Origin of the sequence: Streptomyces longisporoflavus (assembly GCF_014649775.1) — a bacterium.
GTDB lineage: Bacteria > Actinomycetota > Actinomycetes > Streptomycetales > Streptomycetaceae > Streptomyces > Streptomyces longisporoflavus.
Genome location: NZ_BMTR01000001.1, coordinates 559,230 through 614,424, shown reverse-complemented (window position 1 = coordinate 614,424; position 55,195 = coordinate 559,230). Strand labels below are relative to the sequence as shown.

The 55,195-nt window shown below is 71.0% G+C and carries 56 protein-coding genes and 1 pseudogene (2 of these 57 only partly in view); 22 read left to right on the top strand and 35 right to left on the bottom strand.

Going from position 1 to position 55,195, the window contains the following annotated elements; genetic code table 11:
* Positions 1-616, bottom strand: the 5' portion of a protein-coding gene (locus IE226_RS02890) for a hypothetical protein (RefSeq protein WP_190079309.1). The gene continues 536 nt to the left of window position 1, outside the view; 616 of the gene's 1,152 nt are visible here — the first part of the coding sequence; its start codon is at positions 614-616; the stop codon falls past the left edge of the window.
* A gap of 286 nt (positions 617-902) precedes the next feature.
* Between IE226_RS02890 and IE226_RS02885 the strand changes: the two genes are divergently transcribed.
* A complete protein-coding gene (locus tag IE226_RS02885) occupies positions 903-1,514 on the top strand; it encodes a dihydrofolate reductase family protein (protein ID WP_190079308.1) in 612 nt (203 codons plus the stop codon).
* A 42-nt stretch (positions 1,515-1,556) separates the two neighbouring features.
* On the opposite strand, the gene IE226_RS02880 is transcribed toward IE226_RS02885, so the two are convergent.
* Positions 1,557-2,738, bottom strand: coding sequence for a hypothetical protein (locus IE226_RS02880; RefSeq protein ID WP_190079307.1), 1,182 nt, complete (start codon positions 2,736-2,738; stop codon positions 1,557-1,559).
* A gap of 246 nt (positions 2,739-2,984) precedes the next feature.
* Between IE226_RS02880 and IE226_RS02875 the strand changes: the two genes are divergently transcribed.
* The 3 genes from IE226_RS02875 to IE226_RS02865 all read left to right on the top strand — a co-directional run bounded on the left by IE226_RS02875 (position 2,985) and on the right by IE226_RS02865 (position 4,868).
* A complete protein-coding gene (locus tag IE226_RS02875) occupies positions 2,985-3,464 on the top strand; it encodes a MarR family winged helix-turn-helix transcriptional regulator (RefSeq protein ID WP_190079306.1) in 480 nt (159 codons plus the stop codon).
* A 13-nt stretch (positions 3,465-3,477) separates the two neighbouring features.
* Positions 3,478-3,951: a winged helix DNA-binding protein gene (locus tag IE226_RS02870; RefSeq protein WP_190079305.1), complete on the top strand. Its 474-nt coding sequence runs from the start codon at positions 3,478-3,480 to the stop codon at positions 3,949-3,951.
* A 98-nt stretch (positions 3,952-4,049) separates the two neighbouring features.
* Positions 4,050-4,868, top strand: coding sequence for an alpha/beta hydrolase family protein (locus IE226_RS02865; RefSeq protein WP_190079304.1), 819 nt, complete (start codon positions 4,050-4,052; stop codon positions 4,866-4,868).
* Between the two features lie 34 nt (positions 4,869-4,902).
* On the opposite strand, the gene IE226_RS02860 is transcribed toward IE226_RS02865, so the two are convergent.
* Both IE226_RS02860 and IE226_RS02855 read right to left on the bottom strand, forming a co-directional pair.
* Positions 4,903-5,067, bottom strand: coding sequence for a hypothetical protein (locus tag IE226_RS02860; protein WP_190079303.1), 165 nt, complete (start codon positions 5,065-5,067; stop codon positions 4,903-4,905).
* Positions 5,068-5,186: 119 nt separating this feature from the next.
* Positions 5,187-6,173, bottom strand: a complete 987-nt coding sequence (locus IE226_RS02855; RefSeq protein ID WP_373306854.1) for a GlxA family transcriptional regulator — start codon at positions 6,171-6,173, stop codon at positions 5,187-5,189.
* Between the two features lie 69 nt (positions 6,174-6,242).
* Here IE226_RS02855 and IE226_RS02850 point away from each other — a divergent pair, with 69 nt between their 5' ends.
* Positions 6,243-7,217, top strand: a complete 975-nt coding sequence (locus IE226_RS02850; protein WP_190079302.1) for an NADP-dependent oxidoreductase — start codon at positions 6,243-6,245, stop codon at positions 7,215-7,217.
* A gap of 84 nt (positions 7,218-7,301) precedes the next feature.
* Here IE226_RS02850 and IE226_RS02845 read toward each other — a convergent pair whose 3' ends face one another.
* The 3 genes from IE226_RS02845 to IE226_RS02835 form a co-directional block, all read right to left on the bottom strand.
* Positions 7,302-8,132 (bottom strand): GAF and ANTAR domain-containing protein, encoded by an 831-nt coding sequence (locus tag IE226_RS02845; protein WP_190079301.1) that lies wholly within the window; start codon positions 8,130-8,132, stop codon positions 7,302-7,304.
* A gap of 273 nt (positions 8,133-8,405) precedes the next feature.
* Positions 8,406-9,425, bottom strand: coding sequence for a Gfo/Idh/MocA family protein (locus IE226_RS02840; RefSeq protein ID WP_190079300.1), 1,020 nt, complete (start codon positions 9,423-9,425; stop codon positions 8,406-8,408).
* Positions 9,426-9,490: 65 nt separating this feature from the next.
* Positions 9,491-10,867 carry an FAD-binding oxidoreductase gene (locus IE226_RS02835; protein WP_190079299.1) on the bottom strand — a complete coding sequence of 459 codons (1,377 nt, stop codon included), beginning with the start codon at positions 10,865-10,867 and terminating at the stop codon, positions 9,491-9,493.
* Between the two features lie 232 nt (positions 10,868-11,099).
* Here IE226_RS02835 and IE226_RS02830 point away from each other — a divergent pair, with 232 nt between their 5' ends.
* A complete protein-coding gene (locus IE226_RS02830; RefSeq protein ID WP_190079298.1) occupies positions 11,100-12,920 on the top strand; it encodes a helix-turn-helix domain-containing protein in 1,821 nt (606 codons plus the stop codon).
* A 44-nt stretch (positions 12,921-12,964) separates the two neighbouring features.
* Here IE226_RS02830 and IE226_RS02825 read toward each other — a convergent pair whose 3' ends face one another.
* Both IE226_RS02825 and IE226_RS02820 read right to left on the bottom strand, forming a co-directional pair.
* Positions 12,965-14,320, bottom strand: a complete 1,356-nt coding sequence (locus tag IE226_RS02825; protein ID WP_190079297.1) for an MFS transporter — start codon at positions 14,318-14,320, stop codon at positions 12,965-12,967.
* A 188-nt stretch (positions 14,321-14,508) separates the two neighbouring features.
* Entirely contained in the window at positions 14,509-15,153 is a 645-nt protein-coding gene (locus IE226_RS02820; RefSeq protein ID WP_190079296.1) for a helix-turn-helix domain-containing protein, read from the bottom strand.
* Positions 15,154-15,290: 137 nt separating this feature from the next.
* On the opposite strand from IE226_RS02820, the gene IE226_RS02815 reads away from it, so the two are divergent.
* Complete coding sequence (locus tag IE226_RS02815) at positions 15,291-16,034, top strand: class I SAM-dependent methyltransferase (protein ID WP_190079295.1); 744 nt, start codon at positions 15,291-15,293, stop codon at positions 16,032-16,034.
* Entirely contained in the window at positions 16,018-16,533 is a 516-nt protein-coding gene (locus IE226_RS02810; RefSeq protein WP_190079294.1) for a DinB family protein, read from the top strand. Before IE226_RS02815 ends, IE226_RS02810 begins: the two co-directional genes overlap by 17 nt.
* Before the next feature lie 71 nt (positions 16,534-16,604).
* Here IE226_RS02810 and IE226_RS02805 read toward each other — a convergent pair whose 3' ends face one another.
* Positions 16,605-17,045, bottom strand: a complete 441-nt coding sequence (locus tag IE226_RS02805) for a BON domain-containing protein (protein ID WP_190079293.1) — start codon at positions 17,043-17,045, stop codon at positions 16,605-16,607.
* A 376-nt stretch (positions 17,046-17,421) separates the two neighbouring features.
* Between IE226_RS02805 and IE226_RS02800 the strand changes: the two genes are divergently transcribed.
* Positions 17,422-18,297: an ANTAR domain-containing protein gene (locus tag IE226_RS02800; RefSeq protein ID WP_229870363.1), complete on the top strand. Its 876-nt coding sequence runs from the start codon at positions 17,422-17,424 to the stop codon at positions 18,295-18,297.
* On the opposite strand, the gene IE226_RS02795 is transcribed toward IE226_RS02800, so the two are convergent.
* Positions 18,281-19,465 (bottom strand): MFS transporter, encoded by a 1,185-nt coding sequence (locus IE226_RS02795; protein ID WP_229870360.1) that lies wholly within the window; start codon positions 19,463-19,465, stop codon positions 18,281-18,283. The two genes, IE226_RS02800 and IE226_RS02795, sit on opposite strands and share 17 nt — an antisense overlap.
* Positions 19,466-19,705: 240 nt before the next feature.
* Here IE226_RS02795 and IE226_RS02790 point away from each other — a divergent pair, with 240 nt between their 5' ends.
* Complete coding sequence (locus IE226_RS02790; RefSeq protein WP_190079292.1) at positions 19,706-19,942, top strand: chaplin; 237 nt, start codon at positions 19,706-19,708, stop codon at positions 19,940-19,942.
* A 140-nt stretch (positions 19,943-20,082) separates the two neighbouring features.
* Here the strand turns inward: IE226_RS02790 and IE226_RS02785 are convergent, their stop codons facing one another.
* A complete protein-coding gene (locus IE226_RS02785; RefSeq protein ID WP_190079291.1) occupies positions 20,083-20,967 on the bottom strand; it encodes an NAD(P)-dependent oxidoreductase in 885 nt (294 codons plus the stop codon).
* A gap of 48 nt (positions 20,968-21,015) precedes the next feature.
* On the opposite strand from IE226_RS02785, the gene IE226_RS02780 reads away from it, so the two are divergent.
* A complete protein-coding gene (locus tag IE226_RS02780) occupies positions 21,016-21,423 on the top strand; it encodes a MerR family transcriptional regulator (protein WP_190079290.1) in 408 nt (135 codons plus the stop codon).
* A 67-nt stretch (positions 21,424-21,490) separates the two neighbouring features.
* Here the strand turns inward: IE226_RS02780 and IE226_RS02775 are convergent, their stop codons facing one another.
* Complete coding sequence (locus IE226_RS02775; protein ID WP_373306853.1) at positions 21,491-22,948, bottom strand: lipase family protein; 1,458 nt, start codon at positions 22,946-22,948, stop codon at positions 21,491-21,493.
* A gap of 21 nt (positions 22,949-22,969) precedes the next feature.
* On the bottom strand, positions 22,970-24,571 hold the full coding sequence (locus tag IE226_RS02770; RefSeq protein WP_190079289.1) for a GMC oxidoreductase: 1,602 nt from the start codon (positions 24,569-24,571) through the stop codon (positions 22,970-22,972).
* 262 nt (positions 24,572-24,833) lie between these two features.
* On the opposite strand from IE226_RS02770, the gene IE226_RS02765 reads away from it, so the two are divergent.
* The gene (locus IE226_RS02765; RefSeq protein ID WP_190079288.1) at positions 24,834-25,481 is read left to right on the top strand and encodes a TetR/AcrR family transcriptional regulator; all 648 of its coding nucleotides are present in this window, start codon (positions 24,834-24,836) and stop codon (positions 25,479-25,481) included.
* A 72-nt stretch (positions 25,482-25,553) separates the two neighbouring features.
* Here IE226_RS02765 and IE226_RS02760 read toward each other — a convergent pair whose 3' ends face one another.
* Entirely contained in the window at positions 25,554-26,516 is a 963-nt protein-coding gene (locus IE226_RS02760; protein ID WP_373306851.1) for an alpha/beta hydrolase family protein, read from the bottom strand.
* A gap of 218 nt (positions 26,517-26,734) precedes the next feature.
* On the opposite strand from IE226_RS02760, the gene IE226_RS02755 reads away from it, so the two are divergent.
* Complete coding sequence (locus IE226_RS02755) at positions 26,735-27,334, top strand: TetR/AcrR family transcriptional regulator (RefSeq protein WP_190079287.1); 600 nt, start codon at positions 26,735-26,737, stop codon at positions 27,332-27,334.
* Between the two features lie 157 nt (positions 27,335-27,491).
* Positions 27,492-28,109 (top strand): SUKH-4 family immunity protein, encoded by a 618-nt coding sequence (locus tag IE226_RS02750; RefSeq protein ID WP_190079286.1) that lies wholly within the window; start codon positions 27,492-27,494, stop codon positions 28,107-28,109.
* Here IE226_RS02750 and IE226_RS02745 read toward each other — a convergent pair.
* Both IE226_RS02745 and IE226_RS02740 read right to left on the bottom strand, forming a co-directional pair.
* Positions 28,100-29,044 (bottom strand): Vgb family protein, encoded by a 945-nt coding sequence (locus IE226_RS02745; RefSeq protein ID WP_373306866.1) that lies wholly within the window; start codon positions 29,042-29,044, stop codon positions 28,100-28,102. The genes IE226_RS02750 and IE226_RS02745 overlap by 10 nt on opposite strands.
* A 5-nt stretch (positions 29,045-29,049) precedes the next feature.
* The gene (locus IE226_RS02740; protein WP_190079284.1) at positions 29,050-29,706 is read right to left on the bottom strand and encodes a CatB-related O-acetyltransferase; all 657 of its coding nucleotides are present in this window, start codon (positions 29,704-29,706) and stop codon (positions 29,050-29,052) included.
* A 210-nt stretch (positions 29,707-29,916) separates the two neighbouring features.
* On the opposite strand from IE226_RS02740, the gene IE226_RS02735 reads away from it, so the two are divergent.
* Both IE226_RS02735 and IE226_RS02730 read left to right on the top strand, forming a co-directional pair.
* Positions 29,917-30,864: a LysR family transcriptional regulator gene (locus IE226_RS02735; RefSeq protein ID WP_190079283.1), complete on the top strand. Its 948-nt coding sequence runs from the start codon at positions 29,917-29,919 to the stop codon at positions 30,862-30,864.
* Positions 30,865-31,339: 475 nt separating this feature from the next.
* The gene (locus IE226_RS02730) at positions 31,340-32,014 is read left to right on the top strand and encodes an HD domain-containing protein (protein WP_190079282.1); all 675 of its coding nucleotides are present in this window, start codon (positions 31,340-31,342) and stop codon (positions 32,012-32,014) included.
* Positions 32,015-32,042: 28 nt separating this feature from the next.
* Here the strand turns inward: IE226_RS02730 and IE226_RS02725 are convergent, their stop codons facing one another.
* Entirely contained in the window at positions 32,043-32,825 is a 783-nt protein-coding gene (locus IE226_RS02725; RefSeq protein WP_229870358.1) for an SDR family oxidoreductase, read from the bottom strand.
* Positions 32,826-32,927: 102 nt separating this feature from the next.
* Here IE226_RS02725 and IE226_RS02720 point away from each other — a divergent pair, with 102 nt between their 5' ends.
* Positions 32,928-33,758, top strand: a complete 831-nt coding sequence (locus IE226_RS02720) for a helix-turn-helix domain-containing protein (RefSeq protein WP_190079280.1) — start codon at positions 32,928-32,930, stop codon at positions 33,756-33,758.
* 1 nt (position 33,759) lies between these two features.
* On the opposite strand, the gene IE226_RS02715 is transcribed toward IE226_RS02720, so the two are convergent.
* The 11 genes and pseudogenes from IE226_RS02715 to IE226_RS02665 form a co-directional block, all read right to left on the bottom strand.
* Positions 33,760-34,893: a winged helix DNA-binding domain-containing protein gene (locus IE226_RS02715; protein WP_190079279.1), complete on the bottom strand. Its 1,134-nt coding sequence runs from the start codon at positions 34,891-34,893 to the stop codon at positions 33,760-33,762.
* 31 nt (positions 34,894-34,924) lie between these two features.
* Positions 34,925-35,296, bottom strand: coding sequence for a monovalent cation/H(+) antiporter subunit G (mnhG, locus tag IE226_RS02710; RefSeq protein WP_190079278.1), 372 nt, complete (start codon positions 35,294-35,296; stop codon positions 34,925-34,927).
* Positions 35,293-35,589, bottom strand: coding sequence for an MrpF/PhaF family protein (locus tag IE226_RS02705; RefSeq protein ID WP_229870356.1), 297 nt, complete (start codon positions 35,587-35,589; stop codon positions 35,293-35,295). The genes mnhG and IE226_RS02705 overlap by 4 nt, the downstream gene beginning before the upstream one ends.
* Entirely contained in the window at positions 35,586-36,200 is a 615-nt protein-coding gene (locus IE226_RS02700; RefSeq protein ID WP_190079277.1) for a Na+/H+ antiporter subunit E, read from the bottom strand. Before IE226_RS02700 ends, IE226_RS02705 begins: the two co-directional genes overlap by 4 nt.
* Positions 36,197-37,831 (bottom strand): Na+/H+ antiporter subunit D, encoded by a 1,635-nt coding sequence (locus tag IE226_RS02695; protein WP_190079276.1) that lies wholly within the window; start codon positions 37,829-37,831, stop codon positions 36,197-36,199. Before IE226_RS02695 ends, IE226_RS02700 begins: the two co-directional genes overlap by 4 nt.
* Complete coding sequence (locus IE226_RS02690) at positions 37,828-38,403, bottom strand: Na(+)/H(+) antiporter subunit C (RefSeq protein ID WP_190079275.1); 576 nt, start codon at positions 38,401-38,403, stop codon at positions 37,828-37,830. Before IE226_RS02690 ends, IE226_RS02695 begins: the two co-directional genes overlap by 4 nt.
* Entirely contained in the window at positions 38,400-41,291 is a 2,892-nt protein-coding gene (locus IE226_RS02685) for a Na+/H+ antiporter subunit A (protein WP_190079274.1), read from the bottom strand. Before IE226_RS02685 ends, IE226_RS02690 begins: the two co-directional genes overlap by 4 nt.
* Before the next feature lie 108 nt (positions 41,292-41,399).
* A complete protein-coding gene (locus IE226_RS02680; protein WP_190079273.1) occupies positions 41,400-42,086 on the bottom strand; it encodes a GNAT family N-acetyltransferase in 687 nt (228 codons plus the stop codon).
* Positions 42,083-42,946, bottom strand: a complete 864-nt coding sequence (locus IE226_RS02675) for a class I SAM-dependent methyltransferase (protein WP_190079272.1) — start codon at positions 42,944-42,946, stop codon at positions 42,083-42,085. The genes IE226_RS02680 and IE226_RS02675 overlap by 4 nt, the downstream gene beginning before the upstream one ends.
* 238 nt (positions 42,947-43,184) lie before the next feature.
* Positions 43,185-43,862: pseudogene (locus IE226_RS02670) on the bottom strand (FAD-dependent oxidoreductase); the annotation flags it as partial.
* Between the two features lie 239 nt (positions 43,863-44,101).
* Positions 44,102-44,575, bottom strand: a complete 474-nt coding sequence (locus tag IE226_RS02665) for a hypothetical protein (RefSeq protein WP_190079271.1) — start codon at positions 44,573-44,575, stop codon at positions 44,102-44,104.
* Positions 44,576-44,898: 323 nt separating this feature from the next.
* Here IE226_RS02665 and IE226_RS02660 point away from each other — a divergent pair, with 323 nt between their 5' ends.
* The 3 genes from IE226_RS02660 (at position 44,899) to ligA (ending at position 48,810) form a co-directional block, all read left to right on the top strand.
* A complete protein-coding gene (locus IE226_RS02660; RefSeq protein WP_190079270.1) occupies positions 44,899-45,501 on the top strand; it encodes a helix-turn-helix domain-containing protein in 603 nt (200 codons plus the stop codon).
* Between the two features lie 131 nt (positions 45,502-45,632).
* Entirely contained in the window at positions 45,633-46,568 is a 936-nt protein-coding gene (locus IE226_RS02655; protein WP_190079269.1) for a class I SAM-dependent methyltransferase, read from the top strand.
* Positions 46,569-46,713: 145 nt separating this feature from the next.
* Positions 46,714-48,810 (top strand): NAD-dependent DNA ligase LigA, encoded by a 2,097-nt coding sequence (gene ligA, locus IE226_RS02650; RefSeq protein ID WP_190079268.1) that lies wholly within the window; start codon positions 46,714-46,716, stop codon positions 48,808-48,810.
* A 126-nt stretch (positions 48,811-48,936) separates the two neighbouring features.
* Here the strand turns inward: ligA and IE226_RS02645 are convergent, their stop codons facing one another.
* Both IE226_RS02645 and IE226_RS02640 read right to left on the bottom strand, forming a co-directional pair.
* Positions 48,937-49,461 carry a DUF1877 family protein gene (locus tag IE226_RS02645; protein WP_190079267.1) on the bottom strand — a complete coding sequence of 175 codons (525 nt, stop codon included), beginning with the start codon at positions 49,459-49,461 and terminating at the stop codon, positions 48,937-48,939.
* Between the two features lie 37 nt (positions 49,462-49,498).
* On the bottom strand, positions 49,499-50,077 hold the full coding sequence (locus tag IE226_RS02640; protein ID WP_190079266.1) for a TetR/AcrR family transcriptional regulator: 579 nt from the start codon (positions 50,075-50,077) through the stop codon (positions 49,499-49,501).
* Between IE226_RS02640 and IE226_RS02635 the strand changes: the two genes are divergently transcribed.
* Together IE226_RS02635 and IE226_RS02630 are read left to right on the top strand one after the other, a co-directional pair.
* The gene (locus tag IE226_RS02635) at positions 49,986-51,464 is read left to right on the top strand and encodes an MFS transporter (protein WP_373306849.1); all 1,479 of its coding nucleotides are present in this window, start codon (positions 49,986-49,988) and stop codon (positions 51,462-51,464) included. The genes IE226_RS02640 and IE226_RS02635 overlap by 92 nt on opposite strands.
* Positions 51,465-51,564: 100 nt before the next feature.
* A complete protein-coding gene (locus IE226_RS02630; protein WP_190079264.1) occupies positions 51,565-52,698 on the top strand; it encodes a universal stress protein in 1,134 nt (377 codons plus the stop codon).
* Here the strand turns inward: IE226_RS02630 and IE226_RS02625 are convergent.
* From IE226_RS02625 to IE226_RS02610, 4 genes are all read right to left on the bottom strand, one after another.
* Complete coding sequence (locus tag IE226_RS02625; RefSeq protein ID WP_190079263.1) at positions 52,631-52,963, bottom strand: putative quinol monooxygenase; 333 nt, start codon at positions 52,961-52,963, stop codon at positions 52,631-52,633. The two genes, IE226_RS02630 and IE226_RS02625, sit on opposite strands and share 68 nt — an antisense overlap.
* Before the next feature lie 472 nt (positions 52,964-53,435).
* On the bottom strand, positions 53,436-53,756 hold the full coding sequence (locus IE226_RS02620) for an L-rhamnose mutarotase (protein WP_190079262.1): 321 nt from the start codon (positions 53,754-53,756) through the stop codon (positions 53,436-53,438).
* Positions 53,757-53,957: 201 nt separating this feature from the next.
* A complete protein-coding gene (locus tag IE226_RS02615) occupies positions 53,958-54,545 on the bottom strand; it encodes a GrpB family protein (RefSeq protein ID WP_190079261.1) in 588 nt (195 codons plus the stop codon).
* A gap of 317 nt (positions 54,546-54,862) precedes the next feature.
* Positions 54,863-55,195: the 3' portion of a RidA family protein gene (locus tag IE226_RS02610; protein ID WP_190079563.1), read on the bottom strand. It continues 63 nt past the right edge of the window; the window shows 333 of its 396 coding nt (coding positions 64-396); its start codon lies off the right edge, out of view; it ends in the stop codon at positions 54,863-54,865.

Genomic DNA, 55,195 nt, shown 5'->3' with positions numbered 1-55,195 from the left:
GCCGCAGACCCGGCGGCAGGAACGCCGTGACCGGCAGCAGCCCCTTGACGTCCGGCGTCATCGCCTCGTGGACCACGACATGGATGAGCCAGCTCTGCCGGGTGCAGTCCCGCAGCAGGCGGCGCAGTTCGTCGTCGTCCTTGGGCAGGTAATTCGCGGTACGCAGCCGTACGTCCGCCGCCGTGTCGTAATCCCAGGGGACGCGGTCGCTGTCGGGCCAGAACATCAGGGCGGGCGAGGGCCACCGCACGTCCCACGCCTGCTCGGCTTCGGCGGCCAGGACCCAGGTGACGCCTTCGCCTTCCCTGCGCCGCGCCTCGGGGTCGTACAGGGTCAGCTGCGCGCGCACCGTGACGTCGTCGGCCACCCGCCAGCGGGCCTCGAAGAGGCGGCGGGCCGACGGGCCGGGGTCGGCGGACGCGTCCCGCGGGTGCAGGACGGTGGAGCGGGCCGCCTCGACGGGATCGAGGTCCAGGAAGTCGTCGAGCACCCCGGCCGCCTTGAGGGCGATCAGGTTGCGCCGTACGTCCTGCTCGGGCTCGGGCCCGATGTGGCGCCCGCGCCCCAGCCACGCGGTGTCGGGGACGGTGGTCGTTGAGGTGCTTTTTTTGGCCATGGAGTCGTTCTGTGAGTGGTCGGGGCCCGACCAGTATGGACCGTGTACCTGGCAAGGGGAGGGGGACCCCGCCCCCGGTTCAACGACGCTGCCGGACGGACGGTGCGTAGAGATATCAAGCCGCCCGTTCCCGCCTTCACCGGGCAAAGGGGGACGGCCGGTGCCCGGCGGCGCCTCCGCGGCCGTGGAATCGGCCGTGCCGGGACCGATGAGTCTTCGTGCGCCGAGGCGTCTGAAGAGCAGGAGGGACGAGCAGGTCCGTCCACCGATCAGGAAATGGTGCGCGATGAGGTTGGTACTGCAGGAGTTTCTGTCGCTGGACGGCGTCTACCAGGGCCCGGGAGCGCCGGACGAGGACACCAGTGACGGCTTCGAGCGCGGCGGGTGGTTCGTGCCGCACCTGGACGAGGAGTTCGAGCGCCTCGCCGGCACCTGGCTCGATCAGGCGGACGCGTTCCTGTTCGGCCGTCGTACGTATCTGAACTTCGCGCGGGACTGGCCGAAGATGACCGAGCATCCATTCGCCCCGATCTTGAACGGCCTGCCGAAGTACGTGGCCTCCGACAGCCTGGACACGGCCGACTGGGACCCGACCACGATCCTGTCCGGCGACATTCCCGCCCGGGTCGCCGAGCTGAAGCGGCAGCCCGGCCGCGAGCTGCAGATCCACGGCAGCGGCAGGCTGGCCCGGTCCCTGCTGGCCGCCGGCCTGATCGACGAACTGCGGCTCGCGATCGCCCCCGTGGTCGTGGGCGAGGGCCGCCGCCTGTTCCCGGACGGCGGCGCGCCCGCCGGGCTGCGGCTCCTGAGCAACGTGACGACGCCGGGCGGCCTTGCGATCCACGTCTACGAATCGACGGGGCGCCCGCAGTACGGGACGTACGGGGGCACCGCGTAGGCGCCTGCCGGGCCGGCGCAGTCCAACCGGCCCGACGCGGTTTCAGCCGCCCCGCTTCAGGCGTACGACGACGGGCGCCCCGAAGGGGTCCCCGGACTGGTTGACCTGGACGTGTCCGGCGCCCAGCCAGTCGTCGGTGCCGGGCACCCGGTGGATCTCCGCCAGCCACAGCGACTGGTTCGACGTCTTGCGGGCGCCGGTCGACACAGGCAGGCGTTCGCGCTTGATCTTCACGCACCGGTCGTCGTCGGTGAGGTACCAGTTGCCGTCGAGGAACAGCCCCTCGCCGTCCTGGCCCACCGGTGTGCGCAGGGCGCAGCCGCCGGGCGCGCTCTTCTGTTCGGCCCATTTCGAGCCGTCCCAGCGGAGTCGGATGGACTGGTCCGCGGGTTCGTTCTCGACCTCGCCGTGGTTGAAGGAGTTGGTGCCGTACGCGCGCACCTCCCCGCCGTCGAGTGCGAAGACCTGGCCGAGGCCGGCGTCGGGCTCGGGCGGGAGCGGCTCCTCGAAGCGGGCCTGCGGGGTGTCCACCGCCTTCCAGGAGGTGCCGTCCCAGTGCATCGAGGCGGGCTGGGCGTACTCCTCGCCGCTGCCCTCCATTTCGGTGCCCGGCCCGGTCGAGCGGCTGCCGACCGCCCAGACGTCGTCCGGTCCCGCCACGGCGAGGTCGGTGGCTTCGTGCGGCAGCCGGGTCGCGGTCCAGCGGGTGCCGTCCCAGTGTTGGGCGGTCCGCTCGTCGGTGAGGGTCCAGACGTCGTCCGCGTTCGCGGCCTCGAAGTCCCCCGGATTGCCCGGCGGAGGGTTCGGCACCGGGGCCCAGCGGTCGCCGTCCCACTTCGCCCAGCGGCCCGCCTCGGCCGGGTCCTCGGAGCCCTGCGGACGCAGCCACAGCTCTTTCTCGCCGATCTCCTCGAGCTTGGGCGGGTAGGTGGTGGACCCGAGGCTTTCGGGAAGGGGCTCGCGCTTCCACTGCCTGCCGTCGTAGTGCAGCAGGTGAGCGTTCGAATTGCCGTTGTTCTCGGTGCCGACCGCCCAGACGTCGTCCCTGGCGAGCACGGCGACGTCGGCGACCTTTCCGTCGAAGTCCGCGATGTGGTCGAAGTGCCAGGTCAGGGTATTCGCAGAGCTACTACTCCGCCGGTCGTCCTTGCCTGCGGAGTCCTCCGTCGCCGTGCCGCACCCCGCGGCCGTGAGCGCGGTGGCCAGCACGGCGACGGCCGCCACTCCCCTGTGCCTGATTCCCGTGGCCCTGCGGATGATCGCTCCCCTTGTTGGTCCTCGACAGCCGTCCCGGGCCGCCGCCCTCGGCGAGCGGGCAGACTATCGGGTCGGGCAGAGGCGGCCCGCTCCTGCCAGTCGATCGCGGCGCCGGGATGCGGCTCCCCGAGGATCGCCCGCGCCGCACCGGACGCGTGATCCATGTTCACAACATAGTAGCCATGGACATAGTAGCCATGTACTGTATCCGACATGAGCAAGGGTTCAACGGGTCACACGCCCGGCTTCCTGGTGTGGCGACTCGCCAACAAGTGGCGCGTCGCGGTCGATCGCGCGGTGGCTCCACTGGGTCTCACCCACGCGCAGTACTCGCTGGTCGCGTCGTTGTACGGCATGCAGCGCACCGGCGAACGGCCCAGTCAGCGCCGGCTCGCCGACCACACCGGCCTGGAGGCGCTGTACGTCTCCAAGCTGGCGCGCGCCCTGGAGTCGGCCGGCCTGATCGAGCGCGCCCGCGACCCCCGGGACCCGCGTGCCGTGCAACTCGCCCTCACCGAGCAGGGCGAGGCCGTCACCCGGCAGGCCATCTCGGTGGTCCAGGAACTGCTTCAGCAGCTCCTGGAACCCCTCGGCGGCCTCGACGCTCCGCGCACGCGGGCGCTGACCGACGAGTTGATGACTCTGCTCGACGCACCTCTCGCTCCATCCGTACCGAACGACGAGAGCACATAGGGGACAACACACCATGACCACTCCCGCATCCACGACCTCCGCAGCCACGACTGCCGCACCCGCCGCCAACGCCCGCGACCTGGCCCTGGCCCACTACGCCGCCCGCGGCGTCCTGGAGCACGTCCTGGCCCGGCACGGCGCCACGTTCCAGCAGCATGTCGCACTGCGCGCCGCCGTCACCTCCGAGACCCCGCAGACGCCCGGCGACCTCATCGCCCAAGTCCGGGGCTCTCTCAAGGCGGATCCGGCCGGCATCCGCGCCACGCTCGACGAGTTGCTGGCCATGCAACTGCTCGTCGCCGACGGTGCGCATCTTCGCCCCACCGAGGCAGGACGCGAACTGCTCGCCGCCGTCGGCGCGGAGGTCGCCCCCGTCTCCGCGCGCATCTGGGGCGGAATCCCTGCCGGGGACCTGGCAGCCGCAGGCCGTGTCCTCGCACTGGTCACCGAACGGGCCAACGCGGAGCTCGCGACCCTGACCGCCTGACCGCCTCCGGCACTACCGGCGGGCGCACAAGTGACGACGTGCTTCGCTGTCGGCAGAGCCGGCCCCTCGGTCCGCGGACGCGGCCCTACCGTGGCCGTATGCATTCACCGATCACGGGCACGGCCGCCGGCGTTCCGTTCACCGCGCTGCCGCCGGCCGGCGGCGGGTCCGCGCCGCTGCTCGTCACCTGGCACATGCTGGACGCGCCGAGGTCGGACGCGGCGTTCGCCGCCGCGCTGCCGATGTACGACCTGCCCGTGTGGCGGGTGCATCTGGGCATGCCGATGTGCGGGGCGCGCATGGTCGACGGCGGCGTGGACGCCGTGCTTGAGCTGATACGCGAGGACGTTCTGATGTCCTACCTCGAGCCGTTCGTCCGGCAGGCGGCCGAGGAGTTCCCGCCCGCGCTGGCGTCGATCCGTCTTCAACTGCCCGTCGACGAGGGCCCGATCGGCGTGCTGGGCGGATCGCTGGGCGGGGCCGTCGCGCTGCGGGTCCTCGCCGGCACCGACACTCCGGTGTTCGCCGGCGCCGTCGTCAACGCGGCCATCCGGATGCGGTCCGTCGTCGATCTGTTTCCGGGTGACTATCCGTACGACGCCGCGTCGGAACAGGCCGTGGACGCACTGGACTTCGTCGCAGACGCGGACGCCATCGCCGCTCGCGCGCCGCTCCTGGTCGTCAGCGGCGAGCTCGATCATCCGGGGCTGCGCGCCGACGCGTCAAACCTTGTCCGGGCCCTCGGGAAGCACTCGGAACTGCTGACGATCCCCGATCTGGCGCATCCGCTCGCCGAAGAACCCGGCATCGAGCCCGCGCCCCAACTGCCGCAGGCGCGCGCGGTGGACGCGGGCCTCGTCGAGTGGTTCCGACGCCACCTTGCCGGTGGACGACAACGGCGCCCCACCACCCCGTGAGGGGCGGACGGGGCGCCGTCGTCAGGCCGTCAGCCTAGAAGTCCATGTCGCCGGCCGGCTTGCGGCCGGGCTCGGGGCGACGGTTCTCCTCGACCCTGTCGACGTCGTTCTGCTCGTCCTGCCGACGGGGCTGCTGCTTGCTGCGCTCCTGCTCGCGGCGGGCGCGGCTCTTGTCCTGGGGGGACTGACGGTTACCCATGATTGTTCCCTTACTTTCAGTGCACGCACCTTTGCGTGCAGCAACGAACCCAGTGCAACCCCACCTCGGATAGCTGGCTGATGCATGTACTTACGGTGCGTGAACTCCGCCGCGTTCGCCTAGCCACCGCCGGCCGCGGCCTGCGTCTGGAACGTCTTGCGGTACATCTGCGGCGACACTCCGATGGCCGCCTGCAGATGCTGCCGCAGCGACGTCCCGGTGGCGAAGCCGACCTCCGCCGCGACCCGGTCCACCGACAGGTCGCTGGACTCCAGCAGGTGCCGCGCCCGGTGCACCCGCTGCTGGATCAGCCACCGACCGGGGCTCGTGCCCGTCTCCTCCTGGAAACGCCGCGCGAAGGTACGCGGGCTCATGCCGGCGTGCGCGGCCAACTCCCGCAGGGCGAGCGGCTGATCGAGGTGCTCCAGGGCCCAGACACGGGTGGCGGCGGTGCCGGTGGCACCCTCGTCCGGGACCGGCTGCTCGATGTACTGGGCCTGGCCGCCCTCCCGCCACGGCGGGACGACACAGTGCCGGGCGACCCGGTTGGCGACCGCGCTGCCGTGATCGGAGCGCACCACGTGCAGGCACACGTCGACACCGGACGCGGCGCCCGCCGAGGTGAGCACGTCGCCGTCGTCGACGAACAGCACGTCGGGGTCCAGGGCGAGGTGGGGGAACATCCGCCGGAAGTGGTCCGCGAGAGCCCAGTGCGTCGTCGCGGGCCGACCGTCGAGCAGACCGGCCGCGGCGAGCGTGAAAGCCCCCGTACAGATGGACACGATCCGCGTGCCCGGCCTGATCCGGGCCAGTGCGTCGCGCACCGCCTGCGGCAGTTCGGCGGTGATGAGCCGCAGGTCATAGGGCGGCACGATCACCGTGTCCGCGCCGTCGAGCGCCTCGGGGCCATGCCCGACGGTGACGGTGAAGTCGGCGTTGGTGGCCACCGTACGGTCCGCCGTCACCGCACAGGTCACCACCTCGTACGCGCCGGGGACCATCGTGAAGACGCGGTTCGGGATACCGAGCTCGAAGGGGTAGACGCCGTCGAGCGCCAGGACGACCACCCGGTGCGGGCGGTCGTCAAGGAAGTCCATCGAGGCCATGGCACGATCCTATCGTTTAATGGCAATCTTGCCATTGCCGAGGTCAGACCCGTGCCGCAGGCTGGATCCATGACCACGAACGCCACATCCCGGACCGCAGAACCCACCATGAAGAAGATCGCCCAGGACGTCCTGGGCGACCCCGGCGTACTCAAGGAGGTCGAGGTCGCACGCCCGAAGCCCGGTGTCGGCCAGATCCTCGTCGCCGTGCACGCGGCGGGCGTCAACCCGACCGACTGGAAGCACCGCCGGTTCGGCGCCTTCCTGGGCGAGCCGCCCTTCACCCTCGGATGGGACGTGTCGGGCGTCGTCGAGGCGGTCGGCATCGGCGTCTCGCTGTTCAAGCCGGGAGACGAGGTGTTCGGCATGCTGCCCTACCCCTACGGCGCCGGCTCGCACGCCGAGTACGTGACCGGCCCCACCCGCGCCTTCGTGCCCAGGCCCGCCGGGCTGAGCCACGTCGAGGCGGGCGCGCTGCCCCTGGTCGCCCTGACCGCCTGGCAGGCACTGGTCGACAACGCCCGGGTGGAGGCGGGGCAGCGGGTGCTGGTGCACGCGGCGGCCGGCGGCGTGGGCCATGTCGCGGTGCAGATCGCCAAGGCACACGGCGCGTACGTCATCGGCACGGCCTCCGCCGCCAAGCACGACTTCGTGCGCGGCCTCGGCGCGGACGAGGTCATCGACTACCGCAACGCCGACTTCGTCGAGGAGGCCCGCGACATCGACGTGGTCCTCGACCCGCTCGGCGGCGACGACCGGCTGCGCTCCCTGGAGGTACTGAAGCCGGGCGGCATCCTGGTGTCGATCCTGCCGGGCAACTTCGGCGAAGTGGCGGAGCGTGCCGACGAGTTGGGGGTGCGGGCCACGGACATGCTGGTGGAGCACGACCAAGCGGGCATGGCGGCGATCGCGGCGCTCGTCGAGACGGGCAAGCTGCGGGTCCACGTCTCGGACACGTACCCGCTCTCCGAGGCCGCCAAGGCCCACGCGGAGGGCGAAACGGGCCGCGTCACGGGCAAGCTGGTACTCACGGTCCGCCCGTAACCATCCTGTCGGCAAAGACCCTGGTCCCACCGGTCCGAATGGCCCGCCTTCGGACCGGCGGGACCTGCGGGAGCCGGTACAGCCTCATTCAGGGCCGCTCTCTGACCTCAGGCTTTCCCGGGGGGTCTGTCGGACCTGGCGCGGACTCGGAGGGGGAAGACTGGTCGTGCCGGCGACGATGTCGCGGGAGAGGTCGACCAGACGCAGGCGGTTGTGCCGGGCGTGGGCACGCAGTCGGCGAAAGGAGGTGTCGGGGTCGGTTCCGTGGCGGGCGGCCAGGAATTCTTTGGCCTGTTCGATGACGGTGCGGGTGGTCAGGGCCGATTCGAGCTGGGTCCGTACGGTGCGGTGCTGTTCGAGCGTGGTCTGCTGAAGCAGGGAGATGGCGGTGGCATCGGCCAGGGCCCTGGCCAGATCCTGGTCGGCCCGGAGCAGCGGGCCGGGGACGCGGCGGAACAGGCTCAGCACGCCGATGGTCGATCCGCGCAGACAAATCGGGGTGGCGTGCACGGAGGTGTATCCGGAGTGGTGCGCATGGGCGTTGAAGTTCGGCCAGCGAAGTGAGAGCGCGGGGCCGATGGCGTGGTCGACGGTGACGGCCTCGTGATAGGCGGTGTAGCAGGGGCCTTCGCTACCGTCGAGTTCGAAGAGCTCGACACGACGGACACGTTCGGACGAGGAGGCCACCAGTTGGAGCGGCCCGTCGGGCACGGCGAGCATGACGCCCGCGTCACCGATGTCGAGGAGGTCCATGCAGTGTTCCGCGACGCGGTACAGGAACTCGGCGGGGTCGAAGCCGTCGACCAGGGTGTCGGCCAGATCGATCAGTGCCGCGGTAATCCTGGCCTCGCGGGGCAGGCGTGGCCTGCCGTTGTCCGAAGGCGGTTCCGACGCGGGGTAGTGCGAACTGGGCATGGCGGCCTCTGGTCTGGGACAGGCCAGGGGCCGGGGCCGGGGCCGGGGCCGGGGCCGGGGCCGGGAGCACACTACGGGGTTTGGGTGGAATACCACCTGGAGACCGAAGACTGACCTGCGATCAACCTACTCGCCCCGACCAGCACAAACCAGCGATACGGCGCTTCCATGCCATACCTTTGGCGGACGACGCCCGCTCGGACACCTTCACCGGCGTCGTCATCGGCCCGGAAGGCGGGGCTTTTTGTTCGCAAGCCCGGGGCGCGGGGCTTTCTATTCGTAAAACCCGGGCCGCTCCAGCATCCCGACCTCCACGCGTCCACCCTCCCTTTGCGACAGCACACCCGCCTCGCACACCGCCGAGGCCGCGTATCCGTCCCAGCTGCTCGGGCCGGTCGTCTCGCCCCCGCGGGCGGCGTCCACCCAGGCCTGTACCTCGCGGTCGTAGGCGTCCTCGAAGCGTTCGATGTAGTCCGCGGGGATGTGTCCGCCCCAGCGGCCTGCAGCGCTCACCCGGGGCCCCGGCTCGTCCCCGATGCGTACGGTGCCCCGTTCACAGACCGCCTCCGCCTGCACCTGGTAGCCGTAGCCGCAGTGGCCGAAGATCTCGACGTCCACGAGGGCGCCCGACGCGGTCTCGAAAAGGATGAATTGTGGGTCGTTCATGCCGGTCGGGGCGTGCGAGGTGGGCGTCGGCTTGTGCACCGTGACCGCCGTGATCTCCTGGCCGAGCAGCCAGCGGGTCGCGTCCACCTCGTGGGAGACCGAGCTGCTGATGAGCATCTCGTCGGTGAAACCCGGCGGCATGTCCAGGTTGCGGTGTCGCTGGTGCAGCATCAGGGCCCTGCCCAACTCGCCGCCGTCCAGGAGCCTTTTGAGCTTGGCGTAGTCGGTGTCGTAGCGCCGCATGAAGCCCACCTGGACGCGTCGGCGTCCGAGGCGCTGCTCCGCCTCCAGGACCCGCAGCGCCGAATCCGTGTCCGGGGTCATCGGCTTCTCGCACAGCACCGGCAGATCGCGGCCGATGGCTTCGATCAGAGCCGACTCATGGGCCGGACCGGGAGAGGCGATGAGTACGGCGTCCACGTTCGGCGCCGCCAGGGCGGCTGCCGGTTCGGTGTAGGCCGTGCACCCCTCGATCACGTCGGCGAGGGACTTCGCCCGGTCCGCCTCGATGTCGACGACGGCTGTCACCCGCGCTCCGCTGACGACCTCTTGGAGCCGTCGTACGTGATCCGCGCCCATCTTCCCGGTCCCGATGACGGCCACGCCGAGAACTCGCTGAGATGCCATGAGGTGATGTCTTCCCTTCCGGTGCAGGGCCGCATGCCCCGCACCTCACTGGAGTAGAGCCGAACTCACGACAGCACCTTTCCCGGGTTCAGTACGCCATGCGGGTCGAGGGCCTGCTTCACGGCCCGCTGCATGGCCATGACCTCCGGCGTGATCTCCTCGGCGAGGCCGGGGCGTTTGAGCAGGCCCACGCCGTGCTCACCGGTGACCGTGCCGCCCAGGGCGATGGCGTCGGCGATGATCTCGGCGAAGGCCGCCCGGGCGCGGGTGCGCGCGGCGTCGTCGCCGGGCCTGGTGATGAGCAGGGGGTGCAGGTTGCCGTCGCCGGCGTGCGCGATGTTGGCGATGAGAATGTCGTGCCGGTCGGCGGTCTTCTCTATGCGGCCCAGCATTTCCGGGACGTGTTCCTTGGGCACGCAGACGTCCTCGGTCAGGACCGGGCCCAGGCGTTCAAGGGCGGGGTAGGCCAGACGGCGGGCCGCGAACAGGGCGTCGGCCTCGTGTTCGTCGGTGGAGCGCTCGGCCCAGGAGGCACCGGCCCCGCGAAAGCACTCCACCATGCGCTCGGCCTGCGCGGCGCCGGTCTCGCCGGGCTCGTCGATCCGGCCGAGGAGCACCGCGTCGGCGTCGAGCGAGAGGCCCATGTTCTTCCACTCGTCGACGGCCCGCAGACAGTGCCGGTCGATCAGTTCGAGGGCGGAGGGGGTGAGCCCCGCCGCGGCGACGGCGCGTACGGCGGCTCCCGCCTCGACGACGGAGCCGAAGTGGCCTGCGACCGTGACCGCGGCCGGGGGCAGGGGCCGCAGACGGACGGTCACCTCGGTGATGATGCCGAGCGTTCCTTCCGAGCCGACGACGAGCCCCGCCAGGTCGTATCCGGCGACGCCCTTCGCGGTGCGCCGGCCGACCCGGACGATCTCGCCGAGGCCGTTGACCATCTCCAGGGCCAGGACGTAGTCGCCGGTGACGCCGTACTTGACGCAGCAGACCCCACCCGCGTTGGTGGCGACGTTGCCGCCGATGGTCGACCACGGGGAGCTCGCCGGGTCGGGCGGATACCAGAGACCGTGCTCGGCGGCCCTCGCCCGCAGACGGTCGTTGATCACGCCGGGCTGGACGACCGCGAGGCGCTCCAGCGGGTTCACCTCGACGATCCGGTCCATGGCCTCGAGCGCCACGACCACGTGCCCCTCACCGGAGTTGGCGCCCCCGGAAAGGCCGGTGCCCGCTCCGCGGGCGACGACCGGGGTGCGGTGACGGATACAGGCGCGGACCGTCTCGGCGACGTCTTGGGTGGACATCGCGCGTACGACGGCCGCGGGGCGACCGCTCGGCGCCCATGCCGCCTGGTCACTGCGGAAGGCCTCGACGCTGTCCGGATCGGTGAGTACCCGGTCGGCGGGAAGGTGCTCGAGGATCTCTCGAACGACCGTGGCGCTCATCGTGTGTCCTCTCGGTGGGTTCGCCCCGAGGCGGGCATTCCGGTGGCATGCATACCTGTATCCGTCTCCTTCGCGCAGTACTGCCGGGCCGGCGCGGGCGGTGCTGCTGATGTCGATCGAAACACGGCGGCGCGACGAACCGTACGGAGACAATCTCCATCCTCCGCCTTCCACCATGGAGAGACCCTCCACCGTGAGCCCTTCGGATCCCCTGCATCATGTGGGGGTGCACATGACCGAGAACCGCTGGCTGCGGCTGCTGTCCGAGGCGCCGTCCCCCGACGAGATCGACTCGCTGCGCCGCGCGCTCATCGCCGAGGGCCGCACCGCCGAGGACGTCGAGGACTCCGCCGCGCATGCCCGCGAGATCCTGCGGCGCATGACACGGCAGCAGCGGGAGTCGGCCGAACTGGCGGCACTCAACGACCTGGCACGGCGCCTGGGTGCGCTGACCGCGTCCAGCGGGGTGCTGCGGGAAGTGGCGGCGCACGCGCGCCGCCTGCTCTCCGTCGACCTCGCGTACATCATGGTCCTGCACGACGACCAGCGGCTGCGGATCGAGACCGTCGACGGCTCGATGGGCTCGACGCTGCGTGGCATCGAGCTCGAACCGGGTGCGGGTCTCGGCGGACTCGTCCTGCTCAGCGGTGCGCCCCGGTCCACCACCTGCTATCGCGAGGACCCGGAGCTGGCCCGCACCCCTGCGGTCGAGCGGGCCGCGGCCGCCGAGCAGCTCGGCGGGATCCTGGGCGTGCCGATGATCGTCGACGACGAACCGGTAGGGGTGCTGCTCGCGGCCGACCGCAGCCCGCGCAGATTCACCGGCCGCGAGGTGGAGTTGCTCGCCGCGCTGGCGGCCCACGCGGCGGTGGCCCTGCGCAACGCCGCCCTCATCGCGGATCTGCGCGAGGCCAATCTGACGCTGCGGCACAGCGACTCCCTGCGCCGGACGGAAGCGGATCTGCGTGACCGGCTCACGGACGTGGTGGTCGGCGGGGGCGGCTACCGCGAGGTCGCGCAGATCATCACCGACGCGGCCGGGCTTACCGTGTCGGTCCTCGACGCGCACGGCGCCCTGCTCGCCGGGCCGGAGTGTCCGCGTCCGGCGCCTGGGACGGGCGACGAGCCCCAGTCCCCGCGTCCCTTCCGGCATCACCGGCGCCACGGCGTGGCGCTGCCGGTCGTCGTACGCGGCGGGCACGCCGGTTCACTGATCGCGACCGGGGAGCAGGAGTTCCACGAAGAGGACGTACGACTCCTTTCGATCGGCACGCTCACCGTGGCCCTGGTGGCCGCGCTGGAACGCTCGGTTCTGGAGACGCAGTTGCGCACCCGCGGCGAAGTGCTGGCATCGCTGCTCTCCGCGGAGGCCGACGAGGGCGGCGTACGGCGCCGCGCGCTGAGCGCGGGTATGGACGTGGACTCCGTGGCCGCTGTCGCCGTGGTGGAGGCCCGCGACACCGACCACACGGCCGATCAGATCGCCAGGCTCGCCCGGGAGACGTCGGGCTGGAGCGCCCAGCTCGGCGACCACATCACGTTCCTGGTGCCGGGACTCGACGCGGCCGCGCTCAGGGCACTGGTGGAGGCGCGCGGGCTTCGCGGCCCCGTGGGCGTGGCCGCGTGCGGGCGGGGCGTCGCGGAGATCCGCCGGGCGCACCAGGAGGCGCGGCAGACGGCGACGATGCTGCGGGCCCTCGGCCGGCACGAAGCGGTCGCCGAGCCTGCCGAACTGGGCGCCTACCGCTCCTTGTTCACCCGGGCGGGCGCCGATGAGGCCCGGGTGTTCGTCCGCGCGACCGTGGGGCCGCTCCTCGACCATGACCGGGAACGGGGGCGGGGCGGCGACCTGGCGGCCACGGTCTCGGTGTACCTGGCCAACGCGCAGCACCACGCCCGCACCTGCTCGGACCTGCACATCCACGCCAACACGCTCTACCAGCGCCTCAACCGGGCCGACGGCCTTCTCGGCGAGGGCTGGCGCGGCGCCGACCGGGCTCTGGACATCCAGCTCGCGCTCCGGCTGCACGAATTGGCCCGGCGGTTGGCCTGAACCGACTGGCCTGACCGGGCTGGCCTTAACCGACCGGCCTGGCATCACAGCCCGACGGCCTCTCCCCTGGCCGAAGGCGTGAGGGACGCCTCGTCACCGCCCTTTGCCCGCGGCCCCTCGCGCAGCACCGCCGCCCCCGCCCCGGAGGCCACCATCACGATGCCGACGATCCACAGCCCGGTGTCGAGGTCCCCGGTCGCGTCGCGGGCCCACCCCGTCACGTACGGCGCGAGGAAGCCCGACGCATTCCCCAGCGTGTTGATCAGAGCGATGCCCGCCGCCGCTCCGGCGCTCGTCAGGACCATGGGCGGGAAGTGCCAGAAGACCGGCAGTGCGCAGAAGATGCCGATCGCCGTGACGGTGACCAGGAACATGACCGCGTACGGGGAATCGACGTACAGGGCGACCGGGATCGTGAGGCCGCCCGCGACGGCAGGCGCGGCCAGATGCCAACGCCGCTCCCCCGTGCGGTCCGAGTGGCGGCTCCACAAGACCATCGCGATCGCTCCGGCCACGAAGGGGACGGCCACGATGGCGCCGGTCTGCACCAGGGTGAACTCGGTGTCGAAGCGCTCGGAGAACCCGGCGACCATCGTCGGCCCGAAGAACGACAGGGCGTAGAGGCCGTACACGACCCCGAAGTAGATGCCGCCCAGGGCCAGCACCTTGCCGCTGAGCAGGGCACGCAAGGGCGAGCCTTCCGCGGCGGGTGCGAGCTCGGCCCGTTCGGCCTCCAGGACGGAGGTGAGCGCGCGGCGTTCACCGGGAGTGAGCCAGGCGGCGTCCTCGGGCCGGTCGGTGAGGTAGAACCAGCAGATCACGCCGAGCACGACGGCCGGTACGCCCTCAAGGAGGAACATCACGCGCCAGCCCTCGAGTCCCGGGAACCCGTCGAGGTACGTGATGATCGCCGTGGAAAGCGGCGCTCCCACCGCGCTGGACAGCGGGATGGCGACCAGGAACACGCCGATCAGCCGGACCCGTTCGGCCCTCGGCAGCCACCACGTCAGGAACAGCATGATGCCCGGGAAGAACCCCGCCTCCGCGATGCCGAGGAGCACGCGCACCGCGTACAACTGCCCGGAGGACTGCACGAAGGCAAGGAGCATCGCGCACAGACCCCACGTCACCATGATGCGGGCGATCCAGCGTCGCGCGCCGAAGCGGTGCAGGGCGAGGTTGCTCGGCACCTCGAACAGCAGGTAGCCGATGAAGAACAGACCCGACGCGAGCCCGAACATCGTCTCCGTGAGCCCGAGGTCCGCGCTCATCGTCAGCTTGGCGAAGCCGATGTTCGTACGGTCCAGATAGTTGACGAAGTACACGAGGCCCAGGAAGGGGATGAACCTCCGAGCGACCTTGCGCAGTGCGCTGCGGCGCAGTGTCCCGGCTTCCGTCATCGACGACTCCTCATGTCCCTGTGCTGGGTGAACTCATGTCCCCGTGCTGGGTGAACGACCGTTTTGCCAGGTGAGCCCGCTCACCGTAGGCAGGCGGTCGCGGCGGGGACAGGGAGAAGTTCTCCCGCCTCGGCAGGCATCGGTGGAGAAACCGTCCATCCCCCGGCCACAGCGAACGCCACGTGGGGTCAGCGCCCGGCCGGCGCCAGATGTGCGCGCTCGCCCTGCGTGCCGAACAGGGCCAGCAGCTCGGCGGGTTGGCTGTCCGCGCTGCCGATCCAGTGCGGTACGCGGGTGTCGAACTCCGCGGCCTCGCCGGCGCCGAGGCGGAACTCGCGCTCGCCGAGGATGAATCTGACATGTCCGTCGAGGACGTAGAACCACTCGTATCCCTCGTGGGTCTGGAGGTTCCTCGTGAGCGCCCGTCCCGCGGGCGGATAGATGACCTTGTACGCCTGGATGCCACCGGCCCGCGGCGTCAGCGGCACCATCACGAGGCCGGATCGCCGCACGGGCCGCAGATGGACACGCGGATCCCCGGTGGGCGGCGCCGCGACGAGGTCATCGAGCGGGACGCCGTGCGCGCGGGCCAGGGGCAGCAGTTGCTCCAGTGTGGGGCGGAGCTTGCCGTTCTCCAGACGGGACAGCGTGCTCGCCGTGAGGCCGGTTACCTCCGCCAGCGCGGCCAGCGTGGCGCCGCGCGCCTGACGCAGGGCGCGCAGACGCGGTCCGACGCCCGCGAGAACGTCTCCGGTGGGGTCTGCGGACTGTGCGCTGACTGCGGGCGCGGGAGCGGTGGCTTCGGGGCCTGGGGGGCCTGCGGGGTCGTCCATGCCTCCGATGATGCGGATCCGCAATTTTTCTTGCAAGGGCGAAACGGTGCTGCCAATGCTGTCGGTACATCACCGGGCGGCGCCGTCGGATCGGATCAGACCCGGCGGCCCGCAGGTCAACGAAGGGAACAAGGCACATGGACTCCACCCGACGCCGGCGGCCCGCCACCGAAACCGGAGCGGACACGGACACGGCGGCCCCGGACACCGCGGACAAGGACACGGCGGACAAGGACGCCGAGCTGTTCTGGGAGCGGCACTACCGCGCCCGCCCCGCCACCAGCGCCCGCGTCAACCCGCTGCTCGCCGAGACGGCCGCACCGCTGCATCCCGGCACCGCGCTGGACCTGGGCTGCGGCGCCGGCGGCGACGCCGTCTGGCTCGGCCGGCAGGGCTGGCAGGTCACCGCCGTGGACATCTCCACCACTGCCGTCGAACGCCTACGGGAACGCGCCCGCGATCTCGGCATCGCCGACCGAGTCGCCGCCGAGCGGCACGATCTGGCCGTCAGCTTCCCGGCCGGTCAGTTCGACCTCGTCTCCGCCCAGTACTTCCAGACCCCGTTCGCGCTGCCCCGCAGCCAAGTGCTGCGCACCGCCGCCCGGGCCCTGCGGCCCGGCGGACTCCTGCTGGTCGTCGACCACGGCTCCACCGCGCCCTGGTCATGGAACCAGGACCCCGACATCCACTACCCCACGCCCGCCGAGATCGCCGCCGAACTCGCCCTCGACCCCGCGCACTGGTCCGTCCTGCGCGCCGACATGCCCCACCGCCGGGCCACAGGACCCGCCGGTGAAACGGCCACCGTCATCGACAACGTCCTGCTCGTCCAGCGCGCGCAGCCCACCGGAAGGGAGCAGGTCGATGCCGGCCGGCCGTAACCGTACGCAGGACACCCGGCCCCGGACCAAGGACACCGGTCCGCCCCCGGCCGGCGCCGACGAGAAGGCCACTCTGCGGGGCTTCCTCGACTATCTGCGGGACTCGATCGCGGACAAGGTCGCGGGCGCGCCGGAACCGCAGGTGCGAACAGCCGGAGTGGACTCGGGCACCAACCTCCTCGGCCTGCTCAAGCATCTGACGTACGTCGAACGGTTCTACTTCCTGGGTGAGGATGCCGGAGACTGGCGTGCCACGATGCGGCCGTCCGCGCGGGACACCGTCGACAGCGTGCTCGCCGGCTACCGCGACACCGTCGAGCGGGCGAACCAAGTCATCGACGCCTGCCCGGACTTGACGCTTGCCGCTCCGCGCGCACCGCATCGGGGGCCGGCACCTTCGATGCGCTGGGTTCTGGTGCACATGATCGAGGAAACCGGTCGGCACGCGGGTCACGCCGACATCCTCCGCGAGCAGATCGACGGCTCCACCGGCCGCTGACCGGCGTACAGCGCGTCCGTCCGCGGCCCGTGCACCATGCGTGACCTGAATGCGTATGTGATCGACATCATCTACTTGGCCGGGGCGCGCAGGACCAGACCGGCGTAGATCTCGTTCGCGTCGGTCAGGACGGGGTGGTTCGCGGTCAGGAGCCGCCCGGCGGCGGCAGGGTCGCCGTAGACGCGCAAAGCCACGTCGCCGAGCGTTTCGCTTTCGTGGACGGTGACGAAGCGCGGGGCAAGACCCTCCTGCCCGGCTGCCACCCGGTCCTCGACCTCCGCCACGCCGACCACGTTGCCCAGCGCGAGCAGGATCTTCTCCTTCTGCTCCTGCATGGCGGCGTCACCAGATACGGTGACCTCGGACCCCTCGACGCTCACCCGGAAGTGGTCATGCGTCAGTCCCAGGTCCTCCAGGCGCCCCTTGAGCTGGGCTGCCGCCTTGTCCGGCTCGTCCGACAGGGGAACCTCGAACCGGTGACCCGCTCCCGGCGTGAAGCTGTACCTCGCCATGTGTCCTCCAAAGTCGCGCCGCGAGGCGACCTCAGAGCCGTCCTCGTGCTTCTCTCTCCTTCTTCCTCTCCCCTGCCTACCCCGCACAAGAGACACCTCTCGCCCCGATGTCACGTGAGTCAGAAGTGTGACCGGGTACTCACCGGGCGGCGATCCGCCTCGCGCAGGCCTGCCTCCGCTTCCTTCGGGTCGGACTTTCAGGGGGGTCATCACATCGTGAACACGTCGGGTTAAGGTCAGCATGAGTGAGAGCAGTGGGCCATCCGGCGAGCCGGGCCGGGCATGGCCGACAGCGGCGTCGCGGCGTCGAAGTCACTGCTAAGGGGTCGATGAGAAAGACGGTGTGGGTGCAGACATGGGAGACAACGTGACGAGCATGCCTTCTGCATCCTCGCCCGACGATCGGCCTTCGTCCCGGCAGCCCCTCTCCCCTGCTGACGAGACGGCACGGTGGCAGGAAACGGCCGAGCGGCTGCGCGACCAGGTGACCATGCTTGAGGTCCGGGCGCGTGCACGCCCCCGAGTCGCCCTGGCGGAAGGCATCTTGGTCGAGCGATATCGCCTGGCGAACGCCGAGGCGGCTTTCTCGCTGATGCGCCAGGCGTCCCAGCGGGCCAACATCAAGCTGCACCAACTGGCCGCAGCGGTGGCCCGGACTCCGGGACCGGGGCCGGGCGCCCGGGTGTGGCTCAGCGGGCGGGCGCAGCATCCGATACCCGACCTGGCGGCGCTCGGGGCCGGCACGCTCAACGCGGCCAACCAGGGCGAGATCCTGGGCGCCGCCCTGCATCACGTACTGGATGTCACCGGTACGGACATGGGCAACGTGCAGCTGGTCGAGGACGGCGTCCTGCGCATGGCCAAGCATGCCGGTCTGTCGCGGCAGTTCACCGACTACTTCGCCTTTGTCGACGGAAACACCTCGTGCGCGCGCGCTGCCGCCGCCCGGCATCAGGTCACCGTCAAGGAAGTGGCATCAGCGGCCGGCTTCGACGACGACACACGCCGCGTGATCCTCTCGGCCGGCAGCCGCGCCTGTCACAGCATCCCGCTCGTCGACGAGCAGGACTCCGTCCTCGGTGTCATCTCCTCCCACCACGCCCGCCCGTTGCTCGGCTTCACCCAGGCGCAGCTCAAGGCCCTGGACGCCACCAGCCGCACCCTCGGCAACTGGATCAAGTGGCATCAGGCCACCGTCCTCCTCGACGCCCTGGAAGACCTGCACCAACTGGCCCTCAGCGCTCCCCGGTAGCGGTTGCGGCTCCGGTTTCCTGCCGGGACCGGGTGCGCGTTCCCCAGCGTTCGAGTGAGGGGCCCACGGCGCCCACAGCGGCGAAGAAGGCGCCCAGGAGGAGCCAGCCGGCCGTGCCGAGGCCGAGGACGACGGTGGTGAGGATCGCGGGGGCGAGCGCCTGGCCCGCGCTGAACCCAAGCCCGAGAAGCCCCTGATACTGCCCCTGGGCGTGGTCTGGTGCCAGACCGAAGCCGAGGGCGAAACCGGCCGAGGACTCCCAGATCTCGCCCAGGCTGTGCACGAAGATCGCTGCGACCACGAGGCCGGCGGCCGCCCACACCGGGGCGTGCGCGCTCAGCGCCATCATCGGACAGCTGAGGAGGAAGAGCAGCCCGGCCGTACGGAACGCCCTGCCGCCCGCACGGGGAGTTTCGATGCGGGATCCGATTCTGGTCTGCAACAGGACGCAGACTCCGGAATTGATCGCGGATACCGCGGCCACGGTCCAGCGTGGCGCGTCGGTGTGCTCCGAGATCCAGATCGGAAGGAGCAGGGACACCACCGGGTATTGCAGTCCCATCGCGCCGAAGAGGGCCGTGAAGGTCACGAACGGACGGTCGGTGAGAGCGATCCAGCGGCGCTGCGGCGGTGGCGCGAGGGCCCGGTAGTCGGGAAGCAGGAGCAGGAGGAGCGCGCACAGTGCGAAGCTGGCCGCGTTGCCGAGGATCAGCAGGACGTAGGCGGTGCGGGTATCGACCGCTACCGCGAATCCGGCGCCCACGGTGCCGAGGACGACGCCCAGATTGACATAGGTCCGCAGCTTTGCCCTGAACAGCGCCGGGCGGTCGGTGCCGACCCGGACCACGAGGGCGCCCCAGGCCGCGCCGCCCGCGGCCGCGGCCAGTTGGTCGACGGCGGCGATGGCCGCGAGGGCTGCCCAGCTCTCGACGATCATGAGAGCGGACATCGCCGCCGCCTGAATCGCCAGAGCGAGCATCATGACCGTACGCGGCCCGCGCCGGTCGGCCAGGTGGCCGCCCGGTATCCCCGCGAGCAGGCCGATCAGACCGGCGATGGTGAGTGCGGCACCCACCTGCACCGGCGGCAGCCCCACGACCAAGGTGAAGTAGAGCGCCGCCGCCGAGTTGAACAGACCGTTGCCGACCCGGTTCACGAAACTGGCCACGATCAGAACGCGCTCTGATCTGTTGGCCCCCGTTATCCGCCCCGTACGGCCGGACGATCTCCCCTTGATCACGGCCGCAGGCTAACAGCAGCCACTCGCGCCATCGGTGGTGCGCCGGGTGGCCCATGGCCGCGTGGTCTGAGCGGGTGATGCGGCTGGTTCCTTCGGGGCACGGATGTTATGGCGGTCACCGGCCGGAGAACGAGTTGAGTGTTCGCCTCCACCTGAAGGAGCACAACCATGCGTGTTCGTACTGCTTTTGCCGCCGCTGCTCTGGCCGCCACCGCCCTTCTCGGCGGCGCCGGTGCCGCCGCTGCCGACTCCGGCGCGGAAGGCGGCGCAGTCAAGTCCCCCGGCGTCCTGTCCGGAAACGTTGTCCAGGTCCCCGTACACGTCCCGGTCAACGCCTGCGGCCTGAGTGTGAACGTCGTCGGACTGCTCAACCCGGCGCAGGGCAACGCCTGCGCCAACAAGTAACCCAGCGCATCGGATCGCACGGAGCGCCGGTTCCCTGCGGTCGGACCGGGCACGCCGCTCTTCCTTTCGGGCGGCGTGCCCGGCTTCGTATGTGCCCGGCCGGGAGCGCCCTGCGTGCACCGGCGGGCAGGAGGATGCGGTCAGGCCCCGTGCGGCTTGGCGAACTCCTCGATCAGTACGGGGTATTGCTCCCCGCCGTGTCCGGCCGCGACCGCGCGGTCGGCCATCGCCTTGATCAGCTTGGGCAGTTCGGCGTTGACACCCACCGCCTCGCTCTCCTCGATCAGGTGGGCCATCGCCTGAACGTCGGTCTCCAGGGCCGACACCTCCGCCGGGAATGCGCCCCTGTCGATCTGCTCGGCGTACCCGGGCAGCCACTCGGCCACCCCGGCGGCGATCTGCCGCGCGAACGGCGCATACGTGGCCGCGTCGACGCCGGCCGTCTTGAGCAGCGCAGTTCCCTGGAGCCAGGCATTCAGCACGCTCCACATCATGGCAAGACCCGCCACGTCGTACAGGGACGCGAGGCCGTGGTCGGCGCCGAGGTAGCTGACGGTGCCGAGCGCGTCGAGCACGGGCCGGTGTGCCTCGAAGTCCGCCTGGGGCCCGCTGTGCAGAATTACCGCCTCGTCGGTGCCGATCGCCGGCGGGATGGCCATGATGGCGCCGTCCAGGTACCGGGCGCCGCGCCCTTCGGCCCATCGGGCGGCCTCGCGGGCCTGCGCCGAGTCGCCGGACGTCAGGTTGATCAACGTCGTGCCGTTCAGGGAGATGTCGTTCCCGCCGAGCAGTTGGCGCATGGCCGTGTAGTCGGTGACGCAGATGACGGTCAGGGGACTCGCCTTGAGCGCGTCGTCGACGGTCGGCGCCGACTGTGCGCCTGCGGCTGCCAGTTGGGCCGCCTTGGAGGCGGTACGGTTCCACACGGTGGTGGGATGGCCCGCCTTCAGGAACGCGCCGGCGAGTGCCTGGCCCATCCGTCCCAGTCCGATGACGGTCACGGGTGTATCGGTTTTGATGTCCATGGCAGCATCGTCAACGTTCATACCGGTATGAAGGTCAAGTGAGGTTCGATGCGGATCGGGGAACTGAGTCGTCGCACGGGCGTCAACGCCCATCAGTTGCGTTACTACGAGGCCCAGGGCTTGCTGGAGGCGGAGCGCAGGGCGAACGGATACCGCGAGTACGACGAGGACGCCGTCCTGCGGGTGAAGCAGATCCGCCATCTTCTCGGTGCCGGCCTGTCCTCCGAGGACATCGCCTACGTGCTGCCCTGCGCGGTCGGAGAGACCCCGGAGCTGCCCGGTTGTCATGAGTTGCTGTCCGCGATGCGCTCCCGGTTGCGGCGTCTCGAGGAGCAGATGGACAAGATCGCCCGGTCCCGCGACGCACTGGTCGTCTACATCGACGCGGCCGAGCGCACGGGCAGTGCGGGATATCCGCCCTTCGAGGAGGCCGGCCAGGAGTGCGTTCCCGTCTGAGCGGCGCGAGCGGCGCGCCCGCCCGCGGCCGAGCGAAGCCGCGGGCGGGACAGAGCAGGGCCGGATGTCAGGGCTGGAGGGGCATCTTCCAGCACTTGGAGGCGGCCGGCTTGCCCGCGAGCCGGTCGGTCAGCCAGGAGACGGCATCGCCCTGGTCGGTGATGAGGGGCACCAGGTGGTTGGTGAGGATCTTGTCGCCGAGGTTCGGCAGCGCGAGCGCCTCGTAGGTGACGTTGGCGCCCTTGTCGCACCAGTCCTCGGCCAGTTGCCGGGCCTGCGTGTGCGGGACGATGTCGTCGTGGACGCCGGTCGCAAGACGCACCGGACCGCTGGGCTTGAGCCTGCCGATGCGCTGCTTGTCCAGGGCGGCCCGCGCTCGCGGATCGGCGGCGATGATGTCTCCTATGGACTTGCCGTCCTTGGTCCATTTGTTGCTCTTGGTGAAGCCGTAGCCGAAGAGCGCGTCACCGACACACATGGTCGAGGCGTCTTTCAGGGCCGCCTTCCCCGTATCGCTGATGTGCGCGTCGACGACCGCGCGCAGGTCGGGGTCGGACTGGGCGAAGCCGTTGATCGACCAGGCGAGGGCGCCGGCCAGCGCACTGCCGTCGATGCCCTTCATGACCGACGTCAGATCCGCCGGGGGTGCGCCGGAGTAGGTGCCGGCGAGTTTGATGTCCGGCGCGTAGGTGGACTGGAGTTCGGCGGCCGCCGCGCTGGCACCGCCGCCCTGGCTGTAGCCGTACAGACCGGTGCGGGACTCGGCTGTGACCGAGGCTCCCGGCACGGCGCGGGCCGCGCGGGCCGCGTCCAGCAGGGCGTGCCCCTGGTCGAGGCGGTTGACGTAGGTGTGCAGGCGGTCGGTGGCGCCGAGGCCGACATAGTCGGTCAGGACGACGGCTGCCCCGCTGGCCAGGATGCGGTAGATGGCCAGCGCCTCGTAGCCGACCGACACCGTTTCGCCGTTGAGGGTCAGCGGGTGCTGCAGGGCGAAGGAGGGGGCGCACTGGTCTCCCTGGCCCATGGTGCCCGAGGCCACCGCCACCAGCGGGCGCGGGCCCGGTTTCGTCCAGGCGGCCGAGGGCTCGATGTAGGCGCCGGTCACCGCGACGGGCTTGCCTGCCGAGTCGGTGGACTTGTACATCAGGCGGCTCGCGGTCCCCGGCAGGGGGCGGCCGTCCAGGCCGGGGATGCTCAGCCCGAGCGGCATGGTTTCGGTGCGGATCAACGCGCCGTTCTCGGCGGGCAGTTCGGCGGGCGGGTTGTAGAAGGCGGGGATGGTGACCCCGCGGGAGACGACGGGCTGTCCGTCGGCCGCGGCGGCTGATGGGGTCGATGCAGCCGTGGTGGCCGATGCCGCCGATGTGCCGGCAAGGCCCACGCAGACGGTGCCGGCGACGACGCCGGCCATCAGGCGCCGGCGGGCCGGGGCGGCGCGGCGGGCGCTCGACTCCGGTGCGGTCACGGCCGGTTGGGGCGAACGGGCGGGCAGGACAGAACGCGAAGGAAGTCTCTTGCGGCTCATGGTGTGCTCCTCGCTCGTGATTCAGATGATCGTGTCGATGTCGCGGGCGGTGATGGCGTCCAGCGCCCGTTCGGCCACGGCGGCGATGGTCATGGACGGGTTGCAGGCGCCCGTCGTGCCCGGGATCAGCGCGCCGTCGAGGACGTAGAGGCCGCGTTGTCCGCGCACGCGCCCGTCGAGGTCGCACACGGCGCCCATCGCTGCCCCGCCCAGTGGGTGCCAGGTGCTGTTGACCAGGGAGTTGGTGTCCGTGAGGACGCCGAGCCCCCGGGAGACCGCCGTGACCCGCCGGTGGATGTGCCGGTGGCTCGCGGCGTCGCCGTTCCGGGGCCAGTGCAGCGAGACGGAGTCGGTTGCGGCGTCGTATCGGAGGCGGCCGCGATCGGGGCTGACCCCGAAGCCGACCAGCATGGTCGTCCGGGTGTCCGGGCCCAGCGGCGGCAGGGACGCCTGGATGATCGTGTTCGCGGTGGCCGGGTCGTCCCACGCTTTGCTGCCGAAGACCACCGGTCCGCCCTGCTCGGCCCCGAAGTCCTCCCGCAGGTTCGTCCAGGCGTAGATGCGGTCGCCGTTGGTGCCCCAGCCTTCGCCGATGCCGTCGGGGAGATCGGGGATGGCGCCGGTGGCCGCCGCGCGGACGAGGAGCTTGCTGGTGTTGACGCTGCCGGCCGCCATGATCAGGGCGCGGGTCGAGAGGATCTTCTGCTCGAGGACATCTCCCGCGTCGTCGGTGCGGTCCACCCGCACCTCCCAGCGGCCGTCGCCGGTCCGCGCCACGGACGTGACGTTGTGGTGGGTGGCGACGGTGACCCTGCCGGTGGCCTCGGCCTGCCGCAGGTAGGTCACGTCGACGGAGTGCTTGCCGCCGTTGTTGACTCCGAGGGCGCAGTCGCCGTTGGTGTACGACGGCTTCATCTCGCCGCGCAGTTCGGCCAGGGCGTAGTCCCAGTCGATCGGCATGGGGATCTTCTCCAGGCCGTACCCTGCCTTGCGCACCCGCTCGGCGAACACCCGGGCCGCCGCGTAGGTGGGTGAGGCGACCAGCTCCGCGGGCGCCGTGGCCACGCGGAGCATCTTGGCGACCCGCGGGTAGTGGATCTGGTCCATGCGCCGGTAGTCGAGCTCTTCGGGCAGCCAGGTGTTGAACACGGCCTCGGAGGGCTGGAGCGTCATCCCCTGGTAGACGAGCGATCCGCCGCCGACTCCGGCCGCGCAGACGCTCAGGATGTTCTCGCCGAGTACGGGTTCCAGGAGTCCGGTGTAGGGCGCGAAGTTCAGCGGGGTGCCGAGGAGTTTGGCGAGCGGTCTGACCGCTGCGGGGATGGTGCCGTACCAGAGCATCCGTTTGTCGAGGTCCGAGACGCGGGGGAAGGTCTCCGCGTTCGGGCCCGTCGGCCAGCGCCGGCCGCGTTCGAGGACGGTCACCGCAACGCCGGCCTGTGCCAGGCGGAGCGCGGCCACGCCGCCTCCGAAGCCGGATCCGATGATGACGGCCCGGTGTTCCTCTCTGGTCAGCCGTACGCGGGCGGGCGCGGCAGAGACGGTTGCCGGTGGTGTGAGGACGCCGGCGGCAGCGAGTCCGGCGGCGCCGGTGAGCAGAGCGCGTCTGCTGGGCGGGGGCATGATGCGGCTCCTTGGCGGGGTGCGGATGCGGGGTACGGTGCTGAGGGGGCGCTTTATCCGTGCTTGAGCAGAGGCCGCCATGTTTTTGTCATGGGCATGACAGTGCAGGCCAACGCGGGTTACCCGCTGGTCACTTACGGGAGAATAGGGCTGCGTGTCAGTCTGTGACAAGACGTCTGTGTGCGTCATCTGACCGTCTGCACAAGCCCAGTTGGCGGCTCGCTATGCTGCCGTGATCGAGACGGAGGGCGGTGGAGCGAGAGTGCGCGAGGCGCCATCCACGGAACGAGGACAGCCGGCGGATACGACCGCCAGGCCGTCGCTCGTCCAGCGGCGGAAGGCCGCCCTCCGCCACGAGATAGCCCGCGAGGCGGTCCGCCTCTTCACCACACAGGGCGTCACCGCTACGACAGGCGACCAGATCGCCCAAGCAGTGGGGATCTCCGCACGCACGATGTGGCGCCACTTCCCCACCAAGGAAAGCTGCGTGCTGCCCCTCCTGTCGGCAGGGCTCGACTTCGTCATGGACGAACTGCGCCACTGGCCGGCGGATATGCCCTTGCTCGACTTCTTCACCGAGACCAGCAGCATCGGCGAACTGCCCGCGGACACCCCCGTCATACTCGATTTGATCCGCATGACGTCCACCGACCCGGCACTGCGCTCCGTGTGGCTCCAGGCCCACGACGACGCCCTGCCGGTCCTTGCGGGACTCCTCGCCCGGCGCTCCGGCAGCCAGGCCGACGAACTGAGGGTGAAGGTGCACGCGGCAGCCCTCAACGGCGCGCTGCGCGCGGCGGCGGAGGACTTCGCCCAGCGGTACGCGCACGACCCCGGGGCCTCCGGAGCGGAGATCACCGCGTGCCTTCTCGCTGCCCTGCGTGCGGCGTCGGAGGGTTTGCCGTACTGAGGCGGCCCGGAGCCGGTGGCGCCGAGCGCCTTCCCGCCCCGGGCCCACCCCGGAGACCCCGCCGGTCCGGGGCTACTTGGACTCGATCCGCCCGAACGCGTCGGGTCCGGTGGCCAGCGCGTCACTGGCCTCTTGCCAGGCGTTGTCGCCCGGTCGGAACTGGGTGCGCAGGTAAGCCGCAGAGAGCTCGCCGAGCGCGGCGACCCGCCCGGGGTTCTCGTCGGTGGTCTCGGCGGCGTCGTATCCGCTGATCCCGCCGAGTCCGTGCTCCGCGCCGAACAGGGTGAGCAGTGTCTTGCTGCCGGGAGCGAGGTGGTAGGGGTCGGCGTGCCACTCCGGGCCCATCTCCGTGAAGTGGCGGGAGTCGTCCTTCTCCCCGGCGACCACCAGCGCGGGCGTGGTCATGGTGGAGTAGTCCATGCTCCGGAAGATCGGCACCTGCTGGGCCATCACCCCGGTCAGGATGTCCCCTCCCCTGCCGGGGGCGGCCAGCAGCACCCCCTGCTTGATCCGCGGTTCGGTGAGATCTGCCTCCTGTCCGTTCTCGGGGTCGGTGACCCGGGCGCCCAGCAGGAGGGCGGCGGTGAAGCCGCCGAGGGAGTGTCCGGCCACCGCGATGCTCTCGCGGTCCATGCGCCCGGCGAGCCGCGGCACGGCGGTCTCGATCTCGTCGAGCCGGTCGATGACGTGCGTCATGTCCTCGGCGCGCGAGCGCCAGAACATGGGCCCCTCGGCAGCGTCCGCGTGCAGGTGGCTGAGCGTCTTGGAGCTGAGATGGGTGGGCTGGATGACGACGAAGCCGCGGGCCGCCCACAGGTTGGCGAGCGGTGCGTAGCCGTTGAGCGAGGAGAGGTTGTTCGAGTTGCCGTGCCCGTGCGAGAGGAGGATGACCGGCAGATCGGTTCCCGACGCGGGCAGGGTGACGCGTATCTGCAGGTCAGCGGGGCGTCCGGCCACGGTAAGGACCACCGGACCGTACGAGAGCACGGGGGTGGGCGGGAGAGCGGCGTCGGTCATGAAAGTCGATGCACTCACGATGAGATTTTCCCTTCGGTATTCCCTGCGAGGACTCGGCCGCAGCCCGCGCCGCGACGGAGGGCGGGCGGGTGCGTGAGGCAGGGAGGAAGCGCCGGTGTCGGCTAGACTGAACCGGAACGTTGCTCCACTTACGATACGGAACAGCGTTCCGTTTTACCAGCGGAACACGGCTCCGTCTTGTCGGCGATCAGGAAGACCAGGAGAAGGAGAGCGCAGTGCCCACTGCAGGCCAGTCCGGAGAGGTGCCGGCTCCGAGCAAACGGGCCGACGCGGTACGCAACCAGCAGAAGCTGCTTGCCGCCGCCGCCGAGGTGTTCACCACCTCCGGCGTCGATGCGCCGATCCGCGAGATCGCGGCCAGGGCGGGCGTCGGGATGGGCACGATCTACCGCCACTTCCCCACCCGGGCGGACCTCGTCGTCGCCGTCTTCCGCCACCAGGTCGAGGCGTGCGCCGAAGCCGGCCCGCGCCTGCTGGCCGAGGCCGACTCGCCGCTCGCGGCGCTGCGTCAGTGGATCGACGTCTTCGTCGATTTCCTGGTCACCAAGCACGGCCTGGCCAACACGCTGCAGCCGGACAGCAGTGGCTTCACCGCGCTTCACACCTACTTCCTCGACCGCCTGCTGCCCGTGGCCGAGCAACTGCTCGACGCCGCGGCCGCCGCAGGCGAGATCAGACCGGGAACGCAGCCGTACGAGCTGATGCGCGGCATCGGCAACCTCTGTATCGGCCCCGAAAGCGACCCGCGCTACGATCCCCGCCGTCTGGTCGCACTGCTGCTCCGGGGCCTCCAGGAACCCCAGCCGCCGTCCTGAGACCGGCGTCCGCGGTCGTCGGACAGGGCCCCGCGTACAAGGTGCAGTCGCCGGCAGCAGATGACGAATACGTCCGCACCGGGCCCGTGACCGCCTCCGTCCATGAACCAGCCCCACGGCGCCCGCCCGCGGTGCCGACGAATTCGGAGTTCGAGCAGTGCTTTTCGACGTCACCCGCAGCGAACTCGCCGACATCTTCGGCGAGGATCGGCTCACCACCCTGCCGGCCGCCGCCTTCCCGCCCTCCGCCGCGGACAGCGAGGGCGCCCTCCTGTTGCAGACCGTCGGGGCTCCCACCGGGACGCTCCATCTGCGTGAGCCCGACGAGGACTCCGGTCGGCTGCCGCTCGTTCAGGACGTCGTCGACTTCGAGGACTTCGAGGACGCCTCGCAGGACGCGGGCGAATGGCCCGTCATCGGCTGGCTGTTCAACGCTCACCTCGCCCTCGATCTCGGTTCCGGCAAGGTTTACGCCTTTGACGCCGACGAGGGGACCGCGCGGGAACTCCACACGGACGTCTCCTCGCTCGTCCAGGTCACCCTCCGGTTCCAGCGGCTGCTCGAGGAGTTCACCTTCAGCGGTGACGGCAGTGACGAGGACGCCGACTTCGAGCGCCTTGCGAGTGAGGTCGAGCGCATCCGGGAGGAGACGAGCAGCGTGGACCCGCTCCCCTTCCGTGACGACGAGTCCGTCTGGTCCATGGTCGGCGAGGAGATCGCCGCGGGCCAGCGCTTCACCGGCGACAGCCCGGTCGGCCGCTCGCTCTACGGGTGACCGCCTGCCGACGCCTTACCCGGTGCGGGGAGGGCGCGTCGTGGGTCAGACGGCGTTGGCCTCGGGGCGATGCGAGCCAGCGATCCGATCTCCAGGGCGGCCCACAAGGCGCCGTCCGGGCCCGGCGTGATGCCGTGCGGCTCGGAGCCGGGGGTGGGCAGGTCGTGCACGGTGATGGTGCCGTCGGGAGTGATCGAGCCGATGCGGTTGCCGCCCCACTCGGTGAACCACGCCGTGCCGTCGTCGGCGACGGTGATGGCGTGGGGCCGGGCAGTGCGATCAGGCAGCGGATACTCGGTGACCTGCCCGTCCGGGGTGATCCGCCCGATCTGGCCCGCTGCGATCTCGACGAACCACAGCGCCCCGTCGCGCCCCGTGGTGATGCCCACCGGCGCGGCGCCCTCGGTCGGCAGCGGGTGGAGGGTCACGGCTCCGTCCATGTCGATCCGCCCGATGGCGTTCGCCTGGTTGAGGGTGAACCACATCGCGCCGTCACCGCCGGCGGTGATCGCGGAGGGGAATGCGCCCGTGACCGGGAGCGGGAACTCGGTGACCTCACCATCGAGGGTGACGCGACCGACGCGGTCGGCGGTGGTCTCGGTGAACCACAGGGCACCGTCCGGCCCTGCCGCGATACCGAAAGGACCGCAGCCGGAGGTGGGAATCGCGAAGTTGTCGATGACCCCGCCGGTGGTGATCCGCCCGATCCGGTGCGCCTGGTACTGGGTGAACCACAGGGCCTCGTCGGGGCCCGGGGCGATGATGGTCGGCCCGCACGCGGGGTCGAGCTGGTGGCTCGTGACGTCTTTGCCGGGGATCAGGCGGCCGATCCGGCCGCTGTGGACCAGGGTGAACCACAGTGCGCCGTCCGGCCCGGTGGTGATGGCGTAGGGGCCGGCTCCGCTGTCGGCCACAGCGTGCTCGTCGATGGACACTCTGGTCACAGAGTCTTCTCCAGGTCGTGCTGGGCTGCGATGCGTGCGATGTCTGCGGGGGATCCGGCCATGATAGTGCGGGCGTGTTCGGTGACCAGGTCGGTGGGCCAGTCCCACCATGCGGCGCGGAGCAGTCGCTCGACGTCTTCGTCGTTGAACCGGTGCCGGATCGGCCTGGCCGGGTTGCCACCGACGATGGTGTAGGGATGAACGTCGGCGACGACCATGGCGCCGGCCGAGATGATGGCACCGTCGCCGATGCGCACGCCCGGCATGACGGTCGAGTGGTGGCCGAACCAGACATCATTGCCGACGACCGTGTCACCGCGGCTCGGCATGCCCGTGACGATGTCCAGGGTCTCCTCGGCCCAGCGGCCGCCGAACATGGTGAACGGGTAGGTGGACACGCCCATCATCGGATGCTCGCCACCGGCCATCATGAAGCGGGTGCCCGTGGCGATCGCGCCGTATCTGCCGATGATCAGTCGCTCCGGGCCGTACGCGTAGAGGACGTTGCGGTGCTCGAACTCCGTGGCACCGTCGGGGTCGTCGTAGTAGGTGTACTCGCCGACACTGATCTTCGGTGAGGCGACCAGCGGCTTGAGGAACACCACGCGGTCGTGCGCGGGCAGCGGATGAACGGTGGTCGAATCAGGTGCCACGGCGAGGATCCTTTGTGTGAGGCGGCCCGGCCGGTGGACGGAACGAAGGGGGCAGGAGCAGGGGGCGACCGACCGGCGCGGCAGGCGCCGTTCCCGGCCGAGGCGTTGGCGGACCAGTGGGACGAGGCCGAGTCTCGTTTAGGCTGATCGGCCGGAACAACGCCGATTTTCGTAAGGCAGCCATAAGCGGGAGTGATGAATGGGGGCGCCATGGAGCTGCGGGACATCGAGATCCTCTTGACGCTGGCCGAGGAACTGCACTTCGGCCGGACCGCGGAACGGCTGCATCTCTCCCAGGCACGCGTCAGCCAGTCCATCAGCCGGCAGGAGCGCCGCCTGGGCGGGGCCTTGTTCGACCGCAACACCCGCACCGTGACGCTGACGCCGCTGGGCCAGCGGCTGTGCGACGACCTCCGGCCCGGCTACGGATTGATCCGCAGGGCCCTGGCGCACGCCGCGGACACTGCCCGCGGCTGCTCCGGGACCGTGCGGCTGGGGGCCATGGGCGCGCTCCCCGCCGAACTGGCGTGGCTGGTCGAAGAGTTCCGCGCCCGCCATCCCCAGTGCAGCGTGGAGTTCGTGGAGTTCCACTTCAGCGATTCACTCGCCCGGCTGCGGACCGGCGAGGTAGCAGCGCAACTGAGGTGGCTCCCGCTGCCCGACCCCGGGCTCCGGCTCGGGCCCGTCGTACTGACGGAGGGCCGGGTCCTGGCCGTGGCCGCGGACTCCGATCTGGCGTCACGGACTCGCGTGTCACTGGAGGACCTGGCCGGCCGGACCGTCCCGGACCCCGGCACCCGTGCTCCCCGGGAGTGGCTCCGGGCGATGTGTCCGGAGCGGACGCCGGGCGGGCGTCTGATCCACCGGGGCCCGCCGGCCAGGACCTTCCACGAACTTCTGGCCCTGGTCGCCAACGGACGCGTGGTCTGCCCCCTCAACGCCCATGTCCTGCGCTATTACGCCTACCCCGGCGTGGTGCTGATCCCGCTCGAGGACGCGCCGCGCACCGAATGGGCGCTCGTGCTGCCCGATTCCGCTCCCGCGCCTCACGTACAGGCGTTCATCGACACCGCCCGCGAACTCGGGCCGCGCGAGATGGGCGGGGGCGGAACCCGTGAACGACTTCCGGACCGCACCTCAGCGGGCCGGGCGGGCTGACGCCGCGGACAACGCGGAGCGCGTCATTCGGCTTGCCGGCCGGCCCGCTGCTCGGACTTTGCGTTGTCCGGCACCAGCTGCATGCACCACTTGCATTCATCGCCCAAGTGCCCTGCCGCCTCCAGCCAGTATGCGCCGGTGAGGAGTTGTCCTTGCTGGTGCGTAGCCATCTGGCCTTTCGTGTCTTCCATGCCCGGCCCAACGAGGCCTGCGCGCGGGAGTTTTGGGGTCGACAACCCCGCTGACGCGTAAGCCGTCCTTGCGCCTGAAGTTTCCACTCGGGTGTCTTCAGCCGGGAAAGCCGGGGTACAAGGGACGGTTTTGCTCCACTCGTACCCGCCCTCGACCTGGCGCGGACGGAAGGGCGAAGCCTTCCTGGCGGGAATCCGGGGATTATCGGCATTTTCGCCGCTGTCGGCTCGACGAGGTCATTCATAGGCTCGTAGTAACAACCGCCGACAAGAAGGCAAGGCGCATGTTCGACCAGAGCAATGAAAAGAAGGACGACGCCCTCCCGCGGAAGGTGGCCGGAGTCCACATCCCGACCAGCGAAATAGCCGTGGAAACCGCGGCGTTCGTGCGGGGCGCATCCTCCGGGACACTCTTCAACCATGTCATGCGGACCTACATTTTCAGCTCTCTGCTGTTTGACCGGCGAGGCGTCCGCTACGACCGTGAACTCGCCTTCGTTGCCGCCGCCCTGCACGATCTCGGGCTTGTCGAGGCGTACCGGACCCCGACCGAGCGCTTCGAAGTCGACGGCGCGGACGCCGCGAAGCGGTTCCTGCGGACGCGGGGCATGACGGCCGAGCGAGTGGAGGTCGTCTGGGACGCCATCGCTTTGCACACCAGTGTCGGCATCGCGACGCGCAAGAGGCCGGAGATCGCCATGATTGCCGTCGGCTCCGGGCTCGATTTCGCCGGCAATGACTTGCGGGAAATCCCGTCCGACGACCTCGAGGAAATCCTCGCCGCCTTCCCCCGGGACGGCTTCAAGAAGGAGGCGGTCGACAACATCCTGTCGCTGTGCCGCACCAAGCCCGCCTCAGTGCTCATGCACCCCTTCGCCGAGGTCGGCCGCCGCCATCTCCCCGGCTTCCCGGTGCCCACAGTGGAGGATCTGCTGCTTGCCGCCCCCTTTGAGGAGTGAGCCGGTCTCCTGGCCGCGCCGAGGATCCTCAGCGCTGGCGGGCGGGCCGCACGATGATTTCGTTGACGTCGACGTCGGACGGCTGGGCCAGGGCGTACGAGACGGCGCCGGCGATGGCGTCGGGCCCGATCGCATGGGCCCGGTAGGTGCGCATGGCCTCGGCGGCGCCCTCCTCGGTGATGGTGTCGGCAAGCTCGGAGACGACCACGCCGGGCGAGATGGTCGTGACCCGGATCGAGGGGTCGGACTCCTGGCGCAGGCCCTCGGCGATCGCCCACGCGGCGTGCTTCGTGCCGCTGTAGACGGCACTGGTGGGCACGACCTCGTGGGCGCCGACGCTCGCCACCGTCACGAAGTGTCCCGATCCCTGAGCGGTGAACACGGGCAGCGCCGCGGCGATCCCGTACAGCAGGCCGCGGATGTTCACGTCGATCATGCGGTCCCACTCCTCCACGAGCAGGGAGTCGAGGCGCGACAGCGGCATGACACCGGCGTTGCCGACGAGGACGTCGACGCGGCCGTGGCGCTCGCGGGCGCCCCGGACGAAGGCCGCGACGTCCGCGCGGTCGGTCACGTCCAGCTGTACCGGCTCCAGTCCCCCGCCGGAGCGGGCAGCCGCCTCCTTCGTGCTGTCCGCCAGGTCCCGCAAGCGGTCGGTGCGGCGCGCTCCGGCCACCACCTGGTGTCCCTCTTGTACGAGTCGCGAGGCGATGGCAGCGCCGATGCCGCTGCTGGCGCCGGTGACGAGGACGACCTTGCGGTCGCCCGGCGCGGTGTTGTCCGTGTGGTGTTCCGTGTGGTGTGTGGTCATGGCCTCAAGGCTGGTGCGGGCCCGGCGCCGGCGGGAGAGGCGGCGTCCTCCCGGGTGCAGCGCACCCGGGAAGTCCGCCGGGTGCGGCTCTAGCATGGCGGCATGTCACGCTCAGAGCTCGGCGCCTATCTCACCGCCCGGCGCGCCGACGTCACGCCGGCCCGGGCGAATCTGCCCGTCACGGGGTATCGCCGGGTGCCGGGGCTTCGGCGCGAGGAGGTGGCGCTGCTCGCCGGGGTCAGCGCGGACTACTACGTACGCCTGGAGCAGGGCCGTGAGCGCACGCCCTCCGCGCAGGTCCTCGACGCCCTGGCCGCCGCCCTGCGCCTCGACGAGGACGGGCGCCTGCACCTGTTCCGTCTGGCGGGGCTCGGCCCGCGCGCCAGGGCCGCCGCCGTGGCCGACCGGGTCGAGCCGGGTCTGCTGGCGCTGATGGACGCCTGGCCGCACAATCCGGCCCTCGTCTACAACCGCGCGTACGACGTCCTGGCGTCCAACGCGATCGCCGACGCGCTCTTCCAGAGCTGGGCGCACTCGCGCAACCTCCTGCACGTCGTGTTCACCGACCCGGCCGCCCGTGCCTTCTACCGCGACTGGCACGACGTCGCGCGCAACTCCGTGGCCGGCTTCCGGCTCGCTCACGGCGCGGCGCCCGACGACCCGCGGGTGCGCCACGTACTCGGTGAACTGCTGCACCAGAGCCCTGAGTTCGCCGATTTGTGGGCCCGTCACGACGCGCGCGGCAAGGCGCTGGAGAGCAAGCGGTTCGAGCACCGCGAGGTCGGACCGCTGACGCTGACCATGCAGACCTTCGACGTCCGCGCGGCACCGGGCCAGGAACTGGTCGTCTACCACGCGGAGCCGGCCTCGCCCAGCAGCGAGGCCCTTGCCCTCCTCGGCTCACTGGCCGCGACCGCGCGCCGGGAGTCCTGAGCTACAGAATCCGCACCTCGGCCTCGGGCAGCTTGGCCCACCAGTGGTGGTACCGGCTGTAGACCGCCGCCTCACGCTCACCGAGAAGAGCCGTCAGGGCCCGGGCCTCCGCGGCAAGTCCTTCCCAGGCGGCGGGCGGCAGCGGGTGAAAGGCCGTGGCCTCGACACGGCCGTCCACCGCCCGCCACACACCGGCGACATGGCCGTCCACCAGCAGGGTCGGCAGGGCGTCGCCGTTGCGCCGGATCACCAGGGGCCGGTAGGCCGGGGGTATCACCCGGCCGCGGTCGGCGTACGCCAGCAGGATGCTGTCCCACATGGCCATGAGCCGCGGAGGCGCGGGCGTCTCGCCGGGCGGCCGCGACGCCCCCGGCAGATCGAACAGCACGCTGCCGTCCGGGCCTTGCAGCTGCTCCAGGGTGTCGCCCAGAGCAAGGAGCGCCGCGCGGACGTGTGTTCTTCCCACCATGGCGAACTGCGCCACGTCGGCGAGGGACGCGGGCCCGAACCCCGCCAGATAGCGCAGGATCAACGTCTGCAACGCCTGCGGGTCCGCCTCCCTGCCCGCCGGTACGGCTCCGCCCTGCGCGGCGACGAAGGACGGTCGGTGACCGAAGGACCAGGGTGCGTCCGTCGGGGCGTGGTGCAACGGCGCGTAGCCCTTCAGCCCCCACCAGGCCCCGTCCTTCTTGTCGGCGCCGAGCCGCTCCTCGACCCACGCCTGCATTTCTGCCGAGGTCCGCGGCTCGCGGGCGAAGTCGAGGACCTGCGGCACCAGTACGTGGGCGTCCGCGGGGCTCAGTCCCGCCGCGGCGAAGCGGGCGCCGAGCCGGGAGGCGTAGAGCGTGGGCTGCATCGCGGCGCGAAAGGCGGGGTAGTCCTCGGCGTGCACGGCGTGCAGCGTGATCCGCATCAGGGTGGCCTTGACCACCGAGCCGCCGGTGAACGCCGCGTCGAGATCCGCCGGAGCGAAGTCGGTGAGCCGGTTGAACAGGGCGAGGTAGGGCGAGGCCGGCTGCTGCGCCTGCAGCGCGACCACGCGCCGCACCCCCTCCTGGACGGTGAACGGCTGTCGCTCGAGCAACAGTTGGCGGCTAAGGGTTGCCCGGTTGAGTTCGCGCTCGGTGATCGTCACAGTGCAGGATTCTGCCCTCCCCCGCCCCCGGTCAGGTCCGCCGGTCGCGGTTGGCCTCGGGCGTCGGTGCGCCGCCGAGCTCGTCGAAGAGCAGGGCGCAGTCGCCGATCTGCCCCGTGCGGTAGGCGACGCGGGCCACCAGGTGCGCGGCGACGGGGTTGGTGAGGAGTTGGAAGAAGACGACCAGGGCGAGCGTGCCCAGGTCGACCCAGGAGCGCAGCCGCAGCGCGACTCCCGCGGTGAGCAGGATGATGCCGAGCGTCTGCGGGTTGGTGGCGGCGCTGCTCCGGGCCAGCACGTCGGGCAGCCGCAACAGGCCGATGACGCCGGTCAGGCAGACCAGGGCGCCGACGAGCAGCAGGGCCGCTCCGGCGAGGTCGGCCGCGTGGTGCCAGGCGCTCACGGTCCCTCCTTGGGCGAGTTGGGGCGGTCGCGTACGGCGATGAAGCGGGCGATGCCCACCGAGCTGGTGAAGCCGAGGAAGGCGATCACCAGCATGATCGAGAGGTAGTAGCGGGTCCGGGTGGTGGCCGCCTGCACCCCGATCCCGGCCACGATCAGGGCTGCGGCGACATCGACGCCCACCGCACGGTCGAGCATGGACGGACCGCGCCAGATGCGGATCAGCAGGAGGGCGCCCGCCAGGAGGATCACCGTCAGGGCGGCGTCGAGCAGGATGTCGTCCGCAGCGGTCACGGCCCGGGGTCCTTTCGTTCCGGAGGAGCAGGTGGAGCAGGAGAGGCAGGCGGTGCGGGCGGGGGCCCCGGGTCGGCGGCGACGCGCTCGACCTCGGCGCGGGTGCCGAAGGCCCGTACGACCAGGGCCTCCAGGCGCCACACGTCGCGGCGGGTACGGCGCACCGCGTCACGGTCGTCGGCGTCGGACATGTGCAGGTACAGGGTGGCGGTGGCGGCGTTGACCTCGACCAGGGCGCCGCCCGGCACGCAGGAGACGGCGACCGCGGTCGCGGCGATCATCAGGTCGGTGCGGCACCGCAGTTGGACGGCGATCACCGCGGCGGGGCGTTTGCGGCCGCCCAGGGCCTGCCGGGTCACCGTGGCGCTGGAGACGACCATGTCGTAGGCCAGATACCCGGCGAGCCGCAGGATGCCCAGTGGGCGCAGGCGCAGGGCGAGTTCGACGGCGGGCAGCGGGAAGACGAGGCACAGGGCCACGGCGACCAGGATGCCGCTGAACAGGTTGCCCCAGGTGGGCCCCGACCACAGCAGCATCCAGATCACCGTGAGCCAGGCGATCAGGGACGGGTCCAGGCGGCGCGGGCGGCTCGCCGTTTCGGGGGAACTCACGGGCCGAGCACCGCCTCGACGTAGGGGGTGCGGGCCAGGAGTTCGGCGGCCGAGCGGTCGGCCAGGCCTGCCAGGGGGGTGGCGAGCACGGTGTAGGACAGTCCGAGCAGCACCGCGGCGACGGTCGCGCCGATCATCACGTACGGCACCCGGACCGTGGTACGCACGCAGGCGGACGCGGGGGCGACGGCCACCGCGCCGACGCTCCTGACCTGCCCGGCATCGGCGGTGCCGTCTGCGTCGGCGGTGTCGTCCGTGTCGTCTGTGTCGTCTGTGTCCTCCAACACGGTTCCCTCCAGGGGCAGTTGGGAAGGCGTGGCCCGCCAGAAGGCCAGGTTCCACACCTTGACCATCACGTACAGGGTCAGGAGGCTGGCGACGGCGCAGGCGGCGAGCAGCACATACGTGTCGACGCCGCCGTCCGCCGCGCCCGCCTGCATCAGGCCCAGCTTGCCGAGGAAGCCGGACAGCGGCGGGATGCCGGCGAGGTTCATGGCGGGCACGAACCAGAGCGCGGCCAGCAGGGGCGCGGTGCGGGCCGCGCCGCCCAGGCGCGTCAGGTCGGTGCTGCCATAGCGCCTTTCGAGCAGCCCGGCGGCCAGGAACAGCGTCGTCTGGACGGTGATGTGGTGTGCGGTGTAGACGATGGCGCCGCCGATGCCGCCCCGGCTGCCCAGGGCGAGTCCGTAGAGCATGAAGCCGATGTGGCTCACAAGCGTGAAGGACAGCAGCCGTTTGAGGTCGGTCTGGGCCACCGCGCCCAGGATCCCGATCAGCAGGGAGGCGAACGCGATCGCCATCAGCAGGGTGGAGAGCCGGTTGCCGGGGAAGAGCAGGGTCTCGGCGCGCAGTATGGAGTACACGCCGACCTTGGTGAGCAGCCCGGCGAAGACGGCGGTGACCGGGGCGGGCGCGGTCGGGTAGGAGTCGGGCAGCCAGGCGGCCACCGGGAAGACGGCGGCCTTGACGCCGAACACGGTGAGCAGCAGCGCCTCGATCAGGGTGCGTACGCCCAGCGGCACGTCGGACAGGCGGACGGCGAGCTGGGCGAAGTTGGCGGTGCCGCAGGCGGCGTAGGCGACCGCGATGCCGGCGAGGAAGACCAGGGAGGAGACGAGGGAGACGACGACGTAGGTCGAACCGGCGCGCAGACGCGGCTCGGTGCCGCCCAGGGTGAGCAGCACGAAGCTGGCCATCAGCATGATCTCGAAGCCGACGTAGAGGGTCACGAGGTCGCCGGCGAGGAAGGTGAGCGAGACCCCGGAGACCAGGACCAGGTAGGCGGGGTGGAAGACGGCGATCGGGGCGCGTTCCTCGCGGTCGACCATGTCCTGGCCGAGCGCGTAGATCAGGACGATGAGGGTGACGGCGCCGGAAACGGTCAGCATCAGGGCGGCGAGCCGGTCGGCGACCAGGGTCACCCCCAGCGGCGGGGCGAAGTCGCCGAGATGGACGACGAGCGGGCCGTCCCGGTCGGCTCCGACGAGCAGGACGAGGTCGACGGCGAGGACGGCGGCGAGGACGCCGATGCCGATCAGCCGGTGCAGGACGCGCAGCCGGGGCCCGATGAACATGCTCAGGCCGCACGCGGTCAGCGGCAGTACGACGGGCAGCGGGACGAGGGCGTTCAACGGGGGTCGTTCTCCTGCCGTGCGGGGCTTGGCGATTGCGGCGGGTCCGCGCCGAGGATGTCGTCCCACAGATCGCCGGGGGCGTCGCGGGCGCGGGCCTGGAAGGCGCGGTCGGCGCGCAGTCGGCGGCGCTGCTCGCGGCGTTCGTCGCGCCAGGCGCGCGGTCCCTCGCCGCGGTGGCGTTCGCGCAGTTCGGCGCGCTCTTCGGCGATCTCGGCGCGCAGGACGACACGGCGGTCCTCCACGTCGTCCTGGACGAAGTCGGTGCCGGTCAGCTGGCTGCTGCGATAGACCATCGCGAGGACGAACGCCGTGGTGGCCAGGGTGATGACGACGGCGGTGAGCACGATGGCCTGGGGCAGCGGGTCGGTGACGCGCGCGTGTGCGACGCCGGGGTAGAGCAGGGGCGGGGCCCCGGCGCGTCCGGTGGTGGCAAGGACCAGCAGGTTGACGCCGTTGCCGCAGACGATGACGCCCATGAGCACGCGGGTCAGGCTGCGGGTGTGCAGGAGGACCGCGCCGACGGCGGTCAGGACGACGGCGCAGATCAGCAGGGTCAGGCTGACGGTCATCGCTCCCCCTCCCTGGCCAACGCGAGGCCGGCTCTGCGCTCCGTCTGCTGGTCGATCTTGGATCCGAGGGCGCGGACGATGTCCAGGACCCCGCCGAGGACCAGCAGATACACCCCCAGGTCGAAGAGGACGGCGGTGCCCATGTGCCAGTCGCCGATCAGCGGCAGCCGGCCGTGCCACGTCCAGGCGTGCAGCACCGTGCCGTCGACCAGGCCGATGAGGGCGATGCCGGTCGACAGGGCCAGGCCGAGGCCGGTGAAGAAGCCGGGGTGCAGCGGGGCGGCGGCGTCCAGCTCGTGCCGTCCGCCGGCGAGGTAGCGGATCATCAGGGCCACCCCGGCGACGAGCCCGCCGACGAAGCCGCCGCCCGGCAGGTTCTCCGCGCACAGGAGCAGGTACACCGAGAGCATCAGGATCGGGTGGAAGACGAGGCGGGCGATGACCTCGAAGACGACGGATCGGTGCTCGGGCGCAAGGGTGTCACCGGCCGTCAGCCAGCTGCGTTCGGGGGCGGTCTGCCGGTATTTCGGCGGTACCTCGATGGCCGGTGTGGCCAGGGACCAGGCGGTCACTCCGCCGGGCAGCGCGGGTGGCGTCCCTGGCGCCGGGCCCTGTCTGCGGTGCACGTACAGCAGGCTCGTGACGCCCAGGACGGCGACCGCGAGGACGGCCGACTCGCCCATGGTGTCCCAGGCGCGGAAGTCCACCAGGATCGTCGCCACGACGTCCTTCAGGCCGTGGTGGGCGGTCTCCTCCGTCATGGCCGCCCCGGCGGCGTCGGCCGTACGTGCGGCGGCCGCGATCCACACCGCGCAGGCCACCACGAGGCTGCTGGCGAGCGCGAGCAGCAGGCTGGCCACGCGGCGCCAGGAGCGCAGCGTCTCGCCGAAGTGCACGGGCAGCCTGCGCAGGACGAGCACCAGGACGACGGTCGATACGGTCTCCACGCCGAACTGGGTGAGGGCCAGATCGGGTGCGCCCTGGACCACGTACAGCAGCGCGGTGCCGTATCCGGTCAGGCCGGCGAGCACGGCGGCCTTCATACGGCGCTGCACGACCAGGCACATCAGGGCGCAGGCGCAGGTCAGCGCGGCGACGGCGGCCTGCCAGGGGGTGTCCCAGGCGCGGGGCGCGGGGGCGCCGTGCCAGGGGCGGTCGGTGAGCAGGACCGCGAGGAGGCCGGCGAGCATGACGCCCAGGACGGTGGCGACGTAGGCGGGCAGGGAGCCCTTCTGGACCGCGCCCGTCACCTGGAGCGCCATGCGTTCCACACCCAGTACGGTCCGCCCGAAGGCCTCGTCGGCCTTCGGCCAGGCCACTCGGCGTCCCAGGCGTGCCACCGTGTCGCGGCCCGCGAACAGGACCGCGCCGCCCGCCCAGGCCAGCGCCGACAGACCGAGCGCGGGCCCGAATCCGTGCCACAGGGCGAGGTGGTAGGGGTGCGCCGGAAGGGTGTACTGCGCGGCGTACGCCTCGAAGAGCGGCGCCGCCCACCCGATGCCCGGGCCCAGCAGCAGCGAGGCCAGGGCCAGCAGGGCGGGCGGGGCGAGGAAGAGGGGGCCCACGCGGTGCACGGCGCTGTCGGCGACTCCCGGTTTGCGGGCGAAGGCGCCCCACAGGAAGCGCAGGGTGTAGGCGGTGGTGAGCGCGGAGCCGACCACGATCAGGGCGAGCACCCAGCGCTCGGCGACGGTGCCGTGCCACAGTGCCTCGAACGCGGCCTCCTTGGCGACGAATCCGAGCAGCGGCACCAGCGCGACCATCGAGGCGCCGGCGACGACGGCGACGACGGCCACCCATGGCAGCGTCCGCCCCACGCCGGACAGGCGGCGCAGGTCGCGCGTGCCGGCCGCGTGGTCGACGATGCCGGTCACCAGGAACAGCGGCGCCTTGAACAGCGCGTGCCCCAGGATCATCGTGACGGCCGCGAGGCCGGTGTTGTACGTGCCGTCTCCCGCGAGCACGATCAGGAAGCCGAGCTGGCTGACGGTCCCGTAGGCGAGGACGAGCTTGAGGTCGTTCAGGCGCAGCGCACGCCAGCCGCCGAGCAGCATCGTCGCCGTGCCCAGGATCAGGAGTACCGGCCGCCACGGCGCGACGTCCGCGAACGCGGGCGCAAGGCGCGCCACCAGGTAGACGCCCGCCTTGACCATCGCCGCCGCGTGCAGGTAGGCGCTGACGGGGGTGGGGGCGGCCATCGCGTTCGGCAGCCACATGCTCAACGGCCACACCGCGGACTTGGCGAGGGCGCCGACCAGGATCAGCACAAGGGCGGCCGAGAGGGTGGCGTCGGCGGCGGGCGGCGATTCCAGGATCCGCGAGATGCGATAGGTGCCGGCGGCGTGGCCCAGCATCAGGAACCCGACGAACATGGCGAGTCCGCCGACCATGGTCACCGTCAGGGCCTGCAGTGCGGAGCGGCGGCTGCCCCGCTTCTCGCTGTCGTAGCCGATCAGGAGGAAGGACAGGACGGTCGTCAGTTCCCAGAACAGGTACAGGATCATCAGGTCGTCGGCGAGGACGAGGCCCAGCATCGCCCCGGCGAAGGCGAGGAGGTTGCCGCCGAAGGCTCCCAACTGCCTTGTCCCCGGCGCGAAATAGCTGCCGCAGTACAGCAGGACCAGGGCGCCGATGCCTGCGGCGAGCAGCACCATCACCAGGGCCAGCGCGTCGAGGCGGAACGCCGCGTCGACGTCGTACGCCTCGATCCACGTCCAGGCCTCGCTGCTTGCTCCGCCGCCCGTGACCGTGCCCCACTGGCAGAGCGCCCAGAGAAGCGCTGCCGCGGGCGGCAGCGCAAGGACGATGAAGGCGCGCGGGCCGGCGCGCCGGACGAGCGGGGCCGCGCAGAGCGCGACAACGAAGTGAGCCAGGACCAAAAAGGTCATGACTCATGCATATCGGCAAGTAAGAGACATATAGGGTGGGCGCGCCGGAGAGCGGCGCGGGGCGGCGCAACTGCCGGGCAGGACCGCCGTCGCACGGCCCGCGATGTCTCAGCGGGCGCGCAGGGCCTTCCAGTCGTCTTCGAGGATGGAGTACTGGACGATGTCGTGCCACACCCCGTCGACGTGCCCGTAGTGCCGCAGCCGCCCCTCCCGCACCATGCCGGCCTTCTCGATGGCCCGCTGGGCGGCGATGTTGGAGGGCATGAAACCCGACCAGACGCGGTGCAGGCCAAGGCGGTCGAAGCCCAGGACGCCCAGCAGGAAACCGATCTCGACGCTGTGGCCCACGCTGACCCGGTCGGCGCGCAGGGCCAGGCCCACCTCCGCGCTGCGGTAGCCCACGCGCACCATCCCGCCCTCGCCCGACTGGTCCTCGACGATCAGCTTCGCCGAGCCGATCAACTCGCCCGTGGCGATCTCGCTGACGCCGAGGCGGTAGTGCGTACGAGGCGTACGGCGGGCGCCGGTCCTGGCCTGCTCGACAAGCGCCTCGGCGTCGGGGCGCCGGAAGGGCGGCATGCCGAACTCGCGGGTGGTGCGGGGGTCGCCGAAGATGTCGAGGACGCCCTCGACGTCACCGGGGACGAACTCCCGCAACCGCAACGTGGCGCCCTCGACGAGAACGGCCCGCTGTTCCGGTGGCCGCGAGGGCCGTTCGTCCAGGCGCACCCGGCGAGGTTCTCGCGGGGCCCACAGGTGGGCTTGCTCCCGCTTGGCTTGCAGGCGGTCCGTCATGTATTGGCTCCTTGGTGATGGTGCGTCAGGCCGAACGACAGGCGCGTGACCCACAGCGGTCTGCGCGAGCGGATCGCGGGAAGGAAGTTGGCCAGGGGCAGCAGCCACCCGCAGAGGAAGCCCCGGCCCCGTGGTTCGCGCACGGCTCGTACGGCGGCGATGTTCGGGTGCACCGCGCGCAGCGTCCGCTGTTCCTTCGGGGTCATCCCCCAGAGCATCGGCGGCGGGCGGTACCCGGCGGGGTAGCTCCACCGGCCCCGGGCGGTACGGGCGGCCATCCAGGCGGGCGGGGTGTCGAAGACCAGTTCCGCGCCGGGGAAGCGGGCGGCGCACGCCTCGAAAAGCCGGTGCACGGTGTCCCGCGGCAGATACATCAGCATCCCCTGGGCGAGGATCAGTAGCCCGCGCGAGGCGTCGACCTCGTCCATCCACCGCACGTCGGTGGCCGAGCAGGACAGCGTGCGGTGGCGCGGAGCGTCGGGCAGCAGCCGCTGCCGCAGCGCCGCGACCTCGGGCAGGTCGACCCCGAGCCATTGCACTCTGCCGTTGTCCACCCGCCAGAACTGCGTCTCCAGGCCCTCCCCCAGCGAGACGACCGTGCCGTCCGGGTGGTCCCTGAGGAAACGTCGCACCTCACGGTCGTAGCAGCGCGCGCGTACGGCCATTCCTTGCGCCAGGCCCCAGTTGCCGGCACCGAAGCGGCGCTCGAAGGGGTAGTCGACGGCGTCGATCACCTCGATCGCCTTCGGGTCAAGGAGTGCCGAGCCGGGGTCCTTCGCGGCCAGAGCGCGGTGGTGCAACGTCCACAGTGTCGTCTCGGCGACGCCGTCCAGCTCGGCCTTCCGCTTCTGTCCGTCCATCCGGCGATGGTCACAACACCCTTGGCGGCCCAGCAAGGAGCGTCACTCGTCCGAGTGTATAGATCACTCGTTCAGTTGGGATTTACCGCCGAGCCCGTTCCCGCTGTCGTGCCCGCTTCTTCGTCCGTCGGCCGGGCCGTGCGCTGCGGTCAGCGCACCAGGAGCCAGGATCCGGAGGAACAGACGGGAGTTGGCGCGCCGGCGGGATCGGCGCGGGTGATCCCCGTCGGGGGGAGGCTCAGACGCGGGTGACGCCGCGCTCTGCCGCATCGAGGGCCGCATCGGTGTCGGCGACAGCCAGGTCGGCGTTGATGCGGGCGCCGGCCAGGGCGCCGGCCGCGGCGGATGCGCCGACCTGGGCGCTCAGGTCGGCGGCGTTGCCCGCCACCCACACGCCCGGCACGTCGGTGGCACCGGCCGCTCCGGTGGCGAAGTGACGGCCCGTCCCGCCCGGCAAGTCCCGCATCGGCAGGTGGAGTTCGTCCAGGCCCTCGGTGCGGGCCCGCATGGTGGTGGCGACGGCGAGGACACGGCGGGGCACCAGGTCGCCGCCGCTCAGGCGCACACCCCCGATGCCGCCGCCCTCGGCGGACACGACTTCGCTCACCGGGGTGTCGACGACGCGGATGCCGCGCGCGGCGAAGCGCGCACGGGTGTCCTCGTCGAGGTCGGTGCCGCGGGTGAAGTAGACGAGGTCGTCGGTCAACTGGCGGAAGAGCAGGGCGTGGTGGACGGATGCCGGGCCCACGGCAAGGATCCCGATGGGCTCGTCGCGCACCTCCCAGCCGTGACAGTACGGGCAGTGCACCACGCCCTGCCCCCAGTGCCCGGCAAGCCCGCGCACGTCGGGCAGGACATCGCGCAGCCCGGTGGCGACGAGCAGGCGGCGCGCCGACAGGGTGCGGCCGTCGGCGAGGGGTGAAACCGTCCTGTGCGTGGGCACGCTCGTCGCGACGGGCGCTCCCACGCCCCGCCATGCAGCCCAGCCCAGCCCAGCCCACGATGACCGGCAAGCACCACGGCCCTCAGCGATCCGACGCTGCACGGCTACACCCAGGACGACCTCCACCACCTCGCGCGGAACATGGTCCACTCCGACCGCCGGCACACCGCCGGGGACGTCGAACCAGGTCTCCACAACGGCGCACTCGTCGACTACTGCTCCACCCTCTGCCCGTACTGCGTCGGGATCGACGGAGACCTGTCCCGGCCGCCCCGCCTGGACCTCGGCTGCGTGCCGTGGATCGAACTCGGCACTCCAGCTGTGCTGCTCTTCTCATCGAAGGCAGGGCAACGCTCGAGGCGTTCACGCCTCACGGAGGTCTTCGGACCGGGCGGCGCGGGAGCTTCGAACAGGTAGCACGTGGGGCCAGGCTCGTAGCCGACCACAATACGAATTGCGTCCAGGTCGCGCTTCGCGGTCCACTCCCCTCCAACTGCGTGTGCGATTTCCGCCTCGGTCAACCGGCCGTCTTCAGCCGCCAGGCGAAGGCGGTGCAGGGTCAGCCCTGACTGCTTGCCAAGCCGTTCCTTCCCTGAAGGCTCGGGCCTCTCGAAGAAGGCCGGCACGGCGATGCTGACGATCAGGCCGATCGCGATGAGTATGAGAGCGGCAGCAAATACGGTCATGGCGGCGCACCCGACTGTGGTCGGCCGGGTGCGCCTGGTGGTCTCTCTGGTCACTCCGTCAGGATCCCGTGTATCCGATGTCGCCGAGTCGTTTGCGCATCACTGCGGCGTATCCGGTGGTGCCAGCGCTCTTGGGGTGAAACGACTCCCGGCTGAGGCACTCATCGTTGGCGGCACCCCACAGGCAGGACGCAGGTTCTGCGGCCGGGTCCTTCTCATGGAAGTCGCCCGTCACCGTTGGGCCCGATGACGATCTTGTTGATCCACTCTGGGTCGTCGCGGGGGATCACGACGATAGGCATGCCTTGCGGCTAGGGCATACGATGTTGCTCATGACGCAAGAAGATGGCGAGATGGACAGCCTGGTGCGCAAACGGATCCGGGCCCTGCGGGTGGCACAGGGCTGGTCCCTGGAGGAACTGGCCGCCCGCGCCCGGGTCAGCCAGTCCACGCTCAGCCGCATCGAGAACGGCCGGCGACGGCTGGCCCTGGATCAGCTCGTCACCCTGGCCAGGGCACTGGACACCTCCCTGGACCAGCTCGTCGAGACGGACACCGACGACGTCATCACCAGCCCGGCGATCGACGCCGCCCACGGGCTCATGCGCTGGCCGATCAAGGCGGAGCCGGGCATGACCGTCGTACGCCAGCGCATGACGAATCCACCGCCCGACAACCCCTCCCGCATGCGCGCCCACCCGGGCCGCGAATGGCTCGTGGTCCTGTCCGGTACCGCGGTCCTGCTCCTGGGCAACCGCCGACTGCGCATCGAGACCAACCAGGCCGCGGAGTTCCCCACGATGCTGCCGCACGCGATCGGCGCCGAGAGCGGACCGTGCGAGATCCTGGGCATCTTCGACCGTGACGCCCGCCGCGGTCACCAGCGCGAGGACAAGAACGACGAGAGGAGCGGCCCCGGCGCGTGACGGGCCGGCCGGTGTCCCCTCCCCCGGCGGATGGCCGGTGAGTTGCGCGTCCGGCAGCAAAGCCGCCCATCTTCTTGCACGCTCCGGGATTGATGGTGCCGCCCCGGATGGATCGACCTAGCGTCGCTGTCATGACCCACGCTCACTCACACACAGCCCACCACGGCACAGCCCACCACGGCGCAGGGCGCCATGGCGCAGGACATCTCTCGCCGCACGGATCGGACACGGACGTCTCATCGGACACCGACGTCGCACCGGCCTCCGACCTCCAGGCCGAGATCCTCGACCTGGACGCGGAGGTACTCGCCGAGCACATCGCGTCCATCACCGCTTGGCTGCCCCTGGAGGAGGAGCCGCGCCACATCGTGGACCTGGGATGCGGGACGGGCGCCGGCACCTTCGCTCTGCTCGCGCGCTACCCGCGGGCGCGGGTGACTGCCGTGGACGCGTCCGCCGACCACCTGCGCCGCCTGCGCGCGAGGGCGGCGGAACTCGGGGCGGCCGATCGGGTGCGTACGGTCCAAGCCGACCTCGACGCGGACTGGCCCGATCTCGGCCGGCCCGAGTTGGTGTGGGCGTCGGCATCGCTGCACCATCTCACCGACCCGGACCGCACCCTGCGCAAGGTCCGTGAACTGCTCGCCCCCGGCGGCCTGTTCGCGGTCGTCGAGCTGGCCGACTTCCCGCGCTTCCTGCCCGCCGGCGCCCCCGAGGAGCGCCCCGGCCTCGAAGACCGCTGTCACGCCGCCCTCGCCCACCACCACGCCGAACACGTATCGCACCGCGGAGCCGACTGGGGGCACAAGCTGGCGGCCACCGGCTTCACCGTCGAGGGCGAGCGCACGATCACCGTAAATATCGACGGCGCACACAACGAAGCGGTCGGCCGATACGCGCTCACCAGCCTCCAGCGCCTGCGGGCAAGCGCGGCCGACACCCTCAGCACCGAAGACCTCGACACCCTGGACCGTCTGCTCGATACCCACAGCCCGGACAGCATCCTGCACCGCGAGGACCTAGCGGTGCGCACGGAACGCAGCGTGTGGGCGGCACGACCGGTCTGACGCGGTCTGACGCGGTCTGACGCGGTCCGACGCGGGCACGTCGGCCGCCGTCCGCCGCACACAGGCGTGCACAGGCGTGTCCAGGCGTGCGCAGGAAGGCGGCAGGCAGGAGCGCCACGGCCGATTGTCAGTGCCACCGGGCACGATGGCGCACATGACAACTTCAGCTCCTGTGTTCGCCGATGCCGCCGCCTACGTACAGGCGGTCGAGGACGCCTCGAAAGCCGCTGCCGCCTACTACTCGGGCGGCACCTCGGCACTGGACGACGACTCCTACGACCGCCTGGTGCGGGCGATCGCCGCGTTCGAGGCCGAACACCCCGAACAGGTGCTGCCCGACTCGCCGACCGGGAAGGTCGCCGGCGGCGCCGTACAGGGCGATGTGCCCCATACGGCGGCCATGCTGAGCCTGGACAACGTGTTCACGCCGGAGGAGTTCACCACCTGGACCGCGTCCGTGGCCCGCCGGATCGGCCGGGAGGTGACGCGCTGGAACGTGCAGCCCAAGCTGGACGGTCTCGCCATCGCCGCCCGCTACACCGACGGACGCCTCACCCGGCTGGTCACCCGCGGAGACGGGACGGCCGGGGAGGACGTCTCGCACGCGATCGGCACCATCGAGGGCCTGCCCGGCCGGCTCACCGAGCCGGTCACACTGGAAGTGCGCGGCGAAGTCCTGATGACCAACGATCAGTTCGAGCATGCCAACACAGTGCGCACCGCACACGGCGGCGCTCCTTTCGCCAATCCGCGCAACGCCGCGGCCGGCACGCTGCGGGCCAAGGACCGCGCCTACACGGTGCCGATGACCTTCTTCGCCTACGGTCTGCTGCCGCTGCCCGACACCGCGGCCGACGCCGCCGAGCACCTGGCCACGCTGCCGCACGGCGACCTCCTGCAGTACGCCGCGGACCTCGGGGTGCGCACCCCGGCCGACACGCAAGTGCCCGGCGTCACCCTCGACGGCGTCGAGGACGTCCTGGCCCGGGTGGAGGAGATCGCCGCGGTGCGGGCCGAACTCCCCTTCGGGATCGACGGGATCGTCGTCAAGGCCGATCTGGCCGCCGACCAGCAAGCCGCCGGATCCGGCAGCCGGGCGCCGCGCTGGGCGATCGCCTTCAAGCTGCCCGCCGTCGAGAAGATCACCAAGCTGGTCGGGGTGGAGTGGAACGTCGGTCGCACCGGCATCATCGCCCCGCGCGCAGTCCTGGAACCCGTCGACATCGACGGCTCCACCGTCACCTACGCCACACTGCACAACCCGTCCGACATCACCCGGCGCGACCTGCGCCTTGGCGATCAGGTGATGGTCTACAAGGCGGGCGACATCATCCCCCGTATCGAAGCTCCCGTCGCCCACCTGCGGACCGGTGACGAACAGCCGATCGTCTTCCCCGAGGTGTGTCCCCAGTGCGGCTCCGCCATCGATGCGAGCGAGCAGCGCTGGCGTTGCGAACGCGGCCGGGACTGCCACTTGGTCGCCTCGCTTTCCTACGCCGCCGGCCGCGACCAGCTCGACATCGAGGGCCTGGGTGCCAGCCGCGTCGTCCAGCTAGTCGACGCCGGCCTGGTCGCCGACATCGCCGACCTGTTCGCCCTCACCCGCGACCAGCTCCTGGGCCTGGAGCGGATGGGCGAGACCAGTACCGACAACCTCCTGGCCGCGATCGAGGCGGCCAAGTCCCAGCCGCTGTCGCGGGTCCTGTGCGCGCTGGGCGTACGCGGAACGGGTCGCTCCATGTCGCGTCGCATCGCCCGGCATTTCGCCACCATGGACCACATCCGCTCCGCCGACGCGAACGCGATGCAGCAGGTCGGGGGCATCGGCACCGAGAAGGCCCCGGTCATCGTCGCCGAGCTGGCCGAACTCGCCCCGGTCATCGAGAAACTCATCGCGAGCGGGGTCAACATGTCCGAGCCCGGCGCCACGCCGCCCGCCCCGGACGATCAGGCGGACTCGGACGATGCGGCGGACGCCGGCCGGCAGGCGGGCCCGCTGGACGGCATGACCGTGGTCGTCACCGGCGCCATGACCGGCCCGCTGGAACAGCTCAGCCGCAACGAGATGAACGAACTGATCGAACGCGCCGGCGGCAAGTCGTCCTCCAGCGTCTCCAAGCGCACCAGCCTGGTCGTGGCGGGCGAGGGCGCCGGGTCCAAGCGCGCCAAGGCCGAGACTCTCGGCGTACGCCTGGCCACGCCGGACGAATTCGCCGAGCTGGTGTCCGCACTGCTCGCCTGACCCCCGGTGCCACCTGCTCGGCCTCGCGCAGCCCCGCCCCGAGTGGCCGCAGGGCCTCCCATACGGCCTTGACCGCTATCAGCCGCTCATCAGCTCCCCCGCGGTGCGAGTCGTGGGACGTATTCCTCAATCCCACCACAGCACGACGAGCAGGCCGCGTTGCGCTGCTCCCCGGTAGAAGACACGCAGGGCCTCGAAGTGGGGGCGCAGGTACGCCCTCGGGCCGCCGATGATCTCCGAGGCCCCGTGTCCGATCAGGCGCGCGGCTTTCCTCTCGTTCCGCGGCAGGCCGGCGAGGATCGCGGGGAAGTCGATCTGATCGAGCAGGTCCGCGACGCGGGCGACTCGCGCCTCGCTCAGGGCGGTAGGAGTTGCGTCGAAGGGTGCGATGTCGTGGGGCGGGATGCCGAGGAAGGCGAGGTCGATCGCGGCGTCCCCGTCGGTGGCCTGCCGGAGGGCCCGCGTGTAAGCCTCGTCGAGATCCGCCAACTCGCAGACGCGCCTCAAGAGGTTCGGCGCCCAGTCGAGATCCAGCGTGTCCGCTTCCGGCGGGTCCCAGCCGTGGTCCCCGTCCGGGGAGGCGCCGGCTGATTGCCGACAGGCGGCGAGGTATTCCGCCGGGACTCGGGCGAGCTGCTGGGTTACGGCCATGACAGCAGTATCCCGACCGCGTCCAGCGGTTATCGCGTCACCGGCTCGCACCGTCCGGCGGAGTACGCGGCGCCGCGACCGCGCGGACGACGGCCGCCACGTCCGCTCGCTCGGTGGGCCGTGAGTCGACGGAGTTGTGGATGGAGAAGCCCTCCACCAGGGCGTCGAGCGCTCGCGCCGTCAGGGGGTCGAAGTGCCGGGCCAGGGACTGACGGCTGGCCTGCATCCAGGAGCGAAGGACCTCGGTCAGTTCCGGATGGCGGGCGGCGAACGCGTACAGCTCGTAGCTGAGCAGCAGGTTGCGGTCGGTGCCCCAGACCTTGCCGCAGATGATCTCGACGACGGCTTCCTGTGCCTCCTCGGCGGTGCGCGCTGCCTCGAGGAGCGCGCCGTAGCGCACGGACACGGACTCGGCGAGGCGGGTGAACGCCTCGGTGAGCAGGTGCTGCATGTCGTCGAAGTAGTAGGTGAGGGAGCCGAGCGGCACCCCGGCGGCCGAGGCGATCTTGCGGAAGGTCACTTTGATGGCGCCGTGCTCGGCGATGACGTCGAGCGCCGCATCGAGGATGCGCTCGCGCCGCCGGGGGTCGTTGGGACCTCGGGTGCTGCCTGTCATCGCTGTCGTCTCTGCCTTCTGTTTCCCTCGGTCGAGTGTGTACATTTGTACATACCCTGGTGCCGTCGGCCTGTCGCCGACCCGAGCATTCTTCCGGATCCCGTGGAGCTTCCCCTTGATAGACCGCGCCGTGCGCAGACGCCGTCAGGCCCTCTATCTGTTCTTCTTCCTGCCGGGCATCTGCATGTCGTCGTGGGTCACGCGCACCCCTGACGTACGCGATCAACTCGACGCGTCCACCGGGCAGATGGGAATGATCCTCTTCGGACTGTCCGTCGGCTCCATGGGCGGCATCCTGTGTTCCGGGCGCCTCGTCTCGCGGTTCGGTACGCGGCCCGTGATCGGGATCGGCACCAGCCTGATCATCGCCAGCATGGTCGTCATCGGAGGCGGCAGTTCCGTGCCGTCCGCGCCGATGGTCACCGCGGGGCTGTGCCTGTTCGGCATGGGCATGGGCGCCTGCGAAGTGGCCGTCAACGTGGACGGCGCCGATGTGGAACGTCTTACCGACACGACCGTCATGCCCACCCTGCACGGCTGTTTCAGCCTCGCCACCGTCGTCGGCGGACTGGTCGGCATGGCCGCCACCGCCACCGAGTTCCCCGTCATCTGGCATCTGATCATCGTCACCGTGGTCGCCACGGGAATCCTGGTATACGCCCTGCGCGCCATCCCGGCCGGCACCGGTGCCAACGACACTTCCCCCGCCTCGGACAGTGCGGGTCACACCCGGCCCCGCGTATGGACGGACCGCAGGCTTCTGCTGATCGGCGGCATCGTCCTGGCCATGGCCCTGGCCGAAGGCGCCGCCAACGACTGGCTCCCGCTCCTCATGGTGGATGGCCACGGCCTCGACGCCGCACTCGGCTCGCTCGTCTTCGTGGGGTTCGCCGCCGCGATGACCCTGGGGCGCTTCAGCGGCACGTTCTTCCTCAACCGCTTCGGGCGGGCAACCGTCCTGCGCGCCAGCGCGATCTCCGGTGCCGCCGGCCTCGTACTGGTCATCTTCTCCGACAGCGCCGCCGTGGCCGCGGCGGCCGTCCTGTTCTGGGGACTCGGCGCATCGCTGGGGTTTCCGGTCGCTCTGTCCGCGGCGGGCGACTCGGGCCCCGACCAGACCGCGCGGGTGAGCCTGGTGGCCACCATCGGCTATGTCGCCTTCCTGGTGGGCCCGCCGTCCCTCGGGTTCCTGGGCGACCACTACGGGCTGCGGTCCGCGATGGTGGTGGTCCTCGTGTTCGTCGCCGCCGCCATCGCCCTCGCTCCGGCCGCGGGCAGCCGCTCCCCCGCCGTGGCGCACGGCGGCTCCCCGCAAGAGACCCCGCCCGGCAACGCGGACGCAGCCACTTCCACGTCCCTCCGGTCCTCCGCACCCGACGAGCGCTGACCGAGAACTCACCTGGCCGGGCCCGGTAGTCAGCCCTACGTTGAGCAGTGACCCGGCTATGGACGTACGGCATTGCGGCCGGAACCGTACGGAGGTGACGATGACAGCACCGGCGCGTACGGCGGTCGTGGTCGCCGTCACTGACGATCCGTCCTCCGGCAGGGCCCTGGCCTGGGGCGCCGACTACGCACACCGGCGCCGTCTGCCGCTCCGTCTGGTCCTGGTCCGGGGACTGCTGTCCGGCCGGCGCACGCGTGGGCCCGCACGTCGTGGCGGCGACCGGCGCGACCGCGTCCAACGCGCCGCCGCGCAACCGGTTCTGTCCGAGGCGGTCGCCTTCGCGCGGCACCGTCACCCGCGCCTGGAAGTCTCCGCACTGATCGTCGAGGACGCTCCGGTGCCGGCCCTGCGCGAGCAAGCGCGCACGGCCGCAGCCATGGTTCTCGCCCGGGGTCGGCCGAGAGGGCCGGGTCGGTGGTTCGCCACCGCCTCAGCCGCGCTGCAGGTCATCGCGCACGCCCCCTGCCCGGTGGTGATCGCCGGTCCTCGCGAGTTCACCGGCCGCCGGCCGCCCTTCTTCGTCGTGGGCGTCGATGTCGGCTGGGACGGCCGCCGACACTGCCCAGCCGCCGTCAGCCATGCCTTCGAGCAAGCCGCCCGGCACGGTGCGACGCTGCGGGTGGTGTACGTGTGGCACTCCCCGCTCCTCGGCGTCCTGGACGAACAAGCAGCCGTCGGGGAGTGCCGCCGGCTGCTGTCGGACATGGTGGCGGGCTGGCGGGTCACCCACCCGACCGTAGATGTGCGGCACGCGGTGCTTCGCGGGTACCCGGCGCAGGTGCTCGCGCGGGAGTCCGCGGACGCGCTTGCCCTCGTCGTGGGCGTCCGGGGGCACGGTCGCGCGATGCGTCCGCTGCACGGCTCGGTCGTTTCCCGTGCCCTTCGCCACGCCCATTGCCCCGTTGTCGCCGTTCCGCCGTCGGCGGCCTGCGGCCACACACACGGGCGGCCGGTCGGCAGCCTCCTGCCCCGCTGGGCCCACAAAACCGTCGGGCGCCATACGGGCCTGCTCGCCCGTCTCGTCCGCGCTCAGCTGGGCAGAGCCGCGCGAGCAGGCCGCCACCGGCATACGGTGACGGCCTCCGCCCGTCCGGCGGACGTCGCCCTCAACCCCGCGGCGGAACCTCCATCTCCCCGAGAAGGGACCAGCCCTCCTGCGGGATCGTCGCGTTGACGATCTCCGGGGTCTGTACGAGGTGGGGCGGCAGGGTGCCGCGTGCCTTGGTGAAGTGCTCGGAGGTGACGTGCGCCGAGCCCGCCTCGTCATCGCGGAAGGCTTCTACCAGTACGTATTCCGTGGGGTCCTCGACACTGCGGGACCAGTCGAACCAGAGGCATCCCGGCTCGGCGCGGGTCGCCAGGGTGAACTCGCGGGTGATGTCCGGCCAGGCGTCGGCGTACTCGGGCAGGACGCGGAACTTGGCGGTGATGAAGATCATGACTCTCCCTGGTGGGGTGTGGCGTGGCAACGACGAATGGGGGAGGCGGGAGCCGTCGGTCCTGCTCCCGCCCTGGTCGCGGCCTCGGTCCCCATGACATCACTTCGGAGAACGCGGCCGCGCACGCGGGGCCGGTCGGTGATGTGTGCAGGGCCCGATAGTCGCCCGCCCTCCGTAGCCGTCCGGCGGCGAGGGTGTGCGGCCGCAGCTGGCCGCGGGCGGCAAACACCGTCGGCTCGCACAGGGCGTCGCGGGAGCCGACGAGGTCTCCGATGACATTGATCTCGGCGGTGCTGATGTCTCGGGGCTGATGTCTCGGGGCTGATGTCTCGGGGCTGATGTCTCGATGGCGGGCACGTCGATGTTCTCGCCGCACCCCACCCCGTGACAGTCGCCCGCTCGCCGCGGCATGCGTACGCCGTCGCGCGTGGCGCCGCTCCCGTTCGTGAGGGCGAGAACCTCCTCGACCTGGCTACGCGAGGTGGAAGACCTCGGTGAGCGGTCGCATCGATTCGTCGGGGCCGCGCCCGTCCAGATCCTCGAAGAAACCCGCCATCTCCGCCTGCCAGCGGGCGTTGACCTCGGTGCGCGCCATGGCCTCCTGCGCGGCGGCGAAGTCGGGGGTTTCCAAGTACCCGACCAGCAGCCCGTCCTCTCGCAGGAACAGCGAGTAGTTGTGCCACCCGGCGGCGGAGAGCGCTTCGCGCATCTCCGTCCAGACGTGTTCGTGACGCTCCCGGTACTCCACCAGCCGGTCCTGACGGACCTTCAGCAGGAAACAGACCCGTTGCACGAGCGGAGGCCCCTCTCAGCCGGCGCGCTCCGAGCAGCACGACAGAGCACGTCGCACTGAAAGGATTCATAACAGTGCGCCGCAAGCTACGACCACGTGGCGATGGCTGTCAATCCCCAGCCCTCTGCTCCCCTCGCCCACTGCGTGATGCGACCCGCCGCGTGAGTGGCCGTAAGTCGCCGTAAGCCGCCATGAGACGTTTCAACCAGCGCGTCGGCCGTTCTCGCCCGCCATCGCCCGCTCAAGGATCGCCGCGACGACCCGGGACTTGGCGTCGGCATAGTTCTGCATGTACTCCCAGGACTGCCCAGACAGCGACCGCTTGGCGTCGGCGTAGAGCTCGCGGTCACCGCTGTCCGTGCGCAGCCAGTCGCGGAAGCGCAGCATCCGCACGGCTTCTTCGCAGCCCTCGGGCAGAACATGCAGGTTGGCCGACTCGACGCTCGGGTCGAGGTCGTACTTGCGCAGCACGCGGTGTTCGTACCAGTCGGGCTCACGGATGACGAGGGTGAAGCCCAGAGGCTCCAGGGCCGGTACGTAACTCGCCTCGTCGCCGGAGTCGGAGACGGTCAGGAGTATGTCGATGACCGGCTTGGCCGGGAGGGCCGGCACGGACGTGGAACCGACATGCTCGATGCGGTGGTCGACGTGGCCGAGGCGCTCACGCATCCGGGCGGCCTCTCGCTCGAAGACCCCGGGCCACCGCGGGTCGTACTCCCGCAGCGTGACCGGGCCGTTGAGCTTGGGCGGCGCGACCACGTGGGCTGCCTCGATCTCCTCGGCGGTCATGGGGATGGACGAGACTTCCCCCTCGGGCCGCTCAGACCGCTCGGACCGCTCAGGCCGCACGGACTGTTCGGATTGTTCGGGCCGTTCGGACTGTTCGGTCACAAGAGCTCCCGTCTGCACTCGGACGCCATGCGGCCCGGCCCTTCGGCGCTGCAATCGCCCGGCGCGCCGACCGGCCCGCTCGGCGCCCCCATCGGTACAGCACATCCAACCATCGCGGTCAGCGGCCCGACGGACCTATGTGGTCAGGACATGAGCGGTCCTCGTCCTCGCGCGCACCGAGGGCGGACTCTCGCCCGCGCGAGGACGAGGTCACGTCATGCGACAGCGGTCCCGTCGAGCTCGACCAGCTGGCCCGGAATCGCCAGTCGTGCCACCCCGAGCATCGTGGAGGTCGGTGCCACCCCGGCGGCAGCCAATCGCGCCGCCAGCACGCCGTAGTGCTGGAAGAGCAGGTCGACGTCGGTCGTGTAGACGTTGAGCCGTACGAGATCGGCGAGCGACATGCCGGCCTCGCCGAGTACGGCCTCCAGGTTGTCGACGCTCAGCGCCAGCTGCGCCCCCATGTCACCGTCATGCTGCGGCTTGCCGTCACCGTCCATCGCCGTCTGCCCCGAGATGTACAGGGTCCGCGTATGCCCGGAGACCAC

Coding starts and splice junctions, on each gene's coding strand:
- IE226_RS02885 (WP_190079308.1), top strand. CDS start 903: ATGAGGTTGGTACTGCAGGAGTTTCTGTCGCTGGACGGCGTCTACCAG.
- IE226_RS02875 (WP_190079306.1), top strand. CDS start 2,985: ATGAGCAAGGGTTCAACGGGTCACACGCCCGGCTTCCTGGTGTGGCGA.
- IE226_RS02870 (WP_190079305.1), top strand. CDS start 3,478: ATGACCACTCCCGCATCCACGACCTCCGCAGCCACGACTGCCGCACCC.
- IE226_RS02865 (WP_190079304.1), top strand. CDS start 4,050: ATGCATTCACCGATCACGGGCACGGCCGCCGGCGTTCCGTTCACCGCG.
- IE226_RS02860 (WP_190079303.1), bottom strand. CDS start 5,067: ATGGGTAACCGTCAGTCCCCCCAGGACAAGAGCCGCGCCCGCCGCGAG.
- IE226_RS02855 (WP_373306854.1), bottom strand. CDS start 6,173: ATGGCCTCGATGGACTTCCTTGACGACCGCCCGCACCGGGTGGTCGTC.
- IE226_RS02850 (WP_190079302.1), top strand. CDS start 6,243: ATGACCACGAACGCCACATCCCGGACCGCAGAACCCACCATGAAGAAG.
- IE226_RS02845 (WP_190079301.1), bottom strand. CDS start 8,132: ATGCCCAGTTCGCACTACCCCGCGTCGGAACCGCCTTCGGACAACGGC.
- IE226_RS02840 (WP_190079300.1), bottom strand. CDS start 9,425: ATGGCATCTCAGCGAGTTCTCGGCGTGGCCGTCATCGGGACCGGGAAG.
- IE226_RS02835 (WP_190079299.1), bottom strand. CDS start 10,867: ATGAGCGCCACGGTCGTTCGAGAGATCCTCGAGCACCTTCCCGCCGAC.
- IE226_RS02830 (WP_190079298.1), top strand. CDS start 11,100: ATGACCGAGAACCGCTGGCTGCGGCTGCTGTCCGAGGCGCCGTCCCCC.
- IE226_RS02825 (WP_190079297.1), bottom strand. CDS start 14,320: ATGACGGAAGCCGGGACACTGCGCCGCAGCGCACTGCGCAAGGTCGCT.
- IE226_RS02820 (WP_190079296.1), bottom strand. CDS start 15,153: ATGGACGACCCCGCAGGCCCCCCAGGCCCCGAAGCCACCGCTCCCGCG.
- IE226_RS02815 (WP_190079295.1), top strand. CDS start 15,291: ATGGACTCCACCCGACGCCGGCGGCCCGCCACCGAAACCGGAGCGGAC.
- IE226_RS02810 (WP_190079294.1), top strand. CDS start 16,018: ATGCCGGCCGGCCGTAACCGTACGCAGGACACCCGGCCCCGGACCAAG.
- IE226_RS02805 (WP_190079293.1), bottom strand. CDS start 17,045: ATGGCGAGGTACAGCTTCACGCCGGGAGCGGGTCACCGGTTCGAGGTT.
- IE226_RS02800 (WP_229870363.1), top strand. CDS start 17,422: ATGCCTTCTGCATCCTCGCCCGACGATCGGCCTTCGTCCCGGCAGCCC.
- IE226_RS02790 (WP_190079292.1), top strand. CDS start 19,706: ATGCGTGTTCGTACTGCTTTTGCCGCCGCTGCTCTGGCCGCCACCGCC.
- IE226_RS02785 (WP_190079291.1), bottom strand. CDS start 20,967: ATGGACATCAAAACCGATACACCCGTGACCGTCATCGGACTGGGACGG.
- IE226_RS02780 (WP_190079290.1), top strand. CDS start 21,016: ATGCGGATCGGGGAACTGAGTCGTCGCACGGGCGTCAACGCCCATCAG.
- IE226_RS02775 (WP_373306853.1), bottom strand. CDS start 22,948: ATGAGCCGCAAGAGACTTCCTTCGCGTTCTGTCCTGCCCGCCCGTTCG.
- IE226_RS02770 (WP_190079289.1), bottom strand. CDS start 24,571: ATGCCCCCGCCCAGCAGACGCGCTCTGCTCACCGGCGCCGCCGGACTC.
- IE226_RS02735 (WP_190079283.1), top strand. CDS start 29,917: ATGGAGCTGCGGGACATCGAGATCCTCTTGACGCTGGCCGAGGAACTG.
- IE226_RS02730 (WP_190079282.1), top strand. CDS start 31,340: ATGTTCGACCAGAGCAATGAAAAGAAGGACGACGCCCTCCCGCGGAAG.
- IE226_RS02725 (WP_229870358.1), bottom strand. CDS start 32,825: ATGACCACACACCACACGGAACACCACACGGACAACACCGCGCCGGGC.
- IE226_RS02720 (WP_190079280.1), top strand. CDS start 32,928: ATGTCACGCTCAGAGCTCGGCGCCTATCTCACCGCCCGGCGCGCCGAC.
- IE226_RS02690 (WP_190079275.1), bottom strand. CDS start 38,403: ATGACCGTCAGCCTGACCCTGCTGATCTGCGCCGTCGTCCTGACCGCC.
- IE226_RS02685 (WP_190079274.1), bottom strand. CDS start 41,291: ATGACCTTTTTGGTCCTGGCTCACTTCGTTGTCGCGCTCTGCGCGGCC.
- IE226_RS02680 (WP_190079273.1), bottom strand. CDS start 42,086: ATGACGGACCGCCTGCAAGCCAAGCGGGAGCAAGCCCACCTGTGGGCC.
- IE226_RS02675 (WP_190079272.1), bottom strand. CDS start 42,946: ATGGACGGACAGAAGCGGAAGGCCGAGCTGGACGGCGTCGCCGAGACG.
- IE226_RS02665 (WP_190079271.1), bottom strand. CDS start 44,575: ATGACCGTATTTGCTGCCGCTCTCATACTCATCGCGATCGGCCTGATC.
- IE226_RS02660 (WP_190079270.1), top strand. CDS start 44,899: ATGTTGCTCATGACGCAAGAAGATGGCGAGATGGACAGCCTGGTGCGC.
- IE226_RS02655 (WP_190079269.1), top strand. CDS start 45,633: ATGACCCACGCTCACTCACACACAGCCCACCACGGCACAGCCCACCAC.
- ligA (WP_190079268.1), top strand. CDS start 46,714: ATGGCGCACATGACAACTTCAGCTCCTGTGTTCGCCGATGCCGCCGCC.
- IE226_RS02645 (WP_190079267.1), bottom strand. CDS start 49,461: ATGGCCGTAACCCAGCAGCTCGCCCGAGTCCCGGCGGAATACCTCGCC.
- IE226_RS02635 (WP_373306849.1), top strand. CDS start 49,986: ATGGCGCCGTGCTCGGCGATGACGTCGAGCGCCGCATCGAGGATGCGC.
- IE226_RS02640 (WP_190079266.1), bottom strand. CDS start 50,077: ATGACAGGCAGCACCCGAGGTCCCAACGACCCCCGGCGGCGCGAGCGC.
- IE226_RS02630 (WP_190079264.1), top strand. CDS start 51,565: ATGACAGCACCGGCGCGTACGGCGGTCGTGGTCGCCGTCACTGACGAT.
- IE226_RS02625 (WP_190079263.1), bottom strand. CDS start 52,963: ATGATCTTCATCACCGCCAAGTTCCGCGTCCTGCCCGAGTACGCCGAC.
- IE226_RS02615 (WP_190079261.1), bottom strand. CDS start 54,545: ATGACCGCCGAGGAGATCGAGGCAGCCCACGTGGTCGCGCCGCCCAAG.